Below are 53,898 nucleotides of genomic sequence, written 5' to 3'. Positions count from 1 at the left end.
TTGTCATATTCAAGCGTGTCGGCGCTGAACTGGATCTGCTCGGGATCGGTCGACGCCGGCGTCTCGGGCGGAGGCGCCGGCTGCGTGGCGCGATCCTGCAGCTCCTGCGCGGCCGCGGGCAAGGCGAGAAGCGACAGGCCGAAAGCGCCGGACAACAACAGGGCGGTTCGCTTCACGTGACGGGGCGTCTCCACAACGGCCGGCAAACGGCCGGCGGCCGGCCCTATCGCAGGCCGTGGGCCATCGCAACGTCGGTCCGGCTTGCCCTCTTGGCGCATCGGCCTAAGAGAGCACAAGCTTTCCCCGCCGTATATGGCTCCAGCTGCTCAATGGGACCTCAAATGAAGATTCGCCTGCTCAATTCGCTGCCCGTCGACGTTTCGGTACTGGCGCTGCCGGTCGCCAAGGACGGGCTGGGGCAGGCGAAGCTCGACATGCTCGACGAGGCAGCCCGCCGGTTAGTGACCGAAGCGGCGGGCGCGGCGCGCTTCGACGGCGAGGCGGGAGCGATCGGCGAGTTCTTCGTGCCCGACACCGGCGGCGGCGTCCGCCGTGTCGCCCTGATCGGCATCGGCGCCGGCAACGAGCCCGACTGGGAGAAGGCGGGCGGCGCGCTCACCGCGCGGTTCCTGGTCGGCGGCGTCACTCGGGTCGCGGTCGATTTCGCCAGCCTCGAATCGGCGCCGAGCGCCAAGGCCGCGGCTCGTTTCGCGGCGGCGGCGGCGCAGCGTGGGTGGCGTCACGACGTCTATCGCACCAAACTTTCCGACAAGCAGCGTCCGACGCTGACCGAAGTGGCGCTGGTCCACGCACCCGACGGCATCGATGCCGCCTGGACCGCGCAGGATGCGGTGACCGAGGGCCTCGCCCTGACCCGCGCGCTGGTCACCGAGCCGGCCAACATCGTCTATCCGGAAAGCTTCGTCGCCCGCGTGCTCGCCTCGATCGAGGGGCTGGGGCTGGAGATCAGCGTACTCGGCGAGGCCGAGATGATCGAGCTTGGCATGGGGGCGCTGCTCGGCGTGAGCCAGGGCTCGGTGCGTGAGGCGCGGGTGCTGGCGCTCAAGTGGAGCGGCGCCGGCGCGGGCGATCCGGCGCTGGCGCTGGTTGGCAAGGGCGTGACCTTCGACACCGGCGGTATCTCGCTGAAGCCTGGCGCCGGCATGGAGGACATGAAGTGGGACATGGGCGGCGCGGGCGCCGTCGTCGGTACGATGAAGGCGCTGGCGCTGCGCAAGGCCAAGGCCAACGTCATCGGCGTGTGCGGCCTGGTCGAGAACATGCCCGACGGCAATGCCCAGCGTCCGGGCGACGTCGTCACCTCGATGTCGGGCCAGACGATCGAGGTGATCAACACCGACGCCGAGGGGCGGCTGGTGCTGTGCGACGTGATCACCTGGGTGCAGAAGGTGCACAAGCCCAAGACGATCGTCGACCTCGCCACGCTGACCGGCGCAATGATCATCAGCCTGGGCAACGAGCATGCCGGACTGTTCGCCAATGACGATGCGCTGGCCGACCAGCTGTTTGCCGCAGGCAAGGCGAGCGGCGACCTGTTGTGGCGCTTCCCGCTGGGCGAGGCGTACAACAAGCTGATCGACAGCCCGATCGCCGACATGAAGAACGTCGGCCCGCGCGGCGCCGGCTCAATCACCGCGGCGCAGTTCATCCAGCGCTTCGTCGACGATGGCGTCAAATGGGCGCATCTCGACATCGCCGGCATGGTGTGGGCGGACAAGGCCGGCACCACCTTCGACAAGGGCGCGACCGGGTTCGGCGTCCGGCTGCTCGACCGGTTCGTGCGTGACAATTTCGAGGGCTGATGCAGGTCGATTTCTACCATCTGACCGCCGCGCCGCTGGAGCGGGTGCTCCCGCGCATCGCCGAGCGAGTGGTGGAGGGCGGTGGGCGGTTGCTGATCGTGGCAGACGGCGAGGCGCAGCGGGCGGGCCTCGATCGGCTGTTGTGGACCTATTCGCCCGAAAGCTTCCTGCCTCATGCTCAGGCCGGTAGCGGGGATGACAATGCGCAGCCGATCCTGATCGCCGCCTCCACGGAAGCGGGCAACGGCGCGCGCAACGTCGCGCTGGCGGACGGGGTGTGGCGCGAGGAGGCGCTCAGCTTCGACCGCGCCTTCCATTTCTTCGATGCCGACAGCCTAACGGCGGCGCGGCTGGCGTGGAAGGCGCTTGCTGACCGCGAGGGGGTCGAGCGGCGCTATTGGAAGCAGGACGAGAATGGCCGCTGGCAGCAGGCGGCGTGAGGCGGCGACATCAAGCCCGTACCCTTCAGGGAGGGGCTTAGCTCAAGGCCACCCGTTGCATTCGCCTCACACCGAGACTAGGGCGACGCCAGTTTTCCACCATCACCAGACAACAGGAGCCGCACGGCCATGGCCGCGACCCGGACGTTCTCGATCATCAAGCCCGATGCCACCCGCCGCAACCTGACCGGCGCGGTCACCAAGATGCTGGAGGAGGCGGGTCTGCGCGTCGTCGCGTCCAAGCGTCTCCGCCTGACGAAGGAACAGGCCGAGGGCTTCTACGCGGTCCACAAGGAGCGGCCGTTCTTCAACGATCTCGTCGCCTTCATGACCTCCGGCCCGGTGGTGGTGCAGGTGCTCGAGGGCGAGAACGCCGTGCAGCGCAACCGCGACATCATGGGCGCGACCAACCCGGCGAACGCCGAGCCCGGCACGATCCGCAAGGAGCTTGCCGAGTCGATCGAGGCGAACTCGGTCCATGGTTCGGATTCGGACGAGAATGCGGCGATCGAGATCGCGTTCTTCTTCAAGCCGGAAGAGATCGTCGGCTGATCTGTCGTCAGCCAGCGAGTCGTCATCCCGGCGAAAGCCGGGATTTCGTGCCGTATCGCGCCTTCGCCTGAGATCCCGCTTTCGCCGGGATGACGGCTAGTTTTTCCTGAGCCCTGCCAATCGTCTCGCCTCGATCGCCCAGAGCTGATCGAGGCGGGCGGTGGCGTCGCCGGCCGCGACATGCTGGCGCAGCAGCACGCCCTTCAGCTTGAGGCCGCGGCCGCTGAAGGTCCGCCCTTCGGTCTCGAACACGACGTCATAGATCGCCCGGTCGACGCTCTGACCGTTATCTCCGCTCACCGTGGTCGCGATCAGCACCGGCAGGCGCCCCTGCACCCGATCGGGACCACCGTCGGTCGTATCCAGCAGCGGCTTGCGGACCCATCCGGCCTCGATCCGCGGCTCCAGCACCGCGGTCTGCACCGGCACGCCCAGCGCGCGCGGGAAGCTCACGTCGATGCTGGCGACGCCCGGATGCGCGGGATCGGCGAGCGTCAGGTCGTCGCCCTCCGGCTTGCCGACGAAGGTGACGGTGGTGGCTTTGCGCGCCTCTTCCGCCTTTTCCGCCTGGCGTTCCGCGGTGGTCTCGCGCTTCTCGGACCAGCTCAGATACAGCGATCCGGCGGCGATCAGCACGCCGGCGACCGCCACGCCCTCGCCGATCGTGATCCAGCGGCGGCGGATCGCGCGGTCCTCGGCCTTCTCGGCTGCGGTCTTGGTCTCGCTCATCGTCCGCCCGCCTCCAGCAGCCGGCGCGGGGCCACCAGCTCCCAGCTGATCGCGACGCGGTCGCCGATCCGGTCCCAGTCGGTGTCGGGCCGCCCGACCCGCATCGCCACCCAGCCCGAGGGGCCGAGATAGGGCGGGGCATAGTAGAAATCGGGATCGGCCCCGATCAGCATCGCCTGCTCGTCGCGGCCGGTGGTCTTGACCATCACCGCGGTCTCGCCGTCGTTGTGGTGATTGTGCCAGATGTAGGCGAAGAACTTGCCGCCGACGATGTGGAAGCCGGGCGAGCCGTGCGACAGCCGCTCGGCGGTCTCGGGCAGCGCCAGCGCGATCGCGCGGAGGCGCTCCAGGTCGGCGGGATAGTCGGGGCTCATCGCATCACGAACTCGGCCAGCACCTTGGGATAGAGCCGATGCTCCTCCTTCAGCACGCGCTGTGCAAGCGATTCGGGCGTGTCGTCCGGCAGGATCGGCACGCGCGCCTGACCCAGCACCTCGCCGGCGTCGAGTTCCTCGGTGACGATGTGGACCGAGCAGCCGGCCTCCGCGTCCCCGGCGGCGATCGCGCGGGCATGGGTGTCGAGGCCCTTGTAGAGCGGGAGCAGCGAGGGGTGGATGTTGACGATCCGGCCGCGCCAGCGTGCGACGAAATCATCCGACAACAGGCGCATGTAGCCGGCGAGCGCGATCGCTTCGACGCCGGCGGACCGGAGTGCGGCATCGATCGCGGCTTCGCGCTCGGCCTTGCCCTTTGGGGCGGCGAACGTGGCGATGCCCTGCGCGTGCGCCCAGGCGAGGCCCGGCGCGTCCGCCTTGTCGGACGCGACCAGCACGATCTCATAGGGGCAGGCGGGATCGCGGGACGCCTCGGCCAGCGCCTGCATGTTCGATCCGCGCCCGGAGATGAGGACGCCGACCTTGCGTCTAGCCATGGTGAGTCGCGGACCAATCGGCGCGGGCGCTCCAGGTGCCGGCGGAGCCGCGGACGGTGGAGCCGCGCTCGCCCGCCTCGACCGCACCGATGGGAAAGACCGTTTCGCCGGCGGCTTCGAGCGCTACCCGGATCGAATCGGCCTCGGTCGGCGCCACCACCACCGCCATGCCGATGCCGCAGTTGAAGGTCCGCGCCATCTCCTCGGGCTCGATCGCGCCCTGCGCCTGGAGGAAGGCCATCAGCCGGGGCTGCTCCCAGGCATCGGCGTTGATGCGAGCATGGCAGCCGGCGGGGAGCACGCGCGGGATGTTCTCGAGCAGGCCGCCGCCGGTGATGTGGGCGAGGCCGTGGATGCGCTTTTCCCGCAGGAGAGGGAGCAGGCTGGCGACGTAGATGCGCGTGGGTGCCATCAGCGCGTCGATCAGGCGGACGTCGTGGTCGAACAGGGCAGGGCGGTCGAGCTTCCACCCCTTGTCCGCGGCAAGCCGGCGTACCAGCGAGAAGCCGTTGGAATGGACGCCCGAGGAGGCGAGGCCGAGGATCACGTCACCGGCCACGACCTTGTCGCCGGTCAGCAGCGCGTCGCGCTCGACCGCGCCGACGCAGAAGCCGGCGAGGTCATAGTCGCCGTCGGCGTACATGCCCGGCATCTCCGCCGTTTCACCGCCGATCAGTGCGCAGCCGGCCTGGCGGCAGCCCTCGGCGATCCCGGCGATCACCCGCTCGGCAACCGCGGCTTCGAGCTTTCCGCTGGCATAGTAATCCAGGAAGAACAGCGGCTCGGCACCCTGCACGATCAGGTCGTTGGCGCACATCGCCACGAGGTCGATGCCGACGCCGTCGTGTGCGTCATGTTCGATCGCGAGCTTGAGCTTGGTGCCGACTCCATCGTTGGCGGCGACCAGCAGCGGATCCTTGAAGCCGGCTGCCTTCGGATCGAATACGCCGCCGAATCCGCCCAGCTCGGCGTCGGCGCCGGGGCGGCGGGTGGCCTTGGCCAGCGGGGCGATCGCCCGCACCAGCGCGTTTCCGGCGGCGATCGAAACGCCGGCATCGGCATAGGTATAGCTCGTCATATCGTGCGCCCTATCGACAAGCCGCTTGGATTTCCACGCCCGCTTCGCCAAAAGGGCGGCGCATGGCAGCGCGTATCCCTTCCCTTCGCACGTCCGGACTGATCCTTGCGATGGCGCTGCTGGCGGGCGGCGCAGCGCTTTATGCGCAGATCGAGGGTGGAGACCGGGGCGCAGCGCCGGTCGACAGCTCGGGAGATTTCGAAGTCGGCGGCATCAGCGTCGACGTCGCCGCCAAGGACGCCGACACCGCGCGAATCAACGGCTGGCGCCTCGCCCAGCGCAAAGGCTGGACGCTGCTGTCGCAGCGGCTGACCGGCCGGCCGAGCCAGCTCGCCGACGGCACGCTCGATTCGATCGTGACCGGCGTGGTCATCGAGAACGAACAGATCGGCCCGACCCGCTACATCGCCAAGCTCGGCGTGCTGTTCAACCGCGCGCGGGCCGGCGAGATTTTGGGTGTCGCGACCCAGTTCACCCGGTCGGCGCCGATGCTGGTGATTCCGGTGATGTGGTCGGGCGGGGCAGGCCAGGTATTCGAACGGGCAACGCCGTGGCAGCAGGCCTGGGCGCGCTATCGCACCGGCAACAGCCTGATCGATTACGTGCGTCCGGTCGGCACCGGCGCCGATCCGCTGCTGCTCAACGTCGGCCAGACCGAACGGCGCGGGCGCGGCTGGTGGCGGACGATCCTCAACCAGTACGGCGCCAATGACGTACTGATGCCGGAGGTCCGACTCAACCGCCTGTGGCCGAACGGGCCGATCCAAGCGGCGTTCTTCGCCTATCACGGGCCCGATCGGCAGCTGCTGACCAGCTTCACGCTGCGCGTCGAGAACAGCGATGGCCTGCCGGCGCTGCTCGATGAGGGCGTGGCGCGGCTTGACCGGGCCTATCAGGATGCCCTTCAGGGCGGGTTGCTGCGCACCGACGCGCTGCTGGCGCCGCCGCCGACGCCCGAAGCGACGCCGACCGTCGAGCCGGTGATGCCGATCGAGGACCTGCCGGTCGCGTCCGCCACCGACGCCAGTGGCGGCACCGCGGTCGCGATCCAGTTCGACACGCCGTCGGCCGCCTCCGTCACCTCCGGCGAAGCGGCGATCCGCAGCGTGCCGGGCGTCAGCTCCGCGACGACGATCAGCCTGGCGCTCGGCGGTGTCTCGGTGATGCGCGTGACCTATAGCGGCGACGTCGCCGTGCTCCGGACCTCGCTCGAGAGCCGCGGCTGGAGCGTGCAGGGATCGGGCGCGACGCTGCGCATCCGCCGGGGCGCGGCGGCGCCCGCGTCGCCGACTTCCACGCCTGCGCCCACCCCGACGCCTACCGCAACCTCAAGTCCTCGCGGCGGATGACGCCGGACCAGTTCGACCTCCCGCTCCCCAAGCCCGCGGTCAACCGCGAGGACGAGTTTCTGGTCAGCGAATCGAACGCACGCGCGGTCCATGCGATCGAGCATTGGGGTACCTGGCCGGTGATGGCGGCGCTGCTGGTCGGCCCGCGCAAGTCGGGCCGCAGCCTGCTCGCACGCATGTTCGTCGCCAAGACCGGCGGCACGATGATCGACGATGCCGAGCGGGTTAGCGAGACCGAGATCTTCCACGCCTGGAACCGTGCCCAGGCCGAGCGCCGGCCGCTGCTGATCGTCGCCGACGCGGCGCCGCCCGAATGGGCGGTGCGGTTGCCCGATCTCAGGTCGCGACTCGCGGCCAGTCCGGTGCTGCGGCTCGGGCCGCCCGACGATGATCTGATGCCGGAGTTGCTCCGTTATCTGTTCGATCGCCGCGAGCTCGACGCGCGGCCGGACCTGATCGCCTGGCTGGTGAGACGCGTCGAGCGCAGCCACCTCGCCGTCCTGCGCGTTGTCGACCGCATCGAGGAAACGGCCGATCATCGACGGACACGAAAATTATCGATTCCGATGGTACGTGCCGCCTTGTCTGAGGCCGGACTTGTGCCAGAGAAGGCCGCCTCGCAGCCGACGGAGCTTCTGTGACTCACGCCGCCGCCACCATTCACGAGATCGAGGACAGTCTTGCCGGCGACGGCAGCCGGTACTTCAACCGCGAGCTGTCCTGGCTCGCCTTCAACCGCCGCGTGCTCGAGGAGGCGACCAATCCGGCACATCCGCTGCTGGAGCGGCTGCGCTTCCTGTCGATCTCGGGCTCGAACCTCGACGAGTTCTTCATGGTTCGCGTCGCCGGCCTCAAGGGCCAGCAGCTCCAGAACGTCGAGCAGCGCTCGCCCGACGGCCTCACCCCTGGCCAGCAGCTCGCCGCGATCGTTGCCGAGGCGGATGCGCTGGTCGACAGCCAGCAGGCGGTGTGGCGTGACCTACAGCGCGAGCTCGAAGAGGCCGGCATCGACGTGCTCGATGCCGAGGAGATCGACGGCAAGACCGGCGAATGGCTGGAGGCGCATTTCCGCGAGCAGGTGTTCCCGATCCTGACTCCGCAGGCGCTCGATCCGGCACACCCGTTCCCGTTCATCCCCAACAAGGGGTCGAGCGTGGTGTTCGACCTTGTCCGCCTGTCGGACGGCGAACCGATCCGCGAGCTGGTGCTGCTGCCTGCCAGCACACCGCGTTTCGTGCGCCTCCCCGGAGATCGGGCTTGCTACGTCACCGTAGAAACGCTGCTCAAGCGATTCTCCGACCAGCTTTTTCCTGGCTATGAAGTGAAGGGCGCCGCGTCGTTCCGCATCCTGCGCGACAGCGACATCGAGCTGGAGGAGGAAGCCGAGGACCTCGTCCTCTACTTCCGTAGCGCCATCAAGCGCCGCCGCCGTGGCCGCGTGATCCGGCTCGAGATGGAGACGGGAGTCAGCGCGGAGCTGGAAAGCGTGCTCAAGGACGAGCTCGGCGGCAGCGACGCGATCCTGACCGAAACCGGTGGCTTCCTGGGCATCGGCGATCTCGCGATGCTGGTCGACGAGGACCGGCCAGAGCTCAAGTTCCCGCCGTTCAGCCCGCGTTTCCCCGAGCGTATCCGCGAATATGGCGGCGACTGCTTCGCGGCGATCAAGGCCAAGGATATTGTCGTCCACCACCCGTACGAGACCTTCGACGTGGTGCTGTCCTTCCTGCGCCAGGCGGCGTCGGACCCGGACGTGGTCGCGATCAAGCAGACGCTCTACCGCGCCGGCAAGCAATCCGCCGTCATCAACGCGCTGATCGCGGCGGCCGAGGCGGGCAAGTCGGTAACGGCCGTGGTCGAGCTGAAGGCGCGCTTCGACGAGGAGCAGAACCTGCTCTGGGCCTCGGCGCTGGAGCGAGCCGGCGTGCAGGTCGTCTACGGCTTCATCGATTGGAAGACGCACGCCAAGATCTCGATGGTCGTGCGGAGGGAAGGCGGGGGCTTCCGGACCTACTGCCACTTCGGCACCGGCAACTATCATCCGATCACCGCGAGAATTTATACTGATCTCAGCTTCTTCACCGCCGATGCTCGCATCGGACGTGATGCAGCGGCGATCTTCAACTACGTCACCGGCTATGTCGAGCCGACCCATCTCGAGCTGCTCGCCAACTCGCCGCGCGACCTGCGCAACCGGTTGGTGGAGCTGATCGACGGCGAGATCGCCAATGCTCATGCCGGCAAGCCCGCCGCGATCTGGGCCAAGATGAACTCGGTGGTCGATCCGGCGGTGATCGAGAAGCTCTACGAAGCCTCCAACGCCGGCGTCGAGGTCGATCTGGTCGTGCGCGGCATCTGCTGCCTGAAACCGGGCGTGCCAGGCATGTCCGAGAACATCCGCGTCAAGTCGGTGATCGGCCGTTTCCTCGAGCACAGCCGCATCTGGGCGTTTGGCAACGGCAAGGCGCTGCCGAACGATGGGGCGAAGCTGTTCATTTCCTCGGCGGACTGGATGCCGCGCAACTTCGACCGCCGGGTCGAGTTCATGCTGCCGATCCTCAACCCGACGGTGCACGACCAGATCCTCGACCAGGTGATGGTCGCCAACCTGATCGACAACGAGCAGAGCTGGGAGCTCCAGCCCGACGGCCGCTATGTCCGCGTCCATCACGGCCACAGCCGGCCGTTTAACCTCCACCGTTATTTCATGACCAATCCGTCGCTCTCGGGCCGCGGCGCGGCGCTCGATTCGGATGCCGTACCCAAATTGTCGCTGCGCCGCCGCCGGACGCACCCCGAGCGCGCGCCGGAGCCGGTGGCCGGCGCCTGATGGCGACGCTGATGTTCCGCCGCGGCCGCGCGGAGAGGGAGGCGGTCGCATCCCGGGCCGTGCGAACTGGAATCATCGACATCGGTTCGAACTCGATCCGTCTCGTCGTCTACGAGGGGCCGCAGCGGCTGCCGGCCGTGCTGTTCAACGAGAAGGTGATGGCGGGCCTCGGCCGCTCGCTGTCGGAGACCGGCACCATCGACGCGGAGGCACTCGCCGCTGCCCGCCTCGCGCTCAAGCGCTTCGCCTGGCTGGCGCGCGAGATGGAGGTGACGGAGCTGCGCACCGTCGCGACCGCTGCGGTCCGCGATGCCTCCAACGGCCCCGATCTGGTCGAGGAGGCGGAGGCGCTTGGGCTCACCGTCGAATTGCTGTCGGGGGAGGAGGAAGCCTTCGCCTCGGGCATGGGAGTGCTCTCGGCCTTTCCCGATGCGGACGGCATCGTCGGCGACCTTGGCGGCGGCAGCCTGGAGCTGGTCCGCGTGGTGGCGGGGGCGATTACCGATCGCGTGTCCTTCCCGCTCGGCGTGCTGCGGCTGTCGGCGATCCGCGCCAAGGGTAAGGGCGCGCTGGAACGTCGTGTCGAGAAGCTGGTGCGCGAAGCGGGGTGGAAGGGCAGGGGCAAGGACCTGCCGCTCTACCTCGTCGGCGGTTCGTGGCGGGCGCTGACCCGACTCGACATGCACTTGACCGGCTATTCGCTGCCGGTGATCCACGGCTATACGATGACCGTCGAGGAGATCGCCCGGCTCACTCGCACCTTGAGCCACATCGAGAAGGGCAAGCTCAAGGCGATCACCAATCTGTCCAGCGCGCGCATACCGACGCTGGGCGACGCCGCCGCGTTGCTGGCGACGCTGCTCCGCCAGCTCGGCTCTGCAACCACCGTCGCTTCGGCGTTCGGACTACGTGAGGGCCTGTTGTTCGCGCGCCTGCCGCAATCGGTACGGCGCGAGGATCCGCTGATCGCCGCGGCACGCGACGAGGGACGGCGGCTGGGCCGGTTCGCGGAGCATGGCGACCTGCTCGACACCTGGATCGCGCCGCTGTTCGCGGACGAGGATGCGGAGCTCGCCCGGCTGCGCCACATGGCCTGCCTGCTCGCCGACGTCGGTTGGCGCGCCAACCCCGAGTTCCGGGCGGAGCGCGGCGTCGAGGTCGCGTTGCACGGCAATTGGGTGGCGATCGATGCGCGCGGGCGGGCGATGGTGGCGCAAGCGCTGTTCACCTGCCTCGGCGGCGGCACCGAATCGCCCGATCCGATCGGCCGCCTCGCGCCGCACGACGAGCTGGCGCTGGCGGTGCGTTGGGGCCTGGCGATGCGGCTCGGCCAGCGGCTGTCGGGCGGCGTCGCCGCGCCGCTGGAGCGTACCCGGCTGGCGCTGTCGGACGACGCCGTCCGCTTGCTCATCCGCGAGCGAGACGGTGGCGTCTACGGCGAAGCGGTCGAGCGCCGACACAAGGCGCTCGCCGCGGCGTTCGACCGGCCCGAGCTGCTGGTGGTCGAATAGGCTCGGGTCAGCCGCAGCGCAGCGACCTGATCACGCCCCGCTGATCGATGTCGACGGTTAGCCGGTCCTGGCGGAAGTCCATCGTCACCGCCTGGCCCGGCCGCACGACGCGCACCGTCGCCGCGCCGCTGCGCTGGCGCAACCGCGACTGGACCCGCGGAGTCATCTGTCGCCCGACGAAGTTCTGAACCGCGCCGCCCCGGCACTCCTGCGGGCGGACCGGCCCCGGCATATGCTCCATGCACCCCGACGCCAGCAGCGCGACCGCAACCATTCCCACCTTGCGCATCATGCCTCCTCCTCCGTTCGCGTCATCTTGAGCTTCCCGTTTCGGACGGTGAAGCCGAGCCGGCCCTCGACCAGATCGAGCGCATCATGCCCGAACTGGTCATAGCGCCATCCTTCGAGGATGGGGAGCTTGTCACGCTGGCCGGCCGCGAGCGCCTCGAGATCGTCGGTGCGGGCGAGCAGGCGGGCGGCGACGTTGATGTCGCGCGCGCGGATCTTGAGCAGCAGCTTGAGGAGGTCGGCGACCAATGCGCCTTCCTTGCCCAGCGCCGGCCCGCGCTCGTCGCGCGGCGGCAGCTCGGCGGCGCTCATCGGCTCAGCGGCGGCGATGGCGTCCATCAGGCGGCCGCCGATGTCGTTGGTCGCCCAGGAGCCGGAGAGGCCGCGCACCTTGGCGAGATCGACCTGCTTGCGCGGCGGGTTGGAGGCGAGGTCGGCGATCGTCTCATCCTTGGCGATGCGGCCGCGGGGCAGATTCTTGCCCTGCGCCTCGAGCTCGCGCCAGCGCGCGATCGCCTTCAGCCGTCCCAGCACCTCGGCCTTGCGGCTGGAGATGCGGACGCGCTGCCAGGCCTTGTCGGGATCGTTGCGGTAGTTCTCGGGGTCGGCGAGCCGCTCCATCTCCTCGTCCAGCCAGCCGCCGCGGCCGGTCTTCTTCAGCCGCTCGAGCATCTTGGGGAAGATGTGCGAGAGATGGGTCACATCGGCGATGGCATAGTCGATCTGCCGCGTGTCGAGCGGGCGGCGGCTCCAGTCGGTGAAGCGGGCGCCCTTGTCGATGGTGATGCCGAGGTAGCTGTCGACGAGGTTCGAATAGCCGATCTGCTCGCCTTGCCCCAGCGCCATCGCCGCGATCTGGGTGTCGAACAGCGGATGCGGGGTTTTGCCGGTGAGGTTGTAGACGATCTCCAGGTCCTGTCCGCCGGCATGGAAGACCTTGAGCACATCCTCGTTGTCGACCAGCAGGTCGAGCAGGGGCTTGAGGTCGAGGCCAGGCGCCTTGGGATCGATCGCGGCGGCTTCCTCGGTGTCGGCGATCTGGATGAGGCAGAGTTCGGGCCAATAGCTGTTCTCGCGCATGAACTCGGTGTCGACCGTGATGAACGGCTTTTGCGCGAGGCGGGTGCAGAGATTGGCGAGGGTAGCCGAGTCGGTAATCAGGCCGTGAATGTGCATCGCCGGCCCATAGACCCTCCGCGCGGGTTGACAAAGAGGGGAGGGACGGGAAAGCGCGGGCGCCTGTTTCGCCCTCCGTCCGTCATCCCGGCGATAGCCGGGATCTCGTGCCGCAAGGGTGCCGTCAAACAACTGGGAGATCCCGGCCTGTGCCGGGATGACGATAGAGAGAAGCCATGCACGCCTACCGCACGCACACCTGCGGCGAACTCCGCGAGAGCCATGTGGGACAGGAGGTCCGCCTTTCGGGCTGGGTCCACAAGAAGCGCGATCACGGCGATCTCGTCTTCGTCGACCTGCGAGATCATTACGGCATCACGCAGATCGTCACCGAGGTGGATGGTCCCGCGTTCCAAGTGATCGAATCGCTCAGGAGCGAATCGGTGGTGACGATCACCGGCAAGGTGACCGCGCGGGCGCCTGAGGTGGTGAATCCGAACCTGCCGACCGGAACGGTCGAGGTGCGGGCGGCCGAGGCGGTCGTTCAGTCATTCGCCCATGAGCTGCCGATGCCGGTGGCGGGCGATCAGGAGTATCCCGAGGATATCCGCCTCCGCTATCGCTTCCTCGACCTCAGGCGCGAGCGGCTGCACGCCAACATCATGCTGCGCTCGGCGGTGATCGCCTCGATCCGCCGCCGCATGATCGACCAGGGCTTCACCGAATTCCAGACGCCGATCCTGACTGCGTCGAGCCCCGAGGGTGCACGCGACTATCTCGTTCCGAGCCGGGTCCATCCGGGCAAGTTCTACGCGCTCCCGCAGGCGCCGCAGATGTTCAAGCAGTTGTTGATGGTCGCGGGCTTCGACCGCTACTTTCAGATCGCGCCCTGCTTCCGCGACGAGGACGCCCGCGCCGACCGCTCGCCCGGCGAGTTCTACCAACTCGATTTCGAGATGAGCTACGTCACGCAGGACGACGTGTTCGCCGCGATCGAACCGGTGCTGCACGGCGTGTTCGAGGAATTCGCCGACTGGCAGGGCCGGGGCCGCACCGTCTCGCCGCTGCCGTTCCGCCGGATTCCGTATCGCGAATCGATGCTGAAGTACGGCAACGACAAGCCGGACCTCAGGAACCCGATCCTGATCACCGACGTCTCGCAGTTCTTCAAGGGCTCAGGCTTCAGCCGCTTCGCCTCGATGGTCGAGGCGGGCGACGTCGTTCGCGCCATCCCCGCGCCGAACACCGCGGAAAAGAGCCGCAAGTTCTTCGACGACATGAATGCCTGGGCGCAGTCCGAAGGCTTCCCCGGCCTCGGCTATGCCACGCAGAAGGACGGTGTGTTCGGCGGTCCGATCGCCAACAACCATGGCCAGGAAGGCATGAAGGCGATCGCCGAGGCGCTCGGCCTCGGTTCCAACGACGGCGTCTTCTTCGCCGCCGGCAAGGAAGCGCAGGCGGCGAAGCTCGCCGGCCTCGCCCGCACGCGCGTCGGCGAGCAGCTCGAGCTGATCGACCAGAGCCGCTTCGAGTTCTGCTGGATCGTCGACTTCCCGATGTTCGAATATGACGAGGACGCGAAGAAGGTCGACTTCAGCCACAATCCCTTCAGCATGCCGCAGGGCGAGCTGGAGGCGCTGGAGACCAAGGACCCGCTCGACATCCTCGCCTATCAGTACGACATCGTCTGCAACGGCGTGGAACTGTCGTCAGGTGCAATCCGGAACCACCGGCCGGAGATCATGTACAAGGCGTTCGAGATCGCCGGCTACACCCGCGAGGACGTCGACACCAACTTCGCGGGCATGATCAACGCGTTCAAGTATGGCGCGCCGCCGCACGGCGGCTCGGCGCCGGGCATCGATCGCATCGTCATGCTGCTTGCCGACGAGCCCAACATCCGCGAGGTCATCGTCTTCCCGATGACCCAGAAGGCCGAGGACCTGATGATGGGCGCGCCGAGCTTCGTCACCGCGAAGCAACTGCGCGAACTCAACATCCGCGTGGTCGAACAGCCGGGCGCGAAGGCGGCGACCACGGCAGAGCTGGTGCGGCCGGAGTAGCCTCTGATCATTCGTCATGCCGGATTTGTTCCGGCATCCACGGGGCCGCAGGCGGTATCGCTTGGGGAGAAGTGGACCCCGGCACAAGGCCGGGGTGACGTGGTGGAGGAGGCGGGGTCAGCCTTCCTTCGGCAGCTCCGGCTCCAGCAGCCGGTGCAGGTGCACCAGCACGTATTTCATCTCGGCGTCGTCCACCGTGCGTTGTGCAGCGGCGCGCCAGGCTTTCTCGGCGCTGGCATAGTCGGGGAAGATGCCGACGACATCGATCGCATTGAGATCGGCGAACTCGAGCGTCTGCGGATCCTTGACCCGCCCGCCGAAGACGAGGTGAAGCTTGCTCATGGCGGGCTCCTTAGCGAGCCGTGCCCGCCATGCAACCGCTCAGACGTTTTCCTTGCGTCCGCGCGCCGCGCCCACGGCGCTCTCCAGCACCTTGCGGATGCCTTCCTTGGCGGCGTCGCGGCTCGCGGTCGCGGTGTCGAGCTGCTCCTTGCCGGTCTCGCGCGCCGCGGCGACGGCGGCCTTGGCGCCCTCGGCGATGCGTTTACCGACAGGCCGCAGCGCCTCCTTCTCGCGCGTGCCGCGCGGGATCAGCGCGCCGATGACGAGGCCGATCGCCAGCCCGCCGGCGACCGCCGCGACCGGATTCGCCTCGATCGCCTCGACCGCTCCGCGCGCGCTGTCGCTGAGGCGTGATGTCGCCGAACGGCGGGTGGAACCGGCTTTGGTCTCGGTCGTCGTCTTGGCCATCGTCAGGTCCTTCGTTGCGGGCTCGCGCCCATGCTCGATCTCAACTCGTGTCCGCGCCGGCGGTTGCATCACCTGCGGCGGCGCGACAGCCAGCGTGCCACCGGCCGCCGCAATACCACCAGCCCCAGCGCGCCCGCTGCGGCGAGGAAGGTCATCGGGCGCTTCCCGGCGAGCTCGGTCGCGCGGTCGGCAAGGCCGTTCATCATCTCGTCCGCCAACGCGCCGGGCGAGAGCCGCGTCTTCAGCTCGTCGGCCCGGCCGAGCAGCCGCTTGCGTGCTTCCGTCCGCTTCGCCTCGGCGAGCAAAAGGCGCGGGGAGGGCTTCGCCTCCTTCACGAATCCGGCTCCAGCAGCGCGGTGAGCCGCGTCCAGGCGAGCCAGCCGAGAACGCCGGCGAGCCCCAGCGTCACCACGCCGACGATCGCCGTCGCGGCCAGCGCACCGATCTCCGGCGCCAGCATCATCACCGCGCCCACCGCGATCGCGATCAGTGCGGTGAAGGCGAACAGCATCGCGAAGGAACCGAGCAGGGCGATGTCGCGCACCTCCTTGGCCTTCGCCAAGGCGAGCTCGCGGAAATAACCGAGCTCGGCCGCCGCATAGGCCTTGGCATCCTCCGTGAGCTCGGCGAACACCGTGCCGATCGGCTCGTTTCCGCCGCGCTCCTCCTCGTCCATGCCGGTGCCCCCGTTCGCAGGTCAGGCCTTGTCGCGGCCGGCGTCGAGGCTGGCCTGGAGCACGCGCGCGACGACGAAGCCGAGCGCGGCGGCCGTGCCGATCGCGACGCCGGGCGACTTGCGCACAAACGCACTGATATCGTCGAAGATGTCGTCGACGTCGCGCTCGCGCACCTGCTCGGAGAATTTGGAGACGGCGCCGGACGCCTGCCGCGCATAGCCGCCGAACTGCTCGCCCAGCTTCTCGTCGACGTCGCCGGCCGCCTTGTCGAGCAGCTTGGCAAACTCGTCGAGCGCGTCGGTGGCGCGCGCCTTGCCCTCGCCGGCGAGGGTCTTGAGCTTCTCGCCCGCCTGGCCGCTGATCTTGCCCGCCTCGTCGCGAATCGCCTGGGTAGCTCCGCGCTTAGTGCCCTTGGCGCGGTCGGCCGCGTCGATCCGCGCCTGCACCGCGGGATCGGCCTCGAACTCGATGTCACGCTCGCCGTTGCCGCCGGGAGTACCCTTGGCGCCGGTGTCTTCAGCCATGGTTTCGGACCCTTTCGTCGTTTCAGAGCGAGAACAAGCAGTGCCGCGAGCCGGTTCCATTGCTGCGGGCGGGAAGAGCCGATAGAGGCGCCCGCACGCACCACAGCCGTCCATGTAGGGAGCTCGTTACGTGACCGCAATCATCGACATCCATGCCCGCGCCATCCTCGACAGCCGCGGCAATCCTACCGTCGAGGTCGACGTGATGCTGGAGGACGGCAGCTTCGGTCGCGCCGCGGTTCCCTCGGGCGCCTCGACCGGCGCGCACGAGGCGGTCGAGCTGCGCGACGGCGACAAGGCGCGCTGGCTGGGCAAGGGGGTCGACAAGGCGGTCGCCGCGGTCAACGGCGAGATCGCGGAGGAAGTGCTGGGCCTCGAGGCCGAGGACCAGGCCGAGCTCGACCAGGCGATGATCGAACTGGACGGTACGGAGAACAAGGGCCGTCTCGGCGCCAACGCGATCCTGGGCGTCAGCCTCGCCGCCGCCAAGGCCGCCGCGGACGCGCGCGGGCTGCCGCTCTATCGCTACATCGGCGGGGTCAATGCGCATGTGCTGCCGGTGCCGATGATGAACATCATCAACGGCGGCGAGCATGCCGACAACCCGATCGATTTCCAGGAGTTCATGATCGTCCCCGTCGGCGCCGACAGCATCGTCGAGGCGGTACGTTGCGGGTCAGAGATTTTCCACACGCTCAAGAAGAAGCTCCACGACAAGGGGCTCGCGACCGGCGTCGGCGACGAGGGCGGCTTCGCGCCGAACATCGCCTCGACCAGCGAGGCGCTCGACTTCATCGTCGCCAGCATCGAGGCGGCCGGCTACACCCCCGGCGGCGACGTGATGCTCGCGCTCGACTGCGCGGCGACCGAGTTCTTCAAGGACGGCGCCTATCACATCTCGGGTGAGGGCAAGGTGCTGTCGCCGGCGGAGATGGCTGGCTACCTCTCCGACCTTACCGCCCGCTATCCGATCTTCTCGATCGAGGACGGCATGGCCGAGGACGATTTCGAGGGGTGGAAGGCACTCACCGACGCGATCGGCGGCGAGATCCAACTCGTCGGCGACGACCTGTTCGTGACCAATCCGAAGCGTCTCGCCGACGGTATTCAGCGCGGCCTCGCCAACTCGCTGCTGGTCAAGGTCAACCAGATCGGTACTCTGACCGAGACGCTGGAGGCGGTGAGCCTGGCGCAGCGCTCGTCCTACACCGCGGTGATGTCGCACCGTTCGGGCGAGACCGAGGACGCCACGATCGCCGACCTCGCCGTCGCCACCAACTGCGGGCAAATCAAGACCGGCTCGCTGGCACGCTCGGACCGGCTCGCCAAGTACAACCAGCTCATCCGCATCGAGGAGGAGCTGGGCGACGTCGCCCGTTATGCGGGCCGCAGCGTGATTCGCGCCTAAACCTAAGCCCCTCTCCTTCAGGGGAGGGGTCGGGGGTGGGGCAGTGCGGCAGGCGTGGCGCTCGTGGATAGGCCCCACCCCAACCCCTCCCCTTAAGGGGAGGGGCTTAAGTGTGAATCCCCTCACGACTCCCGCCGGAAATGCTTGATTCGGCACGTTGATTAGGTGAGAATTAACCATGCCCGTTGCCGTTCGTCATCGCCCGCGCACCAAATCGCCGGTCAACGCCCTGCTCAGGCGGGCTGGGCTGCCGGCGGCGGCGCTGATCGTGATGGGGCTGTTCGCCTATTATGCGGTGCTCGGCCCGAACGGCGTCTTGTCCTATCCGGAATATTCCCGTCAGCTCGAGAAGCGGCAGCAGGAATATGCCGCGCTCGACAAGCAGCGGGCCGAGCTCAAGAACCGCGTCCGCCAGCTCGATCCCAAGCGCGCCAACCCCGACATGGTCGACGAGATGGTCCGCAAGGAGCTCAACGTCGTCCATCCGGACGAGATCATCATCCCGCTCGACAAGAAGTAACGAAAGTAACGATCGCGGGCGCGCAACATTCGTAGCCCGCAACCGTTGCAGGAGGCGCGCGAACGCGCCTATACGCCCGCCATCCTCCCCAACCGGAAACGAGGTTTCCTAACCGTGGCCAAAGCCCCTGCGCGCAAATCCGCCGCTCCCTCCTCTCCGCCGATTCCCAATCGCGAGCGTCCCGCCGAGCCGAAGCGATATGAAGCTTCCAAGGAGGAAATGCTCAAGTTCTACAAGGACATGCTCCTTATCCGCCGCTTCGAGGAGAAGGCGGGCCAGCTCTACGGCCTCGGCCTGATCGGCGGCTTCTGCCACCTCTACATCGGCCAGGAAGCGGTCGCGGTCGGCCTGCAGTCGGGACTCAGCGATAAGGATTCGGTGATCACCGGCTATCGCGATCACGGCCATATGCTGCTGTGCGGGATCCCGCCCAAGGACGTGATGGCCGAGCTCACCGGCCGCGCCGCCGGCATCTCGAAGGGCAAGGGCGGCTCGATGCACATGTTCAGCGTCGAGCATAAGTTCTACGGCGGCCACGGCATCGTCGGCGCGCAGGTGCCGCTCGGCACCGGGCTCGCCTTCAGCCACAAGTACAATGAGGACGGCGGCGTCTGCCTCGCCTATTTCGGCGACGGCGCGGCCAACCAGGGCCAGGTCTACGAGGCCTTCAACATGGCCGAGCTGTGGAAGCTCCCGGTCATCTACGTGATCGAGAACAACCAGTACGCCATGGGTACCTCGGTCAACCGCTCGTCGGCGGAGGACCAGCTCTATCGCCGCGGCGAGAGCTTCCGCATCCCCGGCATCCAGGTCGACGGCATGGACGTGCTCGCCTGCCGCGGCGCGATCGAGGAGGCGCTCCAGTGGGTGCGCGCCGGCAAGGGGCCGCTGATCCTGGAGATGAAGACCTACCGCTATCGCGGCCACTCGATGTCGGATCCGGCCAAGTACCGCAGCCGCGAGGAGGTCCAGTCGGTCCGCGACAAGTCCGATCCGATCGAGCATGCCAAGCGCGAGCTCGAGACGATGGGCGTCAGCGAGGACGAGCTCAAGAAGGTCGAACAGGATATTCGCAAGGTGATCAACGAAGCGGCCGATTTCGCCGAAAGCACGCCCGAGCCGGAGCCCGCCGAGCTCTACACCGACGTCCTGGTGGAGAGCTACTGATGGCGATCGAGCTCAAGATGCCGGCGCTCTCCCCGACGATGGAGGAGGGCACCATCGCCAAATGGCTGGTGAAGGAAGGCGACACGGTGAAGTCGGGCGACATTCTCGCCGAGATCGAGACCGACAAGGCGACGATGGAGTTCGAGGCGGTCGACGAAGGCACCGTCGCCAAGATTCTCGTGCCTGAGGGCACCGATGGGGTGAAGGTCGGCACCGTGATCGCGACGATCGCGGGTGAAGGCGAGGATGCCTCCGCGACCCCCGCGCCCGCTCCGGCTCCGGCCGAGAAGACAGCGCCCGCGCCGGTGCCGGGGCCAGAAGGCGGCGAGCAGAAGCCGGTCGAGACCGGCGCCCGCGCCATGTTCGAGGCGGCGAAGCGCGACGCGGCCAGCGACCCCGAGGTCCTCGAGGGCACCGAGATGGTCAAGCAGACCATCCGCGAGGCGCTGCGCGACGCCATGGCCGAGGAGATGCGCGCCGATCCGCGCGTGTTCGTGATGGGCGAAGAGGTCGCCGAATATCAGGGCGCCTACAAGGTCACCCAGGGCCTGCTCGACGAGTTCGGCCCGAAGCGCGTGATCGACACGCCGATCACCGAATACGGCTTCGCCGGCCTCGGCACCGGCGCGGCGATGGGCGGCCTGAAGCCGATCGTCGAATTCATGACCTTCAACTTCGCGATGCAGGCGATCGACCACATCGTGAACTCCGCGGCCAAGACCAACTACATGTCGGGTGGCCAGATGCGCTGCCCGATCGTGTTCCGCGGCCCCAATGGCGCCGCCAGCCGCGTCGCCGCGCAGCACTCGCAGAACTACGGGCCCTGGTACGCCAGCGTCCCCGGCCTGATCGTGATCGCGCCCTATGACGCGGCGGACGCCAAGGGCCTGCTGCGCGCCGCGATCCAGACCGACGATCCGGTCGTGTTCCTCGAGAACGAGCTGCTCTACGGCCGCACCTTCGAGGTGCCGAAGCTCGACGACTGGGTGCTGCCGATCGGCAAAGCCCGCATCATGCGGCCGGGCAAGGACGTCACCATCGTCAGCTACTCGATCGGCGTGGGCGTCAGCCTGGAAGCTGCCGAGATGCTGGAGAAGGAAGGCATCGAGGCCGAGGTGGTCGACCTCAGGACGCTGCGTCCGCTCGACAAGGCGACGGTGCTGAAGTCGCTCGCCAAGACCAACCGCCTGGTGGTGGTCGAGGAGGGCTGGCCGACCTGCTCGATCTCGTCGGAGATCATGGCGATCGCGATGGAGGAGGGCTTCGATGACCTTGACGCCCCGGTGCTGCGCGTCACCAACGAGGACGTGCCGCTGCCCTATGCCGCCAACCTCGAGAAGCTGGCGCTGATCACCGCCGACAAGGTGGTCGCGGCGGTGAAGAAGGTGACGTATCACGGCTAAAGCACGATCAAGTGACAAATACGGTCGTCATCCCGGCTTTCGCCGGGGTGACGATTTCAGCTTAAGCCGATCATCTTCCAATGCCTGATCGGACCCGCGCCGGTTGGACGGCGCGGGCTTCGGGTCACTGAGTGAGGTGGGCGGTTGCGACTGCCTTCTGGAACAGGGCGGCGAGCGCAGCCGAGATGTCGCCGTCCGTCGTCACCTCGTAGAATAGGCCCGGCGATGCGCACTGGATCAGCGCTGGGCTGATTTTATCCACTGGTGAGAGGTACGGCGTCTTCACATTGGTGATGGACCAGGGTTCTGACGCGGATTCTGGCAGATATTTTGTGTTCAGTACCGCGATGCGAATACCGCGATCCTTGACCTGAGTGCATTTGGCAACGTCGATTGGTCCTTCCGGGCGACTGTTTGGCCGAGTTTCGTCCCACATGCCATCGGTGACAATGAACAGCAGCGCTTGAGGTGTATCCCCCGGCATATTCGTTCCATCACCAGGGGCGGTTGGCATCTTCGCTAGCACACCGTCGAATCCCTTAGTGAAATGACTCCCTTTATCACTGTCGTTAATAGATGAGGTGCGCCAATTGTTCTTGTAGTATGCTTGCACCTGGGCATCTGCGGCGTGGCTTTTTACACGAATGAGATCGGCATCCACCCACATTCCATCGCTACTTTTAGAGGTTGGCCAAAATAGCTTGTATGCAAAATCGAAGCTCGACAGGCTCATACGATATTTAGCATTATTCTCTGCGGACGTACTGCTGGCGACATCCATTAGATCTCCAACGGCCTTCACGACGAGATCCGTGCGAAGAACAATCTTATTGTTTCGTGAAAGCTGATAATAATCTATACAATTTGTATAAGAGCTGTTGCATGACAATTCATAATTATCGTTGTTATTGTATGTTAAATTAGTTTGATGACAGGCAAACGCGCATCTATCGGTATATTTATCCTTGTCTTTTATCTTCTTGCCGCCGGTTAAGTCGCCCATCAGGTTCAAGCCAGCCTGAGTGGCCGGAAGCAGCATCGACTGCGAGACATCCAACATCAGATAGAAATCGATATTCGGTGCCTGCGATGAATTAGCGCTCGACGTGCCGCCGATCGGGATCGTCGGCATCTTGAGCAGCCCACCGAAGGCGTTCTGCGACTGCGCGGTATAGGACACCACCGCGGTGCGGGTATTGCTGGCGCCGACCGTGCCGGTGATCGTCACTGTGACGTTGGCCGGATCATAGGTCAGCCCCGGTAAACCCGAGACCTGCGAGGTGAAGAAGGATTTGGCGATGACCTTGATGTCCTCGTTGGTCTTTTCCATCATCGGCTTGCTGACGGCCATCAGCGCGGCGGCGTCGGCGGCGGCGTTCATCTTGGTCTGGAGCCTGGCGGCGCGCGAATAGTCCACGACCATGCCCGTCGACAGGGCCAGCGGGATCGTCGCGAAGCCCATGATCATCAGCACGTTGCCGCGGCGATCGGACAGCAGCCGCCGCCACAGCGCGGCGATCGCGGAGAAGCGCGTGCGGGTCATGATGTTCTCATCTTCACGAGATTGGAGGCGCGCGGCCCCATGATGATCTGGTCGTGCATGTTGATCGTGCCGATCAGGTTCGCCGCCACGATCGGGTCGTAGCGGTAGTCGACGGCGGCGACGATCACATAGGTGTCCGGCTGCTTGACCTCGGCGGGCAGCTCAAACGCGGCGCCCTTCGTCAGGCCGATGATGTTCTTGCCCTGGCTCCAGTCGACCGTGGCGACGAGCTTGTCGTCGATGTGGATCTGGGAGACCGTGATCTTGCTGGCTGCGGCGCTGTAGGGTGTCAGCACCTGGGCGCTGGCGTTGAGGATCGTGTTGACGTCGCTCTGGCTCACCGAGGTGAGCTGGCTGGTGAGGTCGGCCACGGTCTTCGTCGTGATGGTCACCTTGCGATAGGCGGACACGGCATCGCTGAACTGATAGGCGCCGACGAGCAGCAGGATGAGAAACGGCAGCGCGAGCGCGAATTCGGTCAACGCGACGCCGCGGTGATCTCTGGCGAGCCGGATCATTCGACGTACGGTTCCGTCTTGAACACGGAGACCGCAACCAGCAACCGCTTTCCGTCTGCGGTGTTTGCCAGGTTGAAGCCCAGCGGCGCGGTGACCTCCGGCCAGAGATACATGATCTTGACGACGTTGATCGTGCCCGGTCCGCCCGGCTTGAACTCCCAGCTGTTCTTGACCGTCCCGTCGGGATTGTAGGCGATCGTCGGCGACGATGTGTCGACGCCGTCGAAAGTGAGCGCCTGCCGCACGTCGATCATCAGCTTCCCGCATTCCATGAAGGACGGGAGCTTGGCGCAGACATTGGTCTTGAATTGCGCCGCAGTCTGGTTGCTGCGCTGCACCTCGCCGGTGACCATCTGGCGAACCGTCTTTTCCGCCGTGGTTTCCAGCGTCTGCTGGGCGAAGAAGGTGAGGCTGATCTGCAGTGTGGCGACGATCAGCGCGGCAAAGGGGGCGGCGATCAGTGCGAACTCGATCGCACCCGCACCGCGGCGGTCGCGCGCAATCCTGTCGGCCGCGCGACCCATGCGCAGCCTTTGCCGGAAGGTAATCGCCTGCTGCCCCGGTTTGCCCATCGCACGGCGATATCGCATGGGCTTGCTTAAGAAATTCCCAAGGAGGCCGGAGACGGCGAATGACGCAGGAAACGGTCACCTCTCAGGACGAAGCGGAGCGGCGGCTTGCCTTGGCCTATGCCCCTCCGAACCAACGAGCAGCGATGGCGGCCCTGTTCACGCTCGACGACGCGCTCGCATCGGTGCTGAGGACCACCCGCGAGCCAATGGTCGGGCAGATGCGGCTGACCTGGTGGCATGATGCGCTGACCAACCTCGACAGCGCGCCCCCGCCGGCCGAGCCGGTGTTGCAAGGGCTCGCGCGCGATGTGCTGCCGCTGGGTGTGACCGGCGGGACGCTTGCGGCGATGGTCGAGGGGTGGGAGGAACTGCTGGAAGCCGATCCACTATCCGACACGGCGTTGGAGGCTTTCGCCCGGCTGCGGGGCGGCACGTTGTTTGTCGCAGGCGGCGCGGGGGCGGACGATCCGCTCCAGGCCGCCGGAACAGGTTGGGCGCTTGTCGACCTTGCCCGCCATGCGCGTGACGTCGAGCTCGCCCAGCGCGCTGGAACGCTCGCCGCCCCCTATTTCGAAAAGGCGCTTGCGGCGCGTTGGAACCGCGCGAACCGTGGCTGGGGGGCGCTGGCGCACCTCGCGCGTTTGCATGACGCCGCACCGCCGCGGCGCGTGGGCCGCGCGCTTTGGCATCGCATGACTGGCTTGTAACTCCCAACTTCGATAGCCTCGTCCTATTGGTCCTTCGAGGGGGAGAGGGCGATGCTCAGATATCTGGCCGGCGTGGTCTCGGCGTTGTTGCTGGTGGGGGCAGGGGTGTTCCTGTTCCGTTCGAGCGCCAGTCCGGAAGCACCGCCGGTACCGCGCGCGTTGGTCGCGAGCACGGGTACACAGGCGCAGGAAGAGACCGCCGACGATGTCGCGCTGCCCGCCGCCTCCGCCAAGACACGCGAGGAGAAGCGGTTCGCGCGTTACGACAAGGACAAGAACGGCCAGGTCGCGCGCGAGGAATATCTCGCATCGCGGCGCAAGGCCTTCGCCAAGCTCGACCGCGACGGCGACGGCCGGCTCTCGTTCGACGAATGGGCGGCGAAGACCACCGACAAGTTCGCCAAGGCGGACAAGGACGGATCGGGGGCACTTACGCCCGCCGAGTTCGCGTCCACCGCCGTCAAGCGTTCGCCGCAGCGGCGCGTGCCCTGTCCGCCTCAATCGCGGGACGAAGCGGATTGAGCCACTCCGCCAGCGCCGCACGGGCACGATCGGTATAGAGCCGCTTGCGATCGGCCTTCCGTGCGCGACCTTCGATCGGCGGGAACAGGCCGAAATTGACGTTCATCGGCTGATAGGTCTCGGCCACCGCCGCCCCGGTGATGTGGCTGAGCAACGCGCCGAGCGCGGTCTCGGGCGGCGGCGGAGCGAGTGGTCGGCCGAGTATCTCCGCGGCGGCGAAGCGTCCCGCCAGCAGGCCGATCGCGGCGCTTTCGATATAGCCTTCGCACCCGGTGATCTGCCCGGCGAAGCGGATATGCGGCCGCGCCTTGAGCCTGAGGGTCGGATCGAGCAGCTCCGGCGAGCGGATGAAGGTGTTGCGATGGAGGCCGCCCAGCCGGGCGAACTCGGCGTTCTCCAGGCCCGGAATGGTGCGGAACACGCGCACCTGCTCGGCATGGCGGAGCTTGGTCTGGAAGCCGACCATGTTCCACAGCGTGCCCGATGCGTTGTCCTGCCGGAGCTGAACCACGGCATAGGGCCAGCGGCCGGTGCGCGGATCGTCGAGCCCGACGCCCTTCATCGGGCCGTAGCGCAGCGTGTCGACACCGCGCTCGGCCATCACCTCGATCGGCATGCAGCCTTCGAAATAGGGCACGCCCTCCCATTCGCGGAACTCGGTCTTCTCGGCGGCGAGCAGCGCGGCGTGGAAGGCGAGGTACTCGTCCTTGGTCAGCGGGCAGTTGATGTAGTCGGTCCCGTCCCCCTTGTTCCAGCGCGATTGAAACCAGGCGAGGCCCATGTCGATCGAATCGCGGTGCACGATCGGCGCAATCGCGTCGAAGAAGGCGAGGGCATCGCTGCCGGTCGCGCCGGCGATGCTCTCCGCGAGCGCGGGATCGGTAAGCGGCCCGGTGGCGACGATGGTCGGGCCCGTATCAGGCAGGCGCTCGACCTTCTCGCGGACAACCTCGATATTGGGATGTGCCGCGAGCGCCGCAGTGACGCCCTCCGAAAAGCCGTCGCGATCGACTGCGAGCGCCGATCCGGCGGGGACGCGGTGCCGGTCGCCCTCGGCCATGATCAGCGAGCCCAGCGTCCGCATCTCCTGATGCAGCAGGCCGACCGCATTGTTCTCGGCATCGTCGGAACGGAAGCTGTTCGAGCAGACCAGTTCGGCCAGACCCGCGCCTTGATGGGCCGGCGTCATTCCGCCGCCGCCGCGCATCTCGCTGAGGCGTACCCGCACGCCCGCCTGAGCGAGCTGCCACGCCGCTTCCGACCCAGCGAGGCCGCCGCCGATGATATGGACCTGATGCTCGAACACGTTACCTGATGCGTTGTGGAGAGGAAGCCGGACACCATAGGCATGACCATCGGCGCAGGACAGACCCGATTCCGCTGGATCTTCGCCGCTGCGCTGGTGGCGGGAGCGAGCTATTTCGCGGCGATCCGAACCGGCGTCGACGGCGCGGCGCTGATCGCCTGGAAAGGCGCCGGTGTCGGGCTGCTCGCGCTATGGGCGGCGCTCAACGCGCGGAGCCGCGACGGCTGGCTGATCGCGGCGGCGCTGGCGCTGGGCGCACTCGGCGACGTGCTGCTGGCGGCGATGGGGCTGACGGTAGGAGCGCTGGCATTCCTGGCGGGGCATGTCGTCGCCGTCGTGCTCTACCTGCGCAACCGGGCGCGCTTGTGGTGGATGATGCTGCCCGCGGTGATGCTGGTGCCTCTGGTCGCGGTGGTGCTCGGCCCTACGCCCGATGCCGGAATCGCGCTCTACGCGACCGGGCTCGGCGCGATGGCGGGTGCTGCGCTGATCAGCCGTTTCCCGCGCATCGTCGGCATCGGGGCGATGCTGTTTGTCCTCTCCGACTGGCTGATCTTCGCGGAGACGGGAGCGCTCGCCGGATCACCGCTGCCGGGGCTGCTCACCTGGCCGCTCTATTTCGCGGGTCAGGCGATGATTGCTGGTGGCCTGATCGGCTTCCTCGCAGGCGAGGGTGCCCATACTAGCCAGTGACGGCAGATCAGTGCCGAGATCGCGCCGGTCATGGCGAGGGCGAGTTTGAAAGGCTCCTCGTCCGGGCCGAGCGATACGAACGGGGTCCAGCCGCCAGCCGTGGCGGCTCCCGCGAGCGCCCACATGATGGGCAGCTGGAATGCAGGGTTGCGGTCCCCGAGCCATCCCATGGCCATCGCACCGACAGTGACCGGGATGGCAGCAATGATCGCTCCGATCACGATGGCCGGCAGAAGGATCATCAAAGCGAATGTCAGCTCGGAAGTGATTGCGATCGGTCCGGGTGACAGGGCCAACACCGCCACACCCACGCTGGCAACGAACACCGGACCTGCCGCGATGGTGGCGATGGCGCATCCCGTGAAGTTTCGGAAAGCCATGATCGAGCTCCTTGATATGGAAGGGCGGGCAACGGTGCCCGCCCGACCAGTTCACGCGACCGCTTCGGCTTTCCCGCTTTCGGCGAGCCAGCCGTTCACCTTGCGTCCAAACTGGGCGATCGCGCCCATGTTGAAGAAGTGCATCGCGCCGAGCACCACCACCGCGAGTCCGACCTTGCTGCTCAGGAAGCGGATCGCGTCGGTGATTGTCGCCGGCTCCTTGCCGAGGCTCAGCGTCAGGGTGATGAAGCCGATGTTGATCAGATAGAAGCCGACCACCAGCAAATGATTGGTCGACCGCGCCAGTTCAATGTTCTGCCCGAAGCACTGGATCAGGAAGACGATGCCGTTGCGGCTCAGCGTATGCGCGACCCAGATGGTGATGGCGATGGTGATCGCGAGGTACAGGGCATAGACGGTCTCGACCATGGAAGGTCTCCTTCATGGTATTTCGTATCTTCTGTAATTTCTGAAATTTTAAGGTAAACGTCAGGGCGGGTAGGGCATGGCCGATCTCCCCTCAGACGGCTTTCCGGCCGGGAATGAATCGCGCCACCTTGCCGCCGAGCTTCATCAGCGCGACGAGGGTGGGCTTGGGCAGCACGCGCACTTGATCGTACCAGGTGCTGAGCGTGCTCGTGAACTCGTGCATCCGCGTGATCCGCTCGCGCAGCACCGGCGGGGCGTCCGCGTCGGCCTTGAGCCGCTCGGCGAGCGTGGCGAGATGGGCGATGGTGGGGTCGATCTCACGCCGCTTGCGCTCGGCGACGATGCGGGTCAGCATCTCCCACAGGTCGGTCTCGGCGACGAAATGGTCGCGGCGGTCGCCTTCGACATGGACGCGCCGGATGATGCCATAGCCCTGCAGTTCCTTGAGCGCGGTCGAGACGTTGGATCGGGCGAGCGTCAGTCCTTCGACCAAGGCATCGGCGGTGAGCGGGCGGTCGGCGAGATAGAGCATCGCATGGACCTGGCTCACCGAGCGGTTGACGCCCCAATGCGTGCCCATCTCCCCCCAATGGAGGATGAAAGCGCGGGCATCGGGGTGATCGAGCAGGGTCATATCGTCTCTTTCTGTAAAAACAGAAATAACAGAAGGTGAGCCTGTCGTCAACCTCGTTCGTGGGCGCGATCCGGTGTAACCTTCTTCGGCCCGGCGCGTTGGGCGCGGAGAGAGGAGGGACCGGTCATGCTCGATCACATCGGCCTTGCCGTCAGCGACATCGAGCGCTCGCGTGCCTTCTACGAGGCGGCTCTGGCCCCGCTCGGGATCCGGACGATCCGTACGGAGACCAACACGCTCGGCAACAATGCCGTGCTGATGGGCGACGACGAGATATTCTTCGTGATCGCCGACGGGGAGACGGTCAGCGATGCCCTGCACGTCGCCTTCCGGGCCGAGACGATCGAGGAAGTCGATAATTTTCACAAGGCCGCGCTCGCCGCTGGCGGACGCGATAATGGTGCGCCCGGCATCCGTCCGCAGTATGAAGGTCGCTACTATGCCGCCTTTGCTCTCGACCCCGACGGAATGAACATCGAGGCGGTATGCCATCTGGAGCAGACCGGTGACGATCTACACCATCGGCTATGAAGGGGCGACCTTCGACGAGGTCGTCGCTGCGTTGGAGCGGGCAGGGGTCGAGCAGGTGATCGACATCCGCGCGCTGCCGCTGTCGCGCCGGCCCGGCTTCTCCAAATCGACGCTCGCCGCCGGCTTGGCCGAACACGGCATCGGCTATGTTCATCTGAAGGCACTCGGCACGCCCAAGCCGGGCCGCGACGCCGCGAAGAAGGGCGACCGTGCGACGCTGGAGGCGGTCTACGCTGGCCAGCTCGAACTGCCCGAGGCGCAGGCGGAGGCGGCGCGGATGCGCGCGCTGGCGGCGGAGAAACCTTCCGCCTTGCTCTGCTTCGAGCGTGATCCGGCGGTGTGCCACCGCACCCTGCTCCTCGCCGCGGAGGGACGGGGGATGGAGGTCGTCGATCTGTTCGCCTAGCGCTTCAGCGCCTTGGCGATCGCGGCCTCGGCGATGGGACGCATGATGGCATAGCCGTCAGCATTGGAATGGACCCCGTCCGCGGCCAGGCCCGGCTTCATCGATCCGTCCGGAGCGGCCATCGCCGAATGATAATCGGCATAGACGAGGCCGTTGGCGCGGGCATAGCTGCGCAGCCAGCGGTTGAGCGCGATGATCCGCTGCGCCGGCTGGATGCCCGGCCGCCAGCGGAACGCGCCGGCCGGAAGCACCGAGCCGATCACGACGCGAATGCCGGCCGCGCGCGCCTGCCGCACCATCTTGCGGATCTCGCGTTCGGTGTCGGCCTGGGTCATCGGTCCGGTGTTGCCGGCGATATCGTTGGTGCCGGCCATGATGTGGACGACCGCCGGCTTGAGCGCGACCACGTCCTGGGCGAAGCGCAGGCTCATCTGCGGCGTGGTCTGGCCGCTGATGCCGCGGTCGACCCGGTCCGACCTGAAGAAACCGGGATCGGTCCTGATCCAGCCTTCGGTGATCGAATCGCCCATGAAAACGATGCGGACCTTGGTCCTGGCGGCAGACAGTGCCTGGTTGTCCGCGCGATAGCGGCAGAGCCAGCCGAAGTCGGCCTCACGCGACCATTTGCCGTCGGCCGGGCAGGTCGCCGGCGCCGTCTGCGCAGGCGCGGCGGCCTGGATGGAAAGCAGCGCGGCGCTAGCCGGTAACAGGAAGGCGAACCGAACCGTCATCGTCACGCTCCAGCGGAGAGTAGGCGATCACCGCGTCGAGCGGCAAAGACCCATAGAGATGCGGGAAGAGCTGACCGCCGCGCGATTCCTCCCAGCGGATCGCGTCGCCCAGCGCCTCGAGGTCGACCGCGACGACGTGGAGGTGCTCCTGTCCCGCGAAATGCTTGTCGACGGTCTCGGTGAGCTGCCCGGAGGTCGAAAGGTGGATGTATCCGTCGGCAAGATCGACCGGCGCGCCGGCAAAGTTGCCGTCGTGCTCCAGCGCCGCCATCTGCTCGGTGGTCAGGACCTTGTAGGCGGTCGTCGCCTTCACTCGCCGTCCTCCGGACCTGCCGCCAGGTCCTCGCCCGGTTCGGCATCGGGCGTCGGTGCCCCAACGCTCGGACCGTCGCCGAGGTTCGCTTCGGCCTCCTCCTCGCTCTCCTCGATGCGCGCGGCGGAGACGACATGCTCGTCGTCGGCGACGTTGAACAGCCGCACGCCCGCCGAGCCCCTGCCAATGACGCGGAGATCGCCGAGCGGGATGCGGATCAGCTTGGCCTGGTCGGTGACCAGCATGAGCTGCTGCGCCTTGGTCGCCGGAAAGCTGGCGACGACGGGGCCGTTGCGGGCGATGTTGTCGATGTTGGTGATGCCTTGGCCGCCGCGGCCGGTGCGGCGATACTCATAGGCGGAGGACAGCTTGCCATAGCCGTTGGCGCAGATGGTCAGGATGAACTGCTCGTGCGCGCGCAGATGCTCGAACCGGTCGAGCGGCATGCTGGGCTCGCCGTCGCGCTCCGCCTTCCACGGCGCGTAGCGGAGATAGTCCTCGCGCTCCTCCGAGGTCGCGCCCGAACGATGGAGGATCGACAGCGAGATCACCTCGTCGCCATCCTTCAGCGTCATGCCGCGAACGCCGGTCGAGTTGCGGCTCTGGAACTCGCGCACGTCGCTGCCGGGGAAGCGGATCGCCTTGCCCTGGCGCGTCGCCAGCAGAACGTCGTCGTTCTCGTCGAGCAGCGCGACGCCGATCAGCCGGTCGTCCTCATCCTCGCCCTCGAACTTCATCGCGATCTTACCGTTCGACGGCACGTTGGTGAACGCGTCCATCGAGTTGCGGCGCACCGAGCCCCTGGCAGTGGCGAACATGACGTGGAGCTTGCCCCACTCGTTCTCGTCCTCGGGCAGCGGCAGCACGGTCGAGATCGTCTCCCCGCTCGCGAGCGGCAGCAGGTTGATCATCGGCCGCCCGCGCGTGTTGGCGCCGCCTTCCGGCAGGCGCCACACCTTCATGCGATAGACGCGGCCGAGCGTGGAGAAGAACAGCACCGGCGTGTGCGTGGAGGTCACGAACAGCTCGGTGACGACGTCCTCGTCCTTGGTCGCCATGCCGGCGCGGCCCTTGCCGCCGCGGTTCTGGGCGCGGAAGGTGTCGAGCGGGGTGCGCTTGATATAGCCTTCCATGGTCACGGTGACGACCATGTCCTCGCGCTCGATCAGGTCCTCGTCCTCGATGCCGTCGGCGGCGGCGGCGATCTCGGTCCGGCGCGGCGTGGCGAACTGGTCGCGCACCTCGATCAGCTCGGTGCGCATGATCTCGTAGAGCTTGGCGCGGTTGGCGAGGATCTCGAGGAATTCGGCGATCGAGCTGGCCAGCTCCGCCAGCTCGTCGCCGATCTCGTCGCGGCCGAGCGCCGTCAGGCGGTGGAGGCGCAGGTCGAGGATCGCGCGGACCTGGAGCTCGGACAGGCGGTAGCTGTCGCCTTCCACCTCGGCCTCGACCGCCTCGACCAGGCGGATATAGGGCGCGATCTCGGCAACCGGCCATTCGCGGGCGAGCAGGGTCTCACGCGCCGTCGCCGGATTCGGCGATCCGCGGATGATGCGCACCACCTCGTCGAGGTTGGTGACCGCGATGACGAGGCCGAGCAACAGGTGCGCGCGCTCGCGGGCCTTGGCGAGCTCGAACTTCGAGCGGCGGGTGATCACCTCCTCGCGGAAGCGGACGAACGCCTCGATGATGTCGCGCAGGTTGAGCAGCTCGGGCCGGCCGCCGCGGATCGCGAGCATGTTGGCCGGGAAGCTGCCCTGCGCCGGCGTGTGGCGCCACAGCTGGTTCAGCACCACCTCGGGCGTCGCGTCGCGGCGCAGGTCGATGACGATGCGCACGCCCTCGCGGTTCGATTCGTCCCGGATGTCGCTGACGCCTTCGACGCGCTTGTCCTTGGCAGCCTCGGCAATCTTCTCGACCAGCGCGTTCTTGCCCTGCTGGTAGGGGATTTCGGTGAGCACGATCGAGCGGCGGTCGCCGCGCTGCTCGAAGCTGTGACGCGAGCGCACGATGATCGAGCCACGCCCGCCCTCATAGGCCGCGCGGCAGCCCGAACGGCCGAGGATCAGCGCGCCGGTCGGGAAGTCCGGTCCCGGTACGATCTCCATCAGTTCTTCGGTCGTGATCGCGCCGTCGTCCATGTACGCAAGGCACGCGTCGATCACCTCGCCCAGATTGTGCGGCGGGATGTTGGTCGCCATGCCGACCGCGATGCCGCCGGCGCCGTTGACGAGGAGATTGGGGAAGCGCGCAGGGAGGACCGAAGGCTCGCGTTCCGACCCGTCGTAATTGGGGACGAAGTCGACCGTGTCCTTTTCGATGTCCTCGAGCAGCGAACCCGCGACCTTGGCCAGACGCGCCTCGGTGTAGCGCTCGGCTGCCGGCGGATCCGGGTCCATCGACCCGAAATTGCCTTGGCCGTCGATCAGCGGCACCCGCATCGCCCAATCTTGGGCGAGACGCGCGAGCGCATCGTAGATCGCCTGGTTGCCGTGTGGGTGGTACTTACCCATCGTGTCGCCGGTGATGCGGGCGCACTTGCGATAGGAGCGGTTCCAGACGTAGCCGCTTTCCTGGCAGCTCCACAGGATGCGGCGATGAACCGGCTTCAGGCCGTCGCGCACGTCGGGCAGGGCGCGCGCGACGATCACGGACATGGCATAGTCGAGATAGCTCGACTTCATCTCGTCGACGATCGAGATGGGGGTAATGTCGGAGGGGTCGGCGAGCAGCGTCTCGTCGGTCAAGTTCTGATGCTTTCAGGAATGTTGCAATGTCGTGTCGGCTCTAGCGGCCCGCGAAGGCGCCAGCAACCCCCGCGCGCGTATGTACGCGCGTGCGCGCGAGGAACCGAATCCGTTCAAAAGCGGTTCAGCGCGCGCGGGGCAAGTCCGGTCGGTCAAATGCTTGAACGGCGCGGGGGCCTTGCCTAGAGCGGGACGATTTTTCCCGACAGAGGCCCGCAGAGGAGACCTGATGATGAAGCTGATTTCGCACGCCGCGCTGGTTGCGGTCCTTGCCGCCGGCGTGACGGTGACGGCGGTGGCCACGCCCGCCGTCGCGCAGAAGAAGAAGGACAAGGACGCCGGCGCGCCGCAGCTCAATCTGTCCGAGGCGATCCGCAAGCCCATCTCCGAGGCGCAGACCGCGATCGCCGCCAAGGACAATACGACCGCGATGGCCAAGATCGCCGAGGCCGAGGCGCTCGCGAAGACCGACGACGACCGCTATGTCGTCAACGCGCTCAGGCTACCGATCGTCGCGCAGGGCCAGGATCAGAATGCACTGCTCCCGATCCTCGACGCACTGATCAGCAATCCCAAGACGCCGCAGACCGATCTACCGCGCTACAACTACTTCCGCGGCGCGATCCCCTTCCAGAACAAGAAGTACGCCGATGCGCTGCCGTACCTCACCAAGGCGCGCGACCTCGGCTATCAGGACCAGAACCTCGCGCTGCAGGTCGCGCAATCGATGATCGAGACCGGCAACGTCCAAGGCGGCGTTGCCGAGATCGACAAGGCGATCAAGGCCGAGGAGGCTGCCGGTCGCAAGGCGCCGCAGGATTGGTACAATTATGCGATCGCCAAGCTCTTCGCCTCTGGCCAGAAGGCAGAGACCGCGGCTTGGCTGCAGCGTTCGGTCAAGGCCTATCCGACCGCGGAGAACTGGCGGAAGGTGATCCTGGTCTATCGCGACGGACGTGAGGCCAAGGGCGGTCAGCCGCTCGACCGCAACCAGCGGCTCGACCTGTTCCGCCTGATGCGCGCGACCAAGGCGCTCGCCGACCAGAGCGACTATCTGGAATATGCCAACCTCGCCTATCAGGCGGGTCTGCCCTATGAGACCAAGGCAGTGCTCGACGAAGGCAAGGCGACCGGCAAGATCCCGGCCACCAACGCCACCGCCACTCAGCTCCTCCGGGACTCGCAGGCCGCGATTAAGTCGGATGCTCCGCTCGCCACGATCGAGAAGCAGGCGAGCACCAGCGGCAAGGCCGCGATGGGCGCCGGCGACGTCAACCTGGCATTGGGCAATTATGCCAAGGCGGCGGAGTTCTACAGGCTCGCGCTGTCGAAGGGCGGCGTCGACACGTCGGAAGCCAACCTTCGCCTGGGCCAGGCGCTGACGCAAGCGGGCGACAAGGCCGGCGCGCGTACCGCGTTCCAGGGTGTGACAACGGCGCCGCGCAGCGAGATCGCCGGTTTCTGGACCAACTGGATGGATATATCGCCGACCGCCACGGCGACCGGCGCCTGATCGCTAACGGGGCGGCCGGCGCGGCCGCCCCGTGATTTACAGCACCGGGATTCCCGGCTGAGCCTTCGAGGTGCGAATCGTCAGCGACGTCTTTACGTGGCTGACGTTGGGCGCAGGCGTGAGCTGCGTCGTCAGCAGCTCCTGGAAGGCGCGAAGATCGGTGGCGACGATCTTCAGGATGAAGTCGATCTCGCCGTTCAGCATGTGGCATTCTCTGACTTCGGGAATCTGCGCGACATGCGCCTCGAACGCCGCGAGATCGGCCTCGGCCTGGCTCTTGAGGCTCACCATCGCGAAGACCGTGATGGTATAGCCCAGACTGGCGGGGTCCAGGGCGGCGTGATAGCCGCGGATCGCGCCCTCCTCCTCGAGTGCGCGGACGCGGCGGAGGCACGGCGGGGCGGTGAGGCCGACCCGTTCGGCGAGCTCCACATTGGTCATCCGCCCGTCCTCCTGGAGCAGCGACATGATCTGCCGGTCGATCCGGTCGAACGCCATTCGTGATTATCCCCCGATGATTGTTGCCGAATCGGCGCGACCAGCAATAAGAAAATTTCACGCGAACGCAATTGTTCGACTCTGACGATACACAACTTAACGTCTGCGACTTGTCGAAGATTGCCGAACGGCCAGTCTGTGCCACATTGCGACGTCCCAAAATGCGCCGTTTCGACCTCCCCCGCCGCTCGTTAAGGATTCGTGACGACGCGCGCTTCACCAACCGGCGTGCGCAGGGGGCCGAGTGCGCTTCGACGATACTCTCGACACGGTGCTGGCAGCAGGGCTTGATACGCCGACCGCGGCGCAGGCAGGATGGCGCCAGCTCGTCGACCTGGTCGCGCGGGGACGGATTGCGGCGGATGCGCGTGCTATGACGGCGTTGATGGAGTTGAAGGATCAAGTGCCGTTGACGGTGCGGGCGGCGAGCGCGCGAGCGACAGCCGGTGCCCGTCCGCCCGCAGCGCTGGTCCGCCTGCTAGCGCTCGACGAGATCGCGGTATCGGCGCCCGTGCTCCGTTTCGCGACTCTACCCCCCGAGTCGTGGATCGCACTGCTGCCTGAACTGTCGCCGCAGGGGCGTGCGGTGCTGCGCCATCGCCGCGATCTCGATCCCAAGGTGGTGCGTGCACTGGAGAGCTTCGGACCAACCGATTTCGTGCTGCCGTCGGCCGGAACGCCGTCGGAATCGGCGTTCCGTTTTGAAACGCAAACCAAAAGGCCTGACGGGGGCGGACCGATCCTCGATATTCCCGGCGACGCGCCCGGCAGTGAATCCCGATCCGGGATCGATGCGCAGGAGACCGTTGCCCCTCCAGCATCCGACCCATTTCGTTCGGTCGGCGAGGTCGCGCAGGATCTGCCGGTCGTTGCGAAGGCACGGCAGCAGGAGCACGACGAGCCCGGCGAAACCTTCCGCATCGCCGACGTCGTCGCACGGATCGAAGCTTATCAGCGCGATCACGAAACCATCGTGCCCGCCGCCGAGCACGTCGCGCTCGCCGATCGCTTCGTGTTCGAAACCGACGAGACCGGTGCGATCCGCTGGGTCGAGGGTGTGGCGCGCGGGCCGCTCGTCGGGCTGTCGCTCGCCGTTCCGGCCTTGCCGCGAGCCGCAGGCGTCGATGGCGTGGCCGCAGGTGCATTTCGACGCCGCACGCGTTTCGTCGACGCGCATCTGCACGTTGGCGGCGAGACCGACGCATCGGGCGAGTGGCGCATCTCCGGCACGCCGTCCTTCGACGGGCGCACGGGCCGCTTCACCGGCTATCGCGGCGAAGCGCGCCGCCCCCGCACCGATCAACGGCCGGGCCGGGCGCCCCGGCCGGACGCGATGCGCCAGCTCGTCCACGAGCTGCGCACGCCGACCAATGCGATCGTCGGCTTTTCCGAGATGATCGAGCACGCCATGCTGGGCCCGGTCCCCGAGCCCTATCGGCACCATGCCGAGACGATCCGCTCGGATGCGCAGGACCTGCTCGCGGCGATCGACGACCTCGACACCGCGGCGCGCATCCAGTCGGGCGCGCTCGACCTCCGACCCGAGACGGTGGCGCTCGAACCGCTGCTGATCCAGATCATCGCCGACCTCGCCCCGCTCGCCCAGGTGCGCGCCGCCCGGATCGTGATCGACGGCAAGCCCGGCGAGGCGTTCGGTGACATCTATGCACTGCGGCGCCTGCTGGAGCGTCTGCTGGCGACGCTGCTCGGCGTCACTGAGCCCGGCGAGAGCGTGGTCGTTCGTGCCGAGGAGCCCGGCTTGCTGTCGATCTCGCGGCCGCGCGCGCTGGCGGTGTTCGAGGGCGATGCGCTGTTCTCGATCGACGACGAGGACAATCCGGCGTCGCTCCTCGGCAGCGGCTTTGCGCTGCGGCTGGTGCGCAATCTCGCCCGCCAGCTGGGTGGTGGACTAGTGGTCGAGGGTGATGCCTTGACTCTGCGCCTGCCTGCGGCAGGACGCCAGACGATGGAGCAGGTGCGGCAGAGCTGACGGTGGACGCGGGGGACACCCATCACCCGCCGCTGCCCGCGCTGGGCGATCGCGTCCGGTGGCCCGCCGATTTCGGGCAGCGTTTCACCATTTTCGTCGATACCGAGGAAGAATTCGACTGGAGCGCGCCGCTCGCCCGCGATGCGTGCTCGGTGCGTGCCACGGGGGCGATCCCGGCCGCAGCGCGACGTTTTTCGGAGACGGGGGCGGCATTGACCTTCCTCGTCGATCATCCGATCGTGACCGATCCGGCATCGATCGAACATCTACGGACTGCGCTCGCTGAAGGCGCCCATGCGGTGGGCACCCAGCTCCACCCCTGGGTCAATCCGCCGTTCGACGAGGCCGTCAATCCGCGGAACAGCTTCGCCGGCAACCTGCCCCGCGCGCTGGAGGCGGCCAAGCTCGACGTGCTGACCGACGCGATCACGGAGGCATTCGGACGGCCGAAGCTCTATCGCGCCGGCCGCTATGGGATCGGCCCGGCGACGCTCGCCCTGCTGGCGGAGCGGGGGTATCGCTTCGACAGCTCGATCCGTCCCGGCTATGACTATTCGGGCAAGGGCGGCCCTATTTTTCTCGATCACGGCAATCATGCCTTTCGTACGCCGGAAGGTGTGATCGAACTGCCGCTCACCACCGTCTATACCGGCCGAGCCCGCAGAGGCGGAGCAGCGCTGTACCGTATGGCCGGAATCGTCCCCAAGGGACGCGGCCTGCTCGCGCGCACCGGTCTGCTGGCGCGAGTGGCGTTGACGCCCGAAGGCATGCCGCTTTCGGACGCCCTCGAGGCCGTGCGGGTTGCGGCTGGGGAGGGGGTGACGCTGCTCAACTTCAGCTTTCACTCGCCGTCGCTGGAACCGGGGCACACGCCCTATGTCCGTGATGCGCAGGACCTGGCTGCGTTCTGGCGCTGGTGGGATGCGATGCTGACGCTGCTCGACCGACTGGGGATCGCCTCCGCCAGTCTCGACGAGATCGTTGCCGCGGCCGATGCGGCAGCGCTTGCGCGCGCCTGACGCGGCCCTTATCGCAGCGTTTCGCTGGCGGGCCTGTAGCTCAATGGTTAGAGCTGGCCGCTCATAACGGCTAGGTTGCGGGTTCGAGTCCTGCCGGGCCCACCAGCGCCGCGCAGGGTAAGCAGCAGCGGAGTTGATGCGAGCCTCTAAGCGCGGCCGTCCGACGGCGCGGCTTTGCCACGGCGCCTTGCATGCAGTTCAATGAAGCCGCTAAGGGCCGTCACGTCGGGGAGTAGCGCAGCCTGGTAGCGCATCTGCTTTGGGAGCAGAGGGTCGCAGGTTCGAATCCTGTCTCCCCGACCACCTACTGCCGTGAAGCGCCTTATGTGCTCCACTTCTGAAGCGCGTCAGCCGCCCCTTGCGGCCGCCCAGGCTTTGGTATCCTGGCACATGTCCATGGCTTGCTTGTAAGCGTCACGACCCGTGACCCGCGAGAGATAGGCCCCCTCGACCTCGCCGTAGACGACGCCTCCGTTTCTCCTGGCCTGCAGCAGGGCATAGGCCACCGAGATGTCGGCCGCCGTGAACGCCTCGCCGGCAACATAGGGCGTCCGCTCGAGCTGCCGCGTCACCAGTCCCAGCCGGGATTCGAACACGCTCATCGCCTGACGGGCACTCCAGTTGTTCCGCTCGCCTTCGGGCGCGATGTGGCGCGCGCCGCTGACGAAATACATGGAGGCCGCGAGTCCCGCCTCGCCGAGGTGAAGGAACTGCTGGTACAAGGGGAAGACCGGCTCGTGCGGCTCCGGCGCAAGCGGCGTCGGGCCGTAACGCGCCATCAGATATTCCATGATCGCGATCGACTCGACCATGATGACGTCGCCGTCCTGGATCGCGGGGATGAACCCGGCGGGATTGATGGTCAGGAACTCTGGATCGTTCTCGACGCCGGCCAGCAGGTCCACGGGCCGCAGTCGGTAAGAAAGCCCCATCTCTTCCAGCAGCCAGGCAACCCGGAAGCCCCGTCCCTCGCCGAATAGGGTGATCATGGCCGCAATCCCTTCCAGACCGCTTGCAATTCGCAAGCGGTTTGAATTAGCCGGACCAATCCTATTTTGCAAGCGGTGGGAGCCAGATGATGTTAAGGGATATGCCCTGATCGGACGACTGCTACTCCGCAGTCGAGCGCAGCCGGTAACCGACCCCCGGTTCGTTGATGATCAGCAGCGGCCGTGCCGGATCGGCTTCCAGCTTCTGGCGCAGGTTGCGCACCACGATACGCAGGTAATCCACGTGCGTCTCATGCGCCGGTCCCCAGACGGTGCGCAGGAGTTGGGCGTGGCCGATAACGCGATCGGGCCGCTTGGCGAGTTCAGCCAGCACCTCATATTCCTTGGGCGATAGATGGACTTCCTCGCCGGCACGGCGGACGCGGCGGTGGACGAGGTCGATCTCGACCTCGCCGGCCGTGACGCGGTCGCGCTCGGCCTGGGTCGCGAGACGGTGGCGGAGCGCGGTGCGGATGCGGGCGAGCAACTCCTCGGTGTCGAACGGCTTGGTCAGGTAATCGTCGGCGCCGAGATCGAGCGCCGCGACCTTCTCGGCCGTATCTTCGCGCGCTGAGACGACGAGCACCGTCGCCTGCGAGCGTGCGCGGACGAGCTGGATCAGCTCCAGCCCGTCGCGGTCGGGGAGGCCGAGGTCGAGCAGCACCGCCTGCGGCTTGTCGATGTCGAGCAGCGACAGACCCTCGCGCGCGGTGGCCGCCTCCGCCACCTCATGCCCTGCGCGCTCGAGCGCGACGCGCAACAGGCGGCGGATGGCGGCGTCGTCCTCGACGATCAGGACCTTGGTCGGCAGGGCCATGCCCTCCTTGTTACGGGCGCGGTGCCAACCGGTCGAGTGCGCGATTGAGCGCGAGGACGTTGACGCGCGGCTCGCCGAGGAAGCCGAGCAGCGGATATTGGGTCTCGCGCGTGATCAGCTGGCGTACTGCATCCACTGGAATCCCCCGCGCCTTGGCGACGCGCCCGGCCTGGAAAAAGGCCGCCTCGGGGCTGAGATCGGGATCGAGCCCCGAGGCGGAGGCAGTCACCAGATCGGCGGGAACCGATTGTCCTGGTGAGGAACCATTGGCGGCGAGGTCGGTCTTGACGCGGTCGACCAGCGCCTGGCTGGTCGGGCCGAGGTTCGATCCCGAGGAAGCGAGCGCGTCATAGCCCTTGCCGGCGGCCGAGGGCCGCGAGTGGAAATAGCCGGGGGCGGCGAAGCCCTGGCCGATCAGCTCGGAGCCGATCACCTTGCCGTTCTCGCGGATCAGGCTGCCGTTCGCCTGATGCGGGAAGGCAAGCTGGCCGATGCCGGTCAGCGCAGCCGGATAGGCGAGGCCGAGGAGCGCGGCGAACAGGATCGTCAGCACGATTGCCGGGCGGAGCGCGGTCTTGAGGTCGGTGAGCATGGTTCTGTCCTCAGGCGAGGTGGAGGCCGGCGACGAGCAGGTCGATCAGCTTGATGCCGACGAACGGGGCAAGCAGGCCGCCGAGGCCGTAGATGGCGAGGTTGCGGGCGAGCAGCGGGCCGGCGCCGATCGCGCGATACTTCACGCCCTTGAGCGCCAGCGGCACCAGCAGCGGAATGATCAGCGCGTTGAAGATGATCGCGGAGAGGATCGCCGACTGCGGGCTGGCCAGCCCCATCACGTTGAGCACCCCGAGCCCCGGATAGAGCGCGATGAACATCGCCGGGATGATCGCGAAGTATTTGGCGACGTCGTTGGCCACCGAGAATGTGGTGAGCGCGCCGCGCGTCATCAGCAGCTGCTTGCCCAGGCCGACGATCTCGATGAGCTTGGTCGGATCGCTGTCGAGGTCGACCATGTTGCCGGCCTCGCGCGCGGCCTGGGTGCCGGTGTTCATCGCCACGCCGACGTCCGACTGGGCGAGGGCGGGGGCGTCGTTGGTGCCGTCGCCGCACATCGCGACCAGCCGGCCACCCTGCTGCTCCTTGCGGATGAGCGCGAGCTTGTCCTCCGGCGTCGCCTCGGCGAGGAAATCGTCGACTCCCGCCTCGGCGGCGATCGCAGCGGCGGTGAGCGGGTTGTCGCCGGTGATCATCACCGTGCGGATGCCCATGCGGCGCAGCTCTGCGAACCGCTCGCGCACGCCAGCCTTGACCACGTCCTTCAGCGCGATCGCGCCGAGGAGATGGCCGTCCTTGACCACCGCGAGCGGCGTGGCGCCGGCGCGGGCGATCTCGTCGGTGACGCGCTTGAGCTCGGCTGCCTGCGGGGTGTTGGCCAGCGCCGGCACCGCCTTCAGGATGGAGTCGACCGCGCCCTTGTGGATCAGCGTGCCGTCGATCTGCACGCCGGACAGGCGGGTCTGGGCGGTGAAGGGGATCACCGTCGCATCGGCGGGCAGCGTGCGGACGGGGATCGCATGGCGTTCGCGCGCGAGGGTGACGATCGAGCGGCCTTCGGGCGTCTCGTCGGCGAGGCTGGCGAGCATCGCCGCGTCGGCCAGCACCGCGGTGTCGACGCCGGTGAGCGGGCGGAACACGCTCGCCTGACGGTCGCCGATCGTGATGGTGCCGGTCTTGTCGAGCAGCAGCACGTCGATGTCGCCGGCCGCTTCGACCGCGCGCCCCGACTTGGCGAGCACGTTGAAGCGGACGAGCCGGTCCATGCCCGCGATGCCGATCGCCGACAGCAATGCGGCGATGGTGGTCGGGATCAGCGTGATCAGCAGCGCCGCCAGGATCGCCACCGGCACCTGACCGCCGGCATAGCTGGTGAAGCCCGGAATGGTCGCGACCGCGATCAGGAAGATGATGGTGAGCCCGACCAGCAGGATGGTCAGCGCGATCTCGTTCGGTGTCTTCTGCCGCTCGGCGCCCTCGACGAGCGCGATCATGCGGTCGAGGAAGCCCTGGCCGGGCTCCTGCGTCACCCGCACCTTGATTCGGTCGGAGATGACGCGGGTGCCCGCCGTCACCGCCGAACGGTCGCCGCCCGCCTCGCGGATCACGGGCGCGCTTTCGCCGGTGATCGCGGACTCGTTAACCGAGGCGACGCCCTCGATCACCTCGCCGTCGGCGGGGATGAGGTCGCCGGTCTCGACCAGCACCGTTTCGCCGCGGCGGAGCAGGGCGGCACCGACCATTTCCCAGGTTTCGCCGGCGCCGGTCAGGCGCTTGGCCTGGAGCTCCGACTTGGTGGCGCGCAGCGAGGCCGCCTGGGCGCGGCCGCGCCCTTCCGCCAGCGCCTCGGCGAAAGTGCCGAACAGCACCGTCAGCCACAGCCAGACGATGAGCTGCGCCTGGAAGCCGAACGGCAGCTTCTCTCCGCCGATCACGAGCAGGACGGTGAGCAGCAGCGCGACGACCGCGGTGGTGAACAGCACCGGGTTGCGGATCAGCTCGCGCGGGGAGAGCTTCCTGAAGGCATCGCCGATCGCCGGGACAACCAGGCTTGCCGAGAACATCGAAGTGGGTGCGGTGGACATGGTTTCCGTCCGTCAGAAGAGCTGGCCGCGGATCATCGCGAAGTGATCGGCGATAGGTCCGAGCGCGAGGCTGGGGAGGAAGGTGAGGCCGCCGACGATCAGCACGATGCCGACGAGCAGGCCCACCCAGAGCGGTCCGGTGGTCGGGAACGATCCGGCGGATTCGGGCGTGTGCTTCTTTGCCGCCAGGCTGCCCGCGATGGCGAGCATCGGCACGATGATGAAGAAGCGGCCGATCCACATCGCGGCGCCGAGCAGTCCATTGTAATAGGGCGTGTTGGCGGTGAGCCCGGCGAAGGCCGAGCCGTTGTTCGCGACGCCTGAGGTGAAGGCGTAAAGGATCTCCGAGAAGCCGTGCGGCCCCTTGTTGAGCGGTCCGGCGAGCCCTTGCGGAAGCACTGACGACAGCGCGGTGAAGCCGAGGATGACGAGCGGCAGCACCGCGATCGCGAGCACTGCCAGCTTGACCTCGCGGCTCTCGATCTTCTTGCCGACATATTCGGGCGTGCGGCCGACCATCAGCCCGGCGACGAACACCGCGAGGATGGCGAACAGCAGGAAGCCGTAGATGCCGGCGCCTACGCCGCCGATCACGACCTCGCCGAGCTGCATGTTGAACAGCGGGATGAGGCCGCCGAGTGCGGTGAAGCTGTCGTGCATCGCGTTGACCGCGCCGCATGAGGCGGCGGTGGTGACGGTGGCGAACAGGGCGCTCGCGGCGATGCCGAAGCGGACCTCCTTGCCCTCCATGTTGCCGCCGGTGACGCCGAGGTTGTGCAGCACGGGATTGCCGACCGCTTCCTGCCAATAGACCACCGACGCGCCGGCGGTGAACAGGATCAGCATCGCGGCAAGGATCGCCCAGCCCTGGCGGGTGTTCCCTACCGCCTTGCCGAACGTCCAGGTCAGGCCGCTGCCGATCGCGAAGATCGACAGCATCTGGACGAGGTTGGTGAGCGCGTTGGGGTTCTCGAACGGATGCGCCGAATTGGCGTTGAAGAAGCCGCCGCCGTTGGTGCCGAGCATCTTGATCGCTTCCTGCGAGGCGACGGGGCCGACCAGCAGCGTCTGCTTGACGCCCTCGAGCGTCGTCGCGTCGATGGTGGCGGCAAAGGTCTGCGGCACGCCGTTCGCGATCAGGAACAGGGCATAGACGATGCAGATCGGCAGCAGCAGGTAGAGCGTCACGCGGGTGCAGTCGGCCCAGAAATTGCCGATCGTCGTGGCGCTGCGCCGGGCGAAGCCGCGGAACAGCGCGAAAGCGAGCGCGATGCCGGTCGCCGCCGACAGGAAGTTATGGATGGCGAGGCCGAGCATCTGGCTCAAATTCGACATGGTCGATTCGCCGCCGTAGCTCTGCCAGTTGGTGTTGGTGGTGAAGCTCGTCGCGGTGTTGAACGCGAGATGCGGCGACAGCCCGGCCAGCCCCTGTTGATTGAGCGGCAACACCCCTTGCAGCCGCAGCACCGCATAGGTGAACAGCAGCAGCATCAGGTTGAAGAGCAGCATATGCACCGCGTAGCGGCGCCAGCTCTGTTCCGCGGCGGGGTCGATGCCGGCGAGCTTGTAGAAACCCCGCTCGACCGGGCTGAGCACGGTGTGGAGCGGCGTGCGGCGGCCCTCGTACAGCGCGAACAGCCACATCCCCATCGGCTTGGCGACGGCGACGACGAGCGCGACGAAGAGAGCGATCAGGAACCAGCCCTGGACGGTCATGACGACGGCTCCCGGTCAGAAACGCTCGGGCCGCACGAGCGCGACCACGAGGTAGAGGAGGAGGCCGAGGGCGGTGAGCCCGGCGAGCGCGAGATGGACGGTCATCGCGTCACGCCTCGTCGCACAGGCGGACATAGGCGATCGTCGCCGCGAACAGCCCGCCGACCAAGGCGAGCCAGAGCAGGTCCTGCATCGGATGAATCCCGAAAGTGATGCCGCCGAACGGGGACGGCCGGCGGATCACCTAGTGCGACGGGCCGTTAAGGTTCGACGGCGAAAGGCGGCGCGCGGCATTAAGAAACCATAAGGACCGATACGCCCGCGTAGCGTTTTGACCGGGAGGGGGGTAGGAGCGAGCGATGGCGTCGAACGATACCCGTCCGTCCCCCGACGCGCTGCTTCGCGCCGCCGAGCGCGAGGAGCGGGGCAAGCTCAAGATCTTCCTTGGTGCCGCGCCGGGCGTCGGCAAGACCTTCGAGATGCTGCGGGAGGGCGCCGAGCGGAAGAAGGCCGGAGCCGACGTGGTCATCGCCGTGGTCGAGACTCACGGCCGCGCCGAGACCGCGGCGCTGCTCGAGCCGTTCGAGGTGATCCCGCGCCGGGCGATCGACTATCAGGGTCACAAGCTCGAGGAGATGGACCTCGACGCGGTGCTCGCCCGCCAGCCTGAGCTCGCGCTGGTCGACGAGTTCGCGCACACCAATGTCGAGGGCAGCCGGCACCCCAAGCGCTGGCAGGACGTCGCCGAGCTGCTCGATGCCGGCATCGACGTCTATACGACGCTCAACATCCAGCACGTCGAAAGCCTCAACGACGTCGTCGCGAGCTTCACCAAGGTGCGCGTGCGCGAGACGGTGCCCGACAGCGTGTTCGAGGGTGCCGAGATCGAGGTGGTCGACCTGCCGCCGGACGAGCTGATCGAGCGGCTGAAGGAGGGCAAGGTCTATATCCCGGCCGAGGCGAGCCGCGCGCTCGGCCATTTCTTTTCCAAGGCGAACCTGTCGGCGCTGCGAGAGATGGCGCTCCGCCGCGCCGCATTGACCGTCGATCGGGCATTGCTGGAGGATCTCGACGCGAGCGCGCTGCCCGGCACCTATGCCGGTGGCGAGCGCGTGCTGGTGGCGGTGAGCGAGCTGCCGGGCTCCGATACGATGGTGCGTGCCGCCAAGCGGATGGCCGATGCGCTGCGGGCGCCGTGGCAGGCGGTCTATATCGAGACGCCCCGCGCCGAGAGCTTCGACGAGGCCGCCAAACACCGTGTCGCCGACACGCTGCGGCTCGCCGCCAGCCTGGGTGCAACGATCGCGACGGTGCCGGCGGCGAGCGTGATCGAGGGCCTTTCCCGTCACATCCAGGGCATGCGCGCGACCCAGCTCGTGATCGGCAAGTCGGTCAGGAGCTGGTGGTTCGAGCTGCGCCACGGATCGGTCGTCAACGCGATGCTGCGGGAGAGCGACGGGCTCGCGGTCCACGTCATTCCCGCGCAGGCAGCTGCACCGAAGCCCGGCACCGTGCGACAGAAGGGGAAATGGGGGCGGGGCCCCAACCACCTCGTCATCGTCGGGATGATCGTGGCGACGACTCTGCTCGCTCGTCTCGCGGAGCCGCTGATCGGCGTAGGAGGGATCGATCTTCTCTATCTCCTGCCGGTGCTGTTCGCCTCGGGACGTTACGGCTTGCGGCCGGGCCTGATCGCGGGGGTGCTGGCGGGCCTCGCCTATAATTTCTTCTTCCTGCCGCCGCTCTACACGCTGACCATCGCCGACCCGCAGAGCGTGCTGACGATGTTCGTGCTGATCGGCATCGGCGCCTTCACCGCCAATCTCGCCGGCCGGTTGAAATCGCGCGCGACTCTGGGAGCACGGAGCGCGCAGGAGAATGCCGCGGTCGCCGCCTTCGGGCAGGCGCTCGCGCGGACCTCGGACTGGGGGACGACCAGCCGCATCACCTGCGAGGAGATCGCGCGGCTGCTCGAGGTCGACGTCGTGCTGCTCAATCAGCGCGATGGAACGCTGGTGCCGGTGGCGAGCGCGCCCGAGGTCGGCTCGCTCGGGCCGGTCAACCAGGCTGCCGCGGAATGGACCTGGAGCCGCGGCGAGCCTGCCGGGGCAGGGACGGCCACGCTCAATGCCGCCGACTGGCAGTTCCATCCGCTCAAGACCGCGCTCGGGGTGCTCGCGGTGATCGGCCTGTCGCGCGAGGATGGCCGCGATCCGGTGTCGGCCGACCGCGCGGTGTTGCTGTCGACGCTGCTCGGCCAGGCGGCGCTGGCGCATGAGCGCTTGAAGCTGGAGGACCAAGTGCGCGAGGTGAGCGTCCTCAAGGAGCGCGACCGGCTGCGCGCGGCGCTGCTCTCGTCGATCGGCCATGACCTGCGCACGCCGCTGACGACGGTTGCCGGATCGGTGGAGGCGATCGCGGCCGAGCATCCGGATGATCCCAACGTGCCGCTGGCCAAGGCGGAGATCGCACGGCTAAGGCGCTTCCTCGACAACCTGCTCGACATGGTGCGGATCGATGCCGGGGCGCTCAAGCTCGCGCCGGAGCCGACCGATCTCACCGACGCGGTGGGCGGGGCGGTGCACGACCTCAAGGACCTGCTGCGCGGCCGGCATATCGACCTCAAGGTGCCCGCCAACCTGCCGTTCGTGACGGCGGATCCGACTTTGCTCCACCACATCCTCATCAACCTGCTCGCCAATGCCGCGGTGCACGGCGGTGACGACGGGACGATCGTGATCGAGGGACGGCGGACGCCCGATGCGGTGCTGCTGTCGGTGCGCGATCGTGGGCCGGGGCTTCAGGCCGGCAGCGAGGCCCGTGTGTTCGAGACCTTCGCCCAGGGCCGCGGCAGCGACCGCCACGGCGGCAGCGGGCTCGGCCTCGCCATCGTCAAGGGCTTCGCCGACGCGATGGCGATCGATGTGAACGCCAGCAACGATCCCGACGGTGGCGCGGTGTTCACCCTGCGTTTCACCCGGATCGCCCCGGCGGGCGAGACCAGCGCCGCTTCGACGCTGCCGGAAGACGCCGAATGAGAAAGGGCGCCTCCCTCACGGGAAGCGCCCTTTCGAAAACTGCTTCCGGGCGAAAGACGCCCGGACGCCGATTACTGAGCGTTGGTCGCCGCGTCAGCAACGTTGTCGGCCGCCTCATGCAGGTTGTCGGCGGTGTTCTCGAGAACAGCCTCGGTGCTCTCGTTGGTCGCGTTGTCGGCCAGCGCATCGAAGTTGTCGGCAGTCGCCTCAATGTTCTCGGCGGTCGCCTCGGCATTGTTCTCGGCGGGGGTCGACGTACCGTTGCAGGCGGCCAGAGACATCAGGCCGGCGGCAGCAGCGACAATGAGAACCTTCTTCATTAGTTGCTCCCAAGCAATATGGTTCGCGGCCGGCCCGATTGCCGACGCGAAGCTGCCGCAATAACGGGTGTCGTCGGCGCGTCAACGCCCAAATTCATGCCGCAGCAAACGCCGACCGCGAAATTTTGCCCTCTCATGGTACAGAAAAGGCCTTAATTTCCCGATCTGGGCGTGACCGCGCCGATCTCTTCGGGCGCGTTGGCGACGATCGCCAGCATCGTCGTCCAGGCTGCGACATTCTGGCGAAGCTGCTCCCGATCGATGAGGTCGAGCGTGTCCTCGGGCGTGTGGTGCCAGTTGAAATAGCGAAGGCCCGACTGGTTGAGATCGACCGCGGCGACACCGGTGGCCAGGGTCGGGCCGATGTCGGTGCCGTCGCCGCCGACGCCGCGGCCACGGGTGATGCCGAGCGGCGCGAGTGCGGAGGCGAGCCGGTCGGCGACCGGCTTGGCGCCGTCGGGCAGGTTCACCTCGAAGCGCCAGATATTGTCGGCGCCGAAATCGCTCTCGCTGGCGGTGGCGTGCTTTTCCTTGGCGTGCGCCTCTGCATAGGCGCGGCCGCCGAAGCCGCCCGGCTCTTCGGCGCCGAACCAGACGACGCGGATCGTGCGGCGCGGCTTCCTGCCCGAATCCATGATCCGCTTGGCGGCGGCAGCGGTGATCGCGATCCCAGCGCCGTCGTCGATCGCGCCGGTGCCGAGATCCCAGCTGTCGAGATGGCCGCCGATCAGCACGATGCCGGCGTTGGGGTCGGTGCCGGGCACCTCGGCGATGACGTTGCCCGATTCGGCCTCACCCGCCATGCGCGGCGTCAGCACCAGCTTCATCGTGACCGGCCCCTTGGTGCGGGCGAACATCCGCTCGAGATTCTCGGCGTCGGCCACGGACAGCGCCGCGGCGGGGATCGGCATCACCCCGTCCGCCCAATTGGTGCCGCCCGTGTGCGGCCCGCGGCCGTGGTCGGTGCCGATCGAGCGGATCACCGCCGCCACCGCACCCTTGCTCGCGGCGATGCTGGGGCCGACGAAGCGCGCCGGGCCAAATTGGCCATAGCCCGAGCCATCCTGGGTCGGCTCCATCTGGTTGGAGATGAAGGCGATCTTGCCCTTCAGGCTGCCGTCGGGCGCGGCGCGCAGGTCGTCGAAGGTCGCGAAATAGACGACCTCTGCCGTCAATCCCTCAGGCGGTGTCGCCCCCGACCGGCCGAGGGCGGCGAGCTTCAGCGGCTGCGGGAAGGGGGCGATGATCTCCGCCTTTTCCTCGCCGCGCAGCCATACGGGCATCCGATAGGTCTCGATCCGCACGTTCTTGAAGCCGAGCGCCTTCAGCTTGGCGACCGCCCAGGTCCGTGCCCGTGCCTCCGCCTCGGTCGCGGCGAGGCGGGGTCCGACCTCGGTCGTGATCCCCTCGACGATATCCCAGGCGATGTCGTCCTTGAGCGCCGCGTCGCGCAGCTTAGCGACTGCCGGGTCGACAGGCGCGAGCGCCGGTGGGGCGGTGCGCTGAGCGGCGGCGGGGTGAGCGATCAGGGCGGAGGCGGCGACGGCCGCGAGCAGGGACGGAATGCGCATGGCCCGTGTGCTATCGGCGTCCGGCGCGTTTGCAAGTGGCAAGGTGCATCGCTACATCGCTCCCGCACTTCCTGCCGCATCACAACCATCTTCCGACGGAGTTCCTCGCCGCCATGGCCGCGCAATACGCCTTTGTCATGAAGGACATGACCAAGTCCTTCCCCGGCGCCCAGAAGCCGGTGCTCAGCAATATCAACCTGCAATTCTATCAGGGCGCCAAGATCGGCATCGTCGGCCCTAACGGCGCCGGCAAGTCGACGCTGATGAAGATCATGGCCGGCATCGACACCGATTATTCAGGCGAGGCATGGCCGGGCGAGAACATCACCGTCGGCTACCTGCCGCAGGAGCCGCAACTCGATCCGACCAAGAACGTGCTCGAGAACGTCAAGGACGGCGCGCGCGAGGTGGCCGACATGGTCGACCGCTTCAACGCGATCTCGGCCGAGATGGGCGATCCCAAGGACGACACCGACTTCGACGCGCTGATGGAGGAGATGGGCGAGCTCCAGGCCAAGATCGACGCGGTCGACGGCTGGACGCTCGACAACCAGCTCGAGATCGCGATGGAGGCCCTGCGCTGCCCGCCGTCCGACTGGCCGGTCGAGAACCTCTCGGGCGGTGAGAAGCGCCGCATCGCGCTCACCCGCCTGCTCATCCAGAAGCCCTCGATCCTGCTGCTCGACGAGCCGACCAACCATCTCGACGCCGAAAGCGTCGAATGGCTGGAGAATCATCTCAAGGAATATCCGGGCGCGGTGCTGATGATCACCCACGACCGCTACTTCCTCGACAACGTGGTAGGTTGGATTCTCGAGCTCGATCGCGGCAAGTATTTTCCCTACGAGGGCAATTACTCGACCTATCTCGAGAAGAAGGCCAAACGCCTCGAGCAGGAGGAGCGCGAGGAGTCCGGGCGTCAGAAGGCGATCAAGGACGAGCTCGACTGGATCCGACAGGGCCCCAAGGGCCGCCAGACCAAGTCGAAGGCGCGTATCGCCAAGTTCGACCAGCTCGTGGCAGCGCAGGAGAACCGCACGCCCGGCAAGGCCCAGATCGTCATCCAGGTGCCGGAGCGCCTCGGCGGCAAGGTGATTGAGGTCCAGAACGTCTCGAAGGCCTATGGCGACAAGCTGCTGTTCGAGAATCTCTCGTTCACGCTGCCCGCCGGCGGCATCGTCGGCGTGATCGGCCCGAACGGCGCTGGCAAGTCGACGCTGTTCAAGCTCATCACCGGGCAGGAGAAGCCGGACAGCGGCACGATCGAGATGGGCTCGACCGTGCGCCTCGGCTATGTCGACCAGAGCCGCGACCACCTGGACAATTCGAAGAACGTCTGGGAGGAGATCTCGGACGGGCTCGATTACATGAAGGTCAACGGCCACGACCAGTCGACCCGCGCCTATGTCGGCGCCTTCAACTTCAAGGGCCAGGACCAGCAGAAGAACGTCGGCAAGCTCTCGGGCGGCGAGCGCAACCGCGTCAACATCGCCAAGATGCTCAAGCGCGGCGGCAACGTGCTGCTGCTCGACGAGCCGACCAACGACCTGGACGTCGAGACGCTGGGCGCGCTGGAAGAGGCGATCGAGAATTTCGCGGGCTGCGCGGTGGTGATCAGCCACGACCGCTTCTTCCTCGACCGTCTCGCGACGCACATCCTCGCGTTCGAGGGCGACAGCCATGTCGAGTGGTTCGAGGGGAACTTCGAGGCCTATGAGGAGGACAAGCGCCGCCGCCTCGGAGATGCGGCCGACCGCCCGACGCGGCTCGCGTACAAGAAGCTGACGCGCTGATCTGGCAGAGGGCGGGCGGCCTCAGCCGAGGCCGCTCGCCTCGAATCTTACGCTGTGAAGCGTTTCGTGAAACCTTTCACCGGCCGCTCGTGGACCGGATGCACGTCGATGTCGTCGACCCGCGCCAGGCGCGGCCCTTCGCGGCACGTCTCGAGAAACACGGCGAGTGCTTCCTCGTCGCCCGCGGCCACGGCCTCGACGCGGCCGTCAGACAGATTGCGCACCCAACCCGTGATGCCCATCGACTGGGCCTTGCGGATTACCCAGTCGCGATAGCCGACCTGCTGCACCCGCCCGCTGACCAGCAGCCGCAGCATTTCCTTTTGCGCTTGCATTCTACTCCCCATACCGGGGCCGATCCTCACGATCGGCCCGAACCCACGCTAATTCAATGATTTCGGCGGGGGAGGGGGCTGTGTGTCATTTCAGCGCACGCCAGGCAGCACCTGGCGCAAAATGTGACAATCCGGGGACAGAATCGTCCCGCTGAGACTAGCTGCGCTTGGCACGGGCCGCATCGAGCGCCCAGGCGCCACCGCCGGCTGCCGCCAGGAACAGGAAGATGAAGCAGTAGAGCAGGATCGCCTCGCCGCCGTTGACCGAGGGGAAGAAGCTCTTGGGCGCATGGACCATGAAATAGCCGACGGCGCTCATGCCCGAGAGCACGAAGGCGACCGGCCGGGTGAACAGGCCGAGTATGATCAGCGCACCGCCGACCAGCTCAAGCGTCCCCGCGACATAGAGCAGCGGGTTGAGCGGCATCGGGAACGGCGGGAGGCCGAAGAACTTCGACGTGCCGTGGTGGAGAAAGGCGAGTCCCACCACGATGCGCAGGACGCTGAGCAGGCGGTCGGACCAGCTTGCGGGGATCGGCATCGGAAACCTCCGGATCGTTTCAGCTGCGCATCGTCTCATGCGCCCGCGGGCCGGTCAATCGACCTGCCGGGAAACGATCCGTTGCCGGTCCGTGCCGTTCAGCCGCGTGCGCGCCGGGAGCGGTCGGCGGTGTCGTTGTCGATGCTGGCCTGCTTGGTGACGCGGCTGCGGCCATCGGGGTCGCGGATCTGGTTCAGCTCATTCTTCGAGGCGACGTCGCGGGCGAGATTGCCGCCGGAGCTGCTCGAACCTTCGGGTGTTTCGTCGAGGTCTTCGATCCAATCATTGTCGTCGTGCGACCGGGCGCTGTCGGTGCGGGGCTTTTCCATGGCGTCTCTCCTTCGAGGAGAGAATGAGCGGGACGGGAAGGGCGTTCCCTCCGTCCGTCACGGATAGGTGATCGCCACCACCTCATATTCGCGCTCACCAGCCGGAAGCGCGACCCGACGCAGATCGCCGACCGCGGCACCGCGCAGCGCCCTGGCGAGCGGGGCATTCCAGCCGACGCGGCCGGCACCCGCATCCGCCTCGTCGTCGCCGACCAGCGTGAGGATGCGTTCATTGTCGTCCTCGTCTGCGATCGTGACGGTCGCGCCGAACCAGACGCGGCTGCGGTCCTGCTGCGCGGCAGGATCGATCACCTTGGCCGCCTTCATCCGCTTCGACAGCCAGCCTAGTCGCCGATCGATCTCGCGCAGCCGCTTGCGGCCGTAGATATAGTCGCCGTTCTCCGACCGATCGCCGTTGCCCGCCGCCCAGGCGATCGTATCGACCAGCTTGGGGCGTTCCTCGGCGAACAGCGCGTCATATTCGGCGCGCAGGGCGGTGAATCCGGCAGGGGTTATGTAGTTGGGACGGTCCATCGATCCGCCTCTACGGCATTCCGGCCAAGGGTTCAGCCCGGCCGTCGCTTGCCGAGATACCAGCTCAGGTTGTTGGGTCCACGGCTGCGGGCATGCTGCGGGTTCATGAGGTCGTAGACCACGGCATTCTCGAGCACGCGCTGGACGTAGTTCTTGGTCTCGTAGATCGGGATATTCTCGATCCAATTGACGATATCGACGCCGGACATGCGCGGGTCGCCATTCGCCGCGATCCACTTGTTCACATTGCCCGGCCCGGCATTGTAGGCCGCTACCGCCAGCGGGTAGCTGTTGTAGAGACGGTACATGCGGTCGAAATAGCTCGACCCCAGCATGATGTTGTAATCGGTGTCGGTGGTGAGCGACGAGGGATTGTAGCTGAGCCCCAGCTTGCCCGCCTGCTCGCGCGCCGTGCCAGGCATGAGCTGGAGCAGCCCGCGCGCACCGGCATGGCTGATCGCGGTCCGGTTGAACTGGCTTTCCTGCCGCGCGATCGCATGGACGATCGTCCAATAGTCGTTGCTGGCGGCGGGGACGCGCACGCTGGGATAGCCCGCGGCGGTATAGTCGCTGAGCCCGTTCTGCAGCGCCGAGCGGCCCACCATCACGCCGAGATCGGGCCGATTGATCGCGCGGCTGAGTTCTGCGGCAAGCAGGTGATCGGTGTCGGTAGTGGCATCCGCGGCGATCTGACGGACGAAGGCGCTCTGATCCTCCCAGCGTCCGAGCGAGCCGAGCAGCCTGGCTGCGCGCACCGTCTCCTTCGCGGCGAAGGCGGAGCGGGTATCCGGCGCGACGTCGACCGTGGCGATCGGTGCCGGCGCGCGCAATGCCCGGCCCAGCCGCTCCGCGGCGAGCTGGCCATAATAGAGATCGGAATAGCCGGCGGCGCGGGTGTAGAAGTCGTTCGCGCGCGGATCGCCCGCGGCCTCGGCGGCGCGGCCGGCCCAGTAGAGGCCCTTCGACTGCGTGGTCGGGCTCTTGGAGCCGAGCGAATAGCGCTCGAACATGCCGATCGCGTCGCGCGGACGGCCAAGATTCTGCATCGCCGCCGTGCCCGCGAGCCAC

The 53,898-nt window shown here is 67.2% G+C and carries 59 protein-coding genes and 2 tRNA genes (2 of these 61 running past the window's edge); 24 read left to right on the top strand and 37 right to left on the bottom strand.

What is annotated here, in order from left to right; all coding sequences use genetic code 11:
• Positions 1-176: the beginning of an LPS-assembly protein LptD gene (locus AC2YHA_RS05035; protein WP_487400608.1), read on the bottom strand. 2,065 nt of this gene lie to the left of the window's left edge; only the first 176 of its 2,241 coding nucleotides appear in the window; it begins with the start codon at positions 174-176; its stop codon lies off the left edge, out of view.
• A gap of 165 nt (positions 177-341) precedes the next feature.
• Between AC2YHA_RS05035 and AC2YHA_RS05030 the strand changes: the two genes are divergently transcribed.
• The 3 genes from AC2YHA_RS05030 to ndk all read left to right on the top strand — a co-directional run bounded on the left by AC2YHA_RS05030 (position 342) and on the right by ndk (position 2,815).
• Positions 342-1,823: a leucyl aminopeptidase gene (locus tag AC2YHA_RS05030; RefSeq protein ID WP_487400607.1), complete on the top strand. Its 1,482-nt coding sequence runs from the start codon at positions 342-344 to the stop codon at positions 1,821-1,823.
• The gene (locus AC2YHA_RS05025; protein ID WP_487400606.1) at positions 1,823-2,263 is read left to right on the top strand and encodes a DNA polymerase III subunit chi; all 441 of its coding nucleotides are present in this window, start codon (positions 1,823-1,825) and stop codon (positions 2,261-2,263) included. Before AC2YHA_RS05030 ends, AC2YHA_RS05025 begins: the two co-directional genes overlap by 1 nt.
• Positions 2,264-2,392: 129 nt before the next feature.
• Positions 2,393-2,815, top strand: coding sequence for a nucleoside-diphosphate kinase (ndk, locus tag AC2YHA_RS05020; RefSeq protein WP_233782393.1), 423 nt, complete (start codon positions 2,393-2,395; stop codon positions 2,813-2,815).
• Between the two features lie 96 nt (positions 2,816-2,911).
• Here ndk and AC2YHA_RS05015 read toward each other — a convergent pair whose 3' ends face one another.
• The 4 genes from AC2YHA_RS05015 to purM are packed head-to-tail and all read right to left on the bottom strand — an operon-like array spanning position 2,912 to position 5,553.
• Positions 2,912-3,544 carry a hypothetical protein gene (locus tag AC2YHA_RS05015; protein ID WP_487400605.1) on the bottom strand — a complete coding sequence of 211 codons (633 nt, stop codon included), beginning with the start codon at positions 3,542-3,544 and terminating at the stop codon, positions 2,912-2,914.
• A complete protein-coding gene (locus tag AC2YHA_RS05010; protein WP_487400604.1) occupies positions 3,541-3,918 on the bottom strand; it encodes an MmcQ/YjbR family DNA-binding protein in 378 nt (125 codons plus the stop codon). The genes AC2YHA_RS05015 and AC2YHA_RS05010 overlap by 4 nt, the downstream gene beginning before the upstream one ends.
• On the bottom strand, positions 3,915-4,475 hold the full coding sequence (gene purN, locus AC2YHA_RS05005) for a phosphoribosylglycinamide formyltransferase (protein WP_487400603.1): 561 nt from the start codon (positions 4,473-4,475) through the stop codon (positions 3,915-3,917). Before purN ends, AC2YHA_RS05010 begins: the two co-directional genes overlap by 4 nt.
• Positions 4,468-5,553, bottom strand: coding sequence for a phosphoribosylformylglycinamidine cyclo-ligase (gene purM, locus AC2YHA_RS05000; protein WP_487400602.1), 1,086 nt, complete (start codon positions 5,551-5,553; stop codon positions 4,468-4,470). Before purM ends, purN begins: the two co-directional genes overlap by 8 nt.
• Before the next feature lie 62 nt (positions 5,554-5,615).
• Here purM and AC2YHA_RS04995 point away from each other — a divergent pair, with 62 nt between their 5' ends.
• Genes AC2YHA_RS04995 through AC2YHA_RS04980 form a run of 4 tightly spaced genes read left to right on the top strand, consistent with a single transcriptional unit; the run spans position 5,616 to position 11,243 of the window.
• Positions 5,616-6,902, top strand: a complete 1,287-nt coding sequence (locus tag AC2YHA_RS04995) for a heavy-metal-associated domain-containing protein (protein WP_487400601.1) — start codon at positions 5,616-5,618, stop codon at positions 6,900-6,902.
• A complete protein-coding gene (locus AC2YHA_RS04990) occupies positions 6,899-7,543 on the top strand; it encodes a P-loop NTPase family protein (RefSeq protein ID WP_233782401.1) in 645 nt (214 codons plus the stop codon). Before AC2YHA_RS04995 ends, AC2YHA_RS04990 begins: the two co-directional genes overlap by 4 nt.
• Positions 7,540-9,732: an RNA degradosome polyphosphate kinase gene (locus AC2YHA_RS04985; RefSeq protein WP_487400600.1), complete on the top strand. Its 2,193-nt coding sequence runs from the start codon at positions 7,540-7,542 to the stop codon at positions 9,730-9,732. Before AC2YHA_RS04990 ends, AC2YHA_RS04985 begins: the two co-directional genes overlap by 4 nt.
• On the top strand, positions 9,732-11,243 hold the full coding sequence (locus AC2YHA_RS04980; protein WP_487400599.1) for a Ppx/GppA phosphatase family protein: 1,512 nt from the start codon (positions 9,732-9,734) through the stop codon (positions 11,241-11,243). The genes AC2YHA_RS04985 and AC2YHA_RS04980 overlap by 1 nt, the downstream gene beginning before the upstream one ends.
• A gap of 7 nt (positions 11,244-11,250) precedes the next feature.
• Here the strand turns inward: AC2YHA_RS04980 and AC2YHA_RS04975 are convergent, their stop codons facing one another.
• Positions 11,251-11,535, bottom strand: a complete 285-nt coding sequence (locus AC2YHA_RS04975; protein ID WP_487400598.1) for an I78 family peptidase inhibitor — start codon at positions 11,533-11,535, stop codon at positions 11,251-11,253.
• The gene (gene rnd, locus AC2YHA_RS04970; RefSeq protein WP_487400597.1) at positions 11,532-12,707 is read right to left on the bottom strand and encodes a ribonuclease D; all 1,176 of its coding nucleotides are present in this window, start codon (positions 12,705-12,707) and stop codon (positions 11,532-11,534) included. Before rnd ends, AC2YHA_RS04975 begins: the two co-directional genes overlap by 4 nt.
• Positions 12,708-12,883: 176 nt before the next feature.
• Between rnd and aspS the strand changes: the two genes are divergently transcribed.
• Positions 12,884-14,710: an aspartate--tRNA ligase gene (gene aspS / locus AC2YHA_RS04965; RefSeq protein ID WP_487400596.1), complete on the top strand. Its 1,827-nt coding sequence runs from the start codon at positions 12,884-12,886 to the stop codon at positions 14,708-14,710.
• Positions 14,711-14,827: 117 nt separating this feature from the next.
• On the opposite strand, the gene AC2YHA_RS04960 is transcribed toward aspS, so the two are convergent.
• The 5 genes from AC2YHA_RS04960 to AC2YHA_RS04940 all read right to left on the bottom strand — a co-directional run bounded on the left by AC2YHA_RS04960 (position 14,828) and on the right by AC2YHA_RS04940 (position 16,661).
• Positions 14,828-15,052 (bottom strand): DUF4170 domain-containing protein, encoded by a 225-nt coding sequence (locus AC2YHA_RS04960; RefSeq protein WP_233782413.1) that lies wholly within the window; start codon positions 15,050-15,052, stop codon positions 14,828-14,830.
• A 39-nt stretch (positions 15,053-15,091) separates the two neighbouring features.
• Complete coding sequence (locus tag AC2YHA_RS04955; RefSeq protein WP_233782415.1) at positions 15,092-15,460, bottom strand: hypothetical protein; 369 nt, start codon at positions 15,458-15,460, stop codon at positions 15,092-15,094.
• A 68-nt stretch (positions 15,461-15,528) separates the two neighbouring features.
• On the bottom strand, positions 15,529-15,795 hold the full coding sequence (locus AC2YHA_RS04950) for a hypothetical protein (protein ID WP_487400595.1): 267 nt from the start codon (positions 15,793-15,795) through the stop codon (positions 15,529-15,531).
• On the bottom strand, positions 15,792-16,136 hold the full coding sequence (locus tag AC2YHA_RS04945; RefSeq protein WP_233782427.1) for a phage holin family protein: 345 nt from the start codon (positions 16,134-16,136) through the stop codon (positions 15,792-15,794). The genes AC2YHA_RS04950 and AC2YHA_RS04945 overlap by 4 nt, the downstream gene beginning before the upstream one ends.
• A gap of 21 nt (positions 16,137-16,157) precedes the next feature.
• A complete protein-coding gene (locus tag AC2YHA_RS04940) occupies positions 16,158-16,661 on the bottom strand; it encodes a hypothetical protein (RefSeq protein WP_233782428.1) in 504 nt (167 codons plus the stop codon).
• Positions 16,662-16,791: 130 nt separating this feature from the next.
• On the opposite strand from AC2YHA_RS04940, the gene eno reads away from it, so the two are divergent.
• The 4 genes from eno (at position 16,792) to AC2YHA_RS04920 (ending at position 21,159) form a co-directional block, all read left to right on the top strand.
• Complete coding sequence (gene eno, locus AC2YHA_RS04935) at positions 16,792-18,069, top strand: phosphopyruvate hydratase (RefSeq protein WP_487400594.1); 1,278 nt, start codon at positions 16,792-16,794, stop codon at positions 18,067-18,069.
• 178 nt (positions 18,070-18,247) lie between these two features.
• On the top strand, positions 18,248-18,589 hold the full coding sequence (locus AC2YHA_RS04930; RefSeq protein ID WP_233782430.1) for an FtsB family cell division protein: 342 nt from the start codon (positions 18,248-18,250) through the stop codon (positions 18,587-18,589).
• 114 nt (positions 18,590-18,703) lie between these two features.
• Complete coding sequence (gene pdhA / locus AC2YHA_RS04925) at positions 18,704-19,756, top strand: pyruvate dehydrogenase (acetyl-transferring) E1 component subunit alpha (RefSeq protein WP_233782431.1); 1,053 nt, start codon at positions 18,704-18,706, stop codon at positions 19,754-19,756.
• Entirely contained in the window at positions 19,756-21,159 is a 1,404-nt protein-coding gene (locus AC2YHA_RS04920) for a pyruvate dehydrogenase complex E1 component subunit beta (RefSeq protein ID WP_487400593.1), read from the top strand. The genes pdhA and AC2YHA_RS04920 overlap by 1 nt, the downstream gene beginning before the upstream one ends.
• Positions 21,160-21,283: 124 nt before the next feature.
• Here AC2YHA_RS04920 and AC2YHA_RS04915 read toward each other — a convergent pair whose 3' ends face one another.
• Genes AC2YHA_RS04915 through AC2YHA_RS04905 form a run of 3 tightly spaced genes read right to left on the bottom strand, consistent with a single transcriptional unit; the run spans position 21,284 to position 23,810 of the window.
• A complete protein-coding gene (locus AC2YHA_RS04915) occupies positions 21,284-22,702 on the bottom strand; it encodes a TadE/TadG family type IV pilus assembly protein (RefSeq protein ID WP_487400592.1) in 1,419 nt (472 codons plus the stop codon).
• Entirely contained in the window at positions 22,699-23,220 is a 522-nt protein-coding gene (locus tag AC2YHA_RS04910) for a TadE/TadG family type IV pilus assembly protein (protein ID WP_487400591.1), read from the bottom strand. The genes AC2YHA_RS04915 and AC2YHA_RS04910 overlap by 4 nt, the downstream gene beginning before the upstream one ends.
• Positions 23,217-23,810, bottom strand: a complete 594-nt coding sequence (locus AC2YHA_RS04905; protein ID WP_487400590.1) for a TadE/TadG family type IV pilus assembly protein — start codon at positions 23,808-23,810, stop codon at positions 23,217-23,219. Before AC2YHA_RS04905 ends, AC2YHA_RS04910 begins: the two co-directional genes overlap by 4 nt.
• Before the next feature lie 41 nt (positions 23,811-23,851).
• On the opposite strand from AC2YHA_RS04905, the gene AC2YHA_RS04900 reads away from it, so the two are divergent.
• Together AC2YHA_RS04900 and AC2YHA_RS04895 are read left to right on the top strand one after the other, a co-directional pair.
• A complete protein-coding gene (locus tag AC2YHA_RS04900) occupies positions 23,852-24,499 on the top strand; it encodes a squalene/phytoene synthase family protein (protein ID WP_487400589.1) in 648 nt (215 codons plus the stop codon).
• Positions 24,500-24,550: 51 nt separating this feature from the next.
• The gene (locus tag AC2YHA_RS04895) at positions 24,551-25,021 is read left to right on the top strand and encodes an EF-hand domain-containing protein (protein ID WP_487400588.1); all 471 of its coding nucleotides are present in this window, start codon (positions 24,551-24,553) and stop codon (positions 25,019-25,021) included.
• On the opposite strand, the gene trmFO is transcribed toward AC2YHA_RS04895, so the two are convergent.
• On the bottom strand, positions 24,960-26,327 hold the full coding sequence (gene trmFO, locus AC2YHA_RS04890; RefSeq protein WP_487400587.1) for a methylenetetrahydrofolate--tRNA-(uracil(54)-C(5))-methyltransferase (FADH(2)-oxidizing) TrmFO: 1,368 nt from the start codon (positions 26,325-26,327) through the stop codon (positions 24,960-24,962). The genes AC2YHA_RS04895 and trmFO overlap by 62 nt on opposite strands.
• A gap of 42 nt (positions 26,328-26,369) precedes the next feature.
• Between trmFO and AC2YHA_RS04885 the strand changes: the two genes are divergently transcribed.
• Positions 26,370-27,020 carry a lysoplasmalogenase family protein gene (locus tag AC2YHA_RS04885; protein ID WP_487400586.1) on the top strand — a complete coding sequence of 217 codons (651 nt, stop codon included), beginning with the start codon at positions 26,370-26,372 and terminating at the stop codon, positions 27,018-27,020.
• Here the strand turns inward: AC2YHA_RS04885 and AC2YHA_RS04880 are convergent.
• From AC2YHA_RS04880 to AC2YHA_RS04870, 3 genes are all read right to left on the bottom strand, one after another.
• Entirely contained in the window at positions 26,954-27,400 is a 447-nt protein-coding gene (locus AC2YHA_RS04880) for a hypothetical protein (RefSeq protein WP_487400585.1), read from the bottom strand. The two genes, AC2YHA_RS04885 and AC2YHA_RS04880, sit on opposite strands and share 67 nt — an antisense overlap.
• Positions 27,401-27,451: 51 nt before the next feature.
• Positions 27,452-27,829, bottom strand: coding sequence for a hypothetical protein (locus AC2YHA_RS04875; RefSeq protein ID WP_233782446.1), 378 nt, complete (start codon positions 27,827-27,829; stop codon positions 27,452-27,454).
• 91 nt (positions 27,830-27,920) lie between these two features.
• Complete coding sequence (locus AC2YHA_RS04870; protein WP_487400584.1) at positions 27,921-28,463, bottom strand: GbsR/MarR family transcriptional regulator; 543 nt, start codon at positions 28,461-28,463, stop codon at positions 27,921-27,923.
• A 126-nt stretch (positions 28,464-28,589) separates the two neighbouring features.
• Here AC2YHA_RS04870 and AC2YHA_RS04865 point away from each other — a divergent pair, with 126 nt between their 5' ends.
• Together AC2YHA_RS04865 and AC2YHA_RS04860 are read left to right on the top strand one after the other, a co-directional pair.
• Complete coding sequence (locus AC2YHA_RS04865; protein WP_233782450.1) at positions 28,590-28,994, top strand: VOC family protein; 405 nt, start codon at positions 28,590-28,592, stop codon at positions 28,992-28,994.
• The gene (locus AC2YHA_RS04860) at positions 28,969-29,400 is read left to right on the top strand and encodes a DUF488 domain-containing protein (protein ID WP_233782451.1); all 432 of its coding nucleotides are present in this window, start codon (positions 28,969-28,971) and stop codon (positions 29,398-29,400) included. The genes AC2YHA_RS04865 and AC2YHA_RS04860 overlap by 26 nt, the downstream gene beginning before the upstream one ends.
• Here the strand turns inward: AC2YHA_RS04860 and AC2YHA_RS04855 are convergent.
• The 3 genes from AC2YHA_RS04855 to gyrA are packed head-to-tail and all read right to left on the bottom strand — an operon-like array spanning position 29,397 to position 33,191.
• Positions 29,397-30,131, bottom strand: a complete 735-nt coding sequence (locus AC2YHA_RS04855; protein ID WP_487400583.1) for an SGNH/GDSL hydrolase family protein — start codon at positions 30,129-30,131, stop codon at positions 29,397-29,399. The two genes, AC2YHA_RS04860 and AC2YHA_RS04855, sit on opposite strands and share 4 nt — an antisense overlap.
• On the bottom strand, positions 30,097-30,444 hold the full coding sequence (locus AC2YHA_RS04850; protein WP_487400582.1) for a DUF952 domain-containing protein: 348 nt from the start codon (positions 30,442-30,444) through the stop codon (positions 30,097-30,099). The genes AC2YHA_RS04855 and AC2YHA_RS04850 overlap by 35 nt, the downstream gene beginning before the upstream one ends.
• Entirely contained in the window at positions 30,441-33,191 is a 2,751-nt protein-coding gene (gene gyrA / locus AC2YHA_RS04845) for a DNA gyrase subunit A (RefSeq protein WP_487400581.1), read from the bottom strand. The genes AC2YHA_RS04850 and gyrA overlap by 4 nt, the downstream gene beginning before the upstream one ends.
• Before the next feature lie 229 nt (positions 33,192-33,420).
• Between gyrA and AC2YHA_RS04840 the strand changes: the two genes are divergently transcribed.
• The gene (locus AC2YHA_RS04840; RefSeq protein WP_487400580.1) at positions 33,421-34,704 is read left to right on the top strand and encodes a hypothetical protein; all 1,284 of its coding nucleotides are present in this window, start codon (positions 33,421-33,423) and stop codon (positions 34,702-34,704) included.
• Between the two features lie 36 nt (positions 34,705-34,740).
• On the opposite strand, the gene AC2YHA_RS04835 is transcribed toward AC2YHA_RS04840, so the two are convergent.
• Positions 34,741-35,202: an Lrp/AsnC family transcriptional regulator gene (locus AC2YHA_RS04835; RefSeq protein ID WP_233782455.1), complete on the bottom strand. Its 462-nt coding sequence runs from the start codon at positions 35,200-35,202 to the stop codon at positions 34,741-34,743.
• Between the two features lie 244 nt (positions 35,203-35,446).
• On the opposite strand from AC2YHA_RS04835, the gene AC2YHA_RS04830 reads away from it, so the two are divergent.
• From AC2YHA_RS04830 to AC2YHA_RS04815, 4 genes are all read left to right on the top strand, one after another.
• Positions 35,447-37,192, top strand: coding sequence for a sensor histidine kinase (locus AC2YHA_RS04830; protein WP_487400579.1), 1,746 nt, complete (start codon positions 35,447-35,449; stop codon positions 37,190-37,192).
• A 2-nt stretch (positions 37,193-37,194) separates the two neighbouring features.
• The gene (locus AC2YHA_RS04825; protein ID WP_487400578.1) at positions 37,195-38,211 is read left to right on the top strand and encodes a polysaccharide deacetylase family protein; all 1,017 of its coding nucleotides are present in this window, start codon (positions 37,195-37,197) and stop codon (positions 38,209-38,211) included.
• Between the two features lie 29 nt (positions 38,212-38,240).
• A tRNA-Ile gene (locus tag AC2YHA_RS04820) sits at positions 38,241-38,316 on the top strand.
• A 121-nt stretch (positions 38,317-38,437) separates the two neighbouring features.
• Positions 38,438-38,514, top strand: a tRNA-Pro gene (locus tag AC2YHA_RS04815).
• Between the two features lie 44 nt (positions 38,515-38,558).
• Here AC2YHA_RS04815 and AC2YHA_RS04810 read toward each other — a convergent pair.
• From AC2YHA_RS04810 to AC2YHA_RS04780, 7 genes are all read right to left on the bottom strand, one after another.
• Positions 38,559-39,200, bottom strand: a complete 642-nt coding sequence (locus AC2YHA_RS04810; protein ID WP_487400577.1) for a glutathione S-transferase family protein — start codon at positions 39,198-39,200, stop codon at positions 38,559-38,561.
• Between the two features lie 121 nt (positions 39,201-39,321).
• Entirely contained in the window at positions 39,322-40,017 is a 696-nt protein-coding gene (locus AC2YHA_RS04805) for a response regulator (protein WP_233782613.1), read from the bottom strand.
• Between the two features lie 10 nt (positions 40,018-40,027).
• Positions 40,028-40,609 (bottom strand): potassium-transporting ATPase subunit KdpC, encoded by a 582-nt coding sequence (gene kdpC / locus AC2YHA_RS04800; protein WP_487400576.1) that lies wholly within the window; start codon positions 40,607-40,609, stop codon positions 40,028-40,030.
• 10 nt (positions 40,610-40,619) lie between these two features.
• Positions 40,620-42,653: a potassium-transporting ATPase subunit KdpB gene (gene kdpB / locus AC2YHA_RS04795; protein WP_487400575.1), complete on the bottom strand. Its 2,034-nt coding sequence runs from the start codon at positions 42,651-42,653 to the stop codon at positions 40,620-40,622.
• 12 nt (positions 42,654-42,665) lie between these two features.
• Entirely contained in the window at positions 42,666-44,369 is a 1,704-nt protein-coding gene (gene kdpA, locus AC2YHA_RS04790; RefSeq protein WP_487400574.1) for a potassium-transporting ATPase subunit KdpA, read from the bottom strand.
• Between the two features lie 15 nt (positions 44,370-44,384).
• Positions 44,385-44,474, bottom strand: coding sequence for a K(+)-transporting ATPase subunit F (gene kdpF, locus AC2YHA_RS04785; protein ID WP_233782617.1), 90 nt, complete (start codon positions 44,472-44,474; stop codon positions 44,385-44,387).
• 4 nt (positions 44,475-44,478) lie between these two features.
• Entirely contained in the window at positions 44,479-44,613 is a 135-nt protein-coding gene (locus AC2YHA_RS04780; protein ID WP_264757850.1) for a hypothetical protein, read from the bottom strand.
• A 115-nt stretch (positions 44,614-44,728) separates the two neighbouring features.
• Here AC2YHA_RS04780 and AC2YHA_RS04775 point away from each other — a divergent pair, with 115 nt between their 5' ends.
• Positions 44,729-47,407 carry a DUF4118 domain-containing protein gene (locus tag AC2YHA_RS04775; protein WP_487400573.1) on the top strand — a complete coding sequence of 893 codons (2,679 nt, stop codon included), beginning with the start codon at positions 44,729-44,731 and terminating at the stop codon, positions 47,405-47,407.
• A gap of 71 nt (positions 47,408-47,478) precedes the next feature.
• Here AC2YHA_RS04775 and AC2YHA_RS04770 read toward each other — a convergent pair whose 3' ends face one another.
• Both AC2YHA_RS04770 and AC2YHA_RS04765 read right to left on the bottom strand, forming a co-directional pair.
• The gene (locus AC2YHA_RS04770; RefSeq protein ID WP_233782619.1) at positions 47,479-47,727 is read right to left on the bottom strand and encodes a hypothetical protein; all 249 of its coding nucleotides are present in this window, start codon (positions 47,725-47,727) and stop codon (positions 47,479-47,481) included.
• Between the two features lie 152 nt (positions 47,728-47,879).
• A complete protein-coding gene (locus AC2YHA_RS04765) occupies positions 47,880-49,298 on the bottom strand; it encodes a M20/M25/M40 family metallo-hydrolase (RefSeq protein ID WP_487400572.1) in 1,419 nt (472 codons plus the stop codon).
• Positions 49,299-49,411: 113 nt separating this feature from the next.
• Here AC2YHA_RS04765 and ettA point away from each other — a divergent pair, with 113 nt between their 5' ends.
• The gene (gene ettA / locus AC2YHA_RS04760; RefSeq protein ID WP_233782621.1) at positions 49,412-51,091 is read left to right on the top strand and encodes an energy-dependent translational throttle protein EttA; all 1,680 of its coding nucleotides are present in this window, start codon (positions 49,412-49,414) and stop codon (positions 51,089-51,091) included.
• A 47-nt stretch (positions 51,092-51,138) separates the two neighbouring features.
• Here ettA and AC2YHA_RS04755 read toward each other — a convergent pair whose 3' ends face one another.
• The 5 genes from AC2YHA_RS04755 to AC2YHA_RS04735 all read right to left on the bottom strand — a co-directional run.
• The gene (locus AC2YHA_RS04755; protein ID WP_487400571.1) at positions 51,139-51,426 is read right to left on the bottom strand and encodes an acylphosphatase; all 288 of its coding nucleotides are present in this window, start codon (positions 51,424-51,426) and stop codon (positions 51,139-51,141) included.
• A gap of 157 nt (positions 51,427-51,583) precedes the next feature.
• The gene (locus AC2YHA_RS04750) at positions 51,584-51,967 is read right to left on the bottom strand and encodes a DoxX family protein (RefSeq protein ID WP_233782623.1); all 384 of its coding nucleotides are present in this window, start codon (positions 51,965-51,967) and stop codon (positions 51,584-51,586) included.
• A gap of 98 nt (positions 51,968-52,065) precedes the next feature.
• Positions 52,066-52,296 carry a hypothetical protein gene (locus AC2YHA_RS04745; protein ID WP_233782624.1) on the bottom strand — a complete coding sequence of 77 codons (231 nt, stop codon included), beginning with the start codon at positions 52,294-52,296 and terminating at the stop codon, positions 52,066-52,068.
• 57 nt (positions 52,297-52,353) lie between these two features.
• Entirely contained in the window at positions 52,354-52,830 is a 477-nt protein-coding gene (gene greB, locus AC2YHA_RS04740; RefSeq protein ID WP_233782625.1) for a transcription elongation factor GreB, read from the bottom strand.
• A 32-nt stretch (positions 52,831-52,862) separates the two neighbouring features.
• On the bottom strand, positions 52,863-53,898 hold the final stretch of the coding sequence (locus AC2YHA_RS04735; protein ID WP_487401702.1) for a lytic transglycosylase domain-containing protein. The gene runs 1,064 nt beyond the window's last position; 1,036 of the gene's 2,100 nt are visible here — the last part of the coding sequence; its start codon lies beyond the right edge, outside the window — the gene reads right to left on this strand; the stop codon is at positions 52,863-52,865.

The sequence above is a fragment of the Sphingomonas sp. SRI_018 genome, assembly GCF_057586275.1.
Note: the sequence above shows the minus strand (reverse complement) of the source record. Positions and strands in the feature narration are given on the sequence as shown.

Bases quoted from the DNA above. Each gene is read 5' to 3' on its own strand.
- AC2YHA_RS04900 (WP_487400589.1), top strand. From the start codon at position 23,852: ATGACGCAGGAAACGGTCACCTCTCAGGACGAAGCGGAGCGGCGGCTT.
- AC2YHA_RS04960 (WP_233782413.1), bottom strand. From the start codon at position 15,052: ATGAGCAAGCTTCACCTCGTCTTCGGCGGGCGGGTCAAGGATCCGCAG.
- AC2YHA_RS04895 (WP_487400588.1), top strand. From the start codon at position 24,551: ATGCTCAGATATCTGGCCGGCGTGGTCTCGGCGTTGTTGCTGGTGGGG.
- AC2YHA_RS05015 (WP_487400605.1), bottom strand. From the start codon at position 3,544: ATGAGCGAGACCAAGACCGCAGCCGAGAAGGCCGAGGACCGCGCGATC.
- AC2YHA_RS04870 (WP_487400584.1), bottom strand. From the start codon at position 28,463: ATGACCCTGCTCGATCACCCCGATGCCCGCGCTTTCATCCTCCATTGG.
- AC2YHA_RS04885 (WP_487400586.1), top strand. From the start codon at position 26,370: ATGACCATCGGCGCAGGACAGACCCGATTCCGCTGGATCTTCGCCGCT.
- ettA (WP_233782621.1), top strand. From the start codon at position 49,412: ATGGCCGCGCAATACGCCTTTGTCATGAAGGACATGACCAAGTCCTTC.
- AC2YHA_RS04835 (WP_233782455.1), bottom strand. From the start codon at position 35,202: ATGGCGTTCGACCGGATCGACCGGCAGATCATGTCGCTGCTCCAGGAG.
- kdpF (WP_233782617.1), bottom strand. From the start codon at position 44,474: ATGACCGTCCATCTCGCGCTCGCCGGGCTCACCGCCCTCGGCCTCCTC.
- AC2YHA_RS04745 (WP_233782624.1), bottom strand. From the start codon at position 52,296: ATGGAAAAGCCCCGCACCGACAGCGCCCGGTCGCACGACGACAATGAT.
- AC2YHA_RS04880 (WP_487400585.1), bottom strand. From the start codon at position 27,400: ATGGCTTTCCGAAACTTCACGGGATGCGCCATCGCCACCATCGCGGCA.
- AC2YHA_RS04955 (WP_233782415.1), bottom strand. From the start codon at position 15,460: ATGGCCAAGACGACGACCGAGACCAAAGCCGGTTCCACCCGCCGTTCG.
- purN (WP_487400603.1), bottom strand. From the start codon at position 4,475: ATGGCTAGACGCAAGGTCGGCGTCCTCATCTCCGGGCGCGGATCGAAC.
- AC2YHA_RS04975 (WP_487400598.1), bottom strand. From the start codon at position 11,535: ATGATGCGCAAGGTGGGAATGGTTGCGGTCGCGCTGCTGGCGTCGGGG.
- AC2YHA_RS04920 (WP_487400593.1), top strand. From the start codon at position 19,756: ATGGCGATCGAGCTCAAGATGCCGGCGCTCTCCCCGACGATGGAGGAG.
- AC2YHA_RS04940 (WP_233782428.1), bottom strand. From the start codon at position 16,661: ATGGCTGAAGACACCGGCGCCAAGGGTACTCCCGGCGGCAACGGCGAG.
- AC2YHA_RS04770 (WP_233782619.1), bottom strand. From the start codon at position 47,727: ATGAAGAAGGTTCTCATTGTCGCTGCTGCCGCCGGCCTGATGTCTCTG.
- AC2YHA_RS04905 (WP_487400590.1), bottom strand. From the start codon at position 23,810: ATGCGATATCGCCGTGCGATGGGCAAACCGGGGCAGCAGGCGATTACC.
- AC2YHA_RS04855 (WP_487400583.1), bottom strand. From the start codon at position 30,131: ATGACGGTTCGGTTCGCCTTCCTGTTACCGGCTAGCGCCGCGCTGCTT.
- AC2YHA_RS04910 (WP_487400591.1), bottom strand. From the start codon at position 23,220: ATGATCCGGCTCGCCAGAGATCACCGCGGCGTCGCGTTGACCGAATTC.
- AC2YHA_RS04915 (WP_487400592.1), bottom strand. From the start codon at position 22,702: ATGACCCGCACGCGCTTCTCCGCGATCGCCGCGCTGTGGCGGCGGCTG.
- AC2YHA_RS04980 (WP_487400599.1), top strand. From the start codon at position 9,732: ATGGCGACGCTGATGTTCCGCCGCGGCCGCGCGGAGAGGGAGGCGGTC.
- AC2YHA_RS04990 (WP_233782401.1), top strand. From the start codon at position 6,899: ATGACGCCGGACCAGTTCGACCTCCCGCTCCCCAAGCCCGCGGTCAAC.
- AC2YHA_RS04805 (WP_233782613.1), bottom strand. From the start codon at position 40,017: ATGGCCCTGCCGACCAAGGTCCTGATCGTCGAGGACGACGCCGCCATC.
- ndk (WP_233782393.1), top strand. From the start codon at position 2,393: ATGGCCGCGACCCGGACGTTCTCGATCATCAAGCCCGATGCCACCCGC.
- AC2YHA_RS04765 (WP_487400572.1), bottom strand. From the start codon at position 49,298: ATGCGCATTCCGTCCCTGCTCGCGGCCGTCGCCGCCTCCGCCCTGATC.
- kdpC (WP_487400576.1), bottom strand. From the start codon at position 40,609: ATGCTCACCGACCTCAAGACCGCGCTCCGCCCGGCAATCGTGCTGACG.
- AC2YHA_RS04945 (WP_233782427.1), bottom strand. From the start codon at position 16,136: ATGGACGAGGAGGAGCGCGGCGGAAACGAGCCGATCGGCACGGTGTTC.
- kdpB (WP_487400575.1), bottom strand. From the start codon at position 42,653: ATGTCCACCGCACCCACTTCGATGTTCTCGGCAAGCCTGGTTGTCCCG.
- greB (WP_233782625.1), bottom strand. From the start codon at position 52,830: ATGGACCGTCCCAACTACATAACCCCTGCCGGATTCACCGCCCTGCGC.
- purM (WP_487400602.1), bottom strand. From the start codon at position 5,553: ATGACGAGCTATACCTATGCCGATGCCGGCGTTTCGATCGCCGCCGGA.
- AC2YHA_RS04810 (WP_487400577.1), bottom strand. From the start codon at position 39,200: ATGATCACCCTATTCGGCGAGGGACGGGGCTTCCGGGTTGCCTGGCTG.
- AC2YHA_RS05030 (WP_487400607.1), top strand. From the start codon at position 342: ATGAAGATTCGCCTGCTCAATTCGCTGCCCGTCGACGTTTCGGTACTG.
- AC2YHA_RS04840 (WP_487400580.1), top strand. From the start codon at position 33,421: ATGATGAAGCTGATTTCGCACGCCGCGCTGGTTGCGGTCCTTGCCGCC.
- AC2YHA_RS04930 (WP_233782430.1), top strand. From the start codon at position 18,248: ATGCCCGTTGCCGTTCGTCATCGCCCGCGCACCAAATCGCCGGTCAAC.
- AC2YHA_RS05025 (WP_487400606.1), top strand. From the start codon at position 1,823: ATGCAGGTCGATTTCTACCATCTGACCGCCGCGCCGCTGGAGCGGGTG.
- AC2YHA_RS04995 (WP_487400601.1), top strand. From the start codon at position 5,616: ATGGCAGCGCGTATCCCTTCCCTTCGCACGTCCGGACTGATCCTTGCG.
- AC2YHA_RS04875 (WP_233782446.1), bottom strand. From the start codon at position 27,829: ATGGTCGAGACCGTCTATGCCCTGTACCTCGCGATCACCATCGCCATC.
- rnd (WP_487400597.1), bottom strand. From the start codon at position 12,707: ATGCACATTCACGGCCTGATTACCGACTCGGCTACCCTCGCCAATCTC.
- AC2YHA_RS05010 (WP_487400604.1), bottom strand. From the start codon at position 3,918: ATGAGCCCCGACTATCCCGCCGACCTGGAGCGCCTCCGCGCGATCGCG.
- kdpA (WP_487400574.1), bottom strand. From the start codon at position 44,369: ATGACCGTCCAGGGCTGGTTCCTGATCGCTCTCTTCGTCGCGCTCGTC.
- aspS (WP_487400596.1), top strand. From the start codon at position 12,884: ATGCACGCCTACCGCACGCACACCTGCGGCGAACTCCGCGAGAGCCAT.
- AC2YHA_RS04865 (WP_233782450.1), top strand. From the start codon at position 28,590: ATGCTCGATCACATCGGCCTTGCCGTCAGCGACATCGAGCGCTCGCGT.
- AC2YHA_RS04750 (WP_233782623.1), bottom strand. From the start codon at position 51,967: ATGCCGATCCCCGCAAGCTGGTCCGACCGCCTGCTCAGCGTCCTGCGC.
- AC2YHA_RS04755 (WP_487400571.1), bottom strand. From the start codon at position 51,426: ATGCAAGCGCAAAAGGAAATGCTGCGGCTGCTGGTCAGCGGGCGGGTG.
- AC2YHA_RS04775 (WP_487400573.1), top strand. From the start codon at position 44,729: ATGGCGTCGAACGATACCCGTCCGTCCCCCGACGCGCTGCTTCGCGCC.